Raw genomic sequence first — 48,073 nt, 5'->3', positions numbered from 1 at the left:
CGCTCAGTCGCCTCGGCTTTCACCGCCAGCCGCCGCAAGGCCCGGGCTTGGGGGCTCATCACCCAGCAGGAGAACCGACCTCCCACCAGCCCGGCACCGGCGCTTCCCCCCGAGCCCGGTGCGCACCGGGGTCCCGTGGAAGATCGCGAAGAGAATGATACGGCAGGTTGGGAGGGGTGTGGAAAAACGAGGGCGGCTATCCACGGTGGATGCTGACAGATGCTGACGTTTGGCAGCAATCATTAAACCATTCGGTTGATTATTTGCGAGCGCATATTACATTCAACCATATGGCTGAATGACCTCGAAATCTCAGCCTGGCGCGCCGGTCGTGAACCGGCCGACCAAACGATATGGAGATTGCGATGCGCAAGCTGATTGCTGGAATGAAGACGTCGGTCGATGGCAAGATCGAGGGACCGGAAGCCATGGCGGATTGGGTCGAGGCGTGGTCCGACGACTATGGCGTCATGGCGCAAGTGGACGCCTGCCTGCTTGGCGGCGGCATGTACCCTGGCTACGAGAGCTATTGGACAGCGATACAAAATGAGCCGGGCAATCCCGCCTGGATCACGGGCGCGGCACCGACGCCGGCCGAACTCGACTGGGCCCAGTTCGTCAAAAAGACCCCGCATTACGTGCTGTCGAACAGCCTGGCTTCGACCCTTTGGCCGAACACGAGCTTCGTTCGAACTCTCGAAGACGTCGCAGCCCTGAAGCGGCAGCCCGGCAAGGACATCTATCTGGTCGGCGGCGCCCGAACCACGGCGAGCTTGATCGATGCCGGGCTTGTCGATGAGTTGCGCCTGATCGTCTATCCGCTCATCGCCGGCAACGGCAAGGCGCTCTTTGCCACCACGGAACGCCGCCACGGCCTTGAGCTGCGGAAGGTCGAACAGCTTACCAACGGGTGCCTGAGCCTGGTCTACGGGCTTGGCTAGCCGCTCTGCACTGCAAGGGGTGACCAACGATGGGTCTGCCCCTCGCCGCAACTGCGACAGAAAAACAAAGGGCGTGGAGAAATCCTGCACGCCTGACAGCCACAGAGGCTACCCGTTGTAGACTACGGAAATCTTGTTTCCAGACGGATCGCGCACGTAGGCGGCGTACCATGTAGGTCCATAGTGTGGACGTGGGTTGGGTGCACCTTCATCGGTTCCACCATTGGCCATGGCAGCTTCATAAAAAGCATCCACTTCCGCGGGGGACTTGACCATGAACCCGACCATGGAGCCATTGCCAGCGCTGGCAGGTTCGCCGTTGAAAGGCTTGCTGACCCACAAGACGAACCCCTCGCCTGTTCCACCTTCAGAATAAGCGCGCCAGCCTGGAAATTCCGTGTGCTTGCTCCATCCGATGGTCGCCAAGGTTGCATCATAGAAGTAATTCGACTCGGCGGATTCCAATGCACCCACAGTCACATAAACGCTCATGATCTTCCCTTTCTCCGGTGGCAGGATCGTGAGCGTTCTTATCGCGCAAAACAGAACATAACAAGAACAAACATTTCAGCGACGCAAGAAGCGCGAGAGTTCCAACGAACCGCCACGCGCGATTGGCTGCCCGACGCAAGAGCGAAATTACGTAGCAAATGCCACCAACCGAAAACGATGCGGCCTTGGCCGCTTTGCGCCAAAACGAGATATCTGCTTCGGGTCGGATAAATACCCCTTGGGGCCGACGGCCGACCGTCCGCTGCGAGGACACTCAGCACGCGAAGCGGACACCAAAGTTCTTGCCGCCAAGATCTGGGATTGGCCCCCAAACGGAAGTTCGGCCGAATTGACGCCTTCAAACTGCGTCAATACAATTTCTTTTCGCCGAATTTTAAGAGCCAGCGGTCAAGCAGGGGCGACATTGTGGAACTGGTCATTGGTCGGCTGCCACTCACCAGAGTGAAAGAGGCAGTTGCCCTGCTGACGCGGGCATTCATGCCCGACCCGATCTTCTCGTACTACTTTCCTGAAGCCAACCGGCGCGCCGAGGTGTTCCGAACCTTCTTTAACGATGTGGTGCGTGCGCACATCAGGTTTGGGCACGTCTATGCGGCCATGTTGGATGAGAAGATCGTGGCGGCGGCGGTCTGGCGGCCGCCAGACGCTGGACAGTCGACCGCGAGGGACCTCAGGCGCCAAACGCTGACTGAAAACCGGGTACGCGCGATCGACCCAAAAGCTGCGGTCGCCCTATTCGAAGGCTTCGCTGGGCTTGAATCCGGGCATCCCTCCGAGCCGCATTGGTACCTTTTCTTCACCGGTGTTGAGCCTGAGATGCAAGGTAGCGGCATTGGATCCCGCCTGCTTGCACCGGTATTGGAGAACGCCGACCGGTCGCGCGCTCCATGCTATTTGGAAACACCCTTTCCGCGAACCCACGACTTCTATCGTCGGCTTGGCTTCGTAGTCGCCGTGGAGGGGCATCCGTTTGCGGGGGCGCCCACGCTCTGGGCAATGACTCGGGCACCGACATGAGTCAAAACTGATGTATTAGGGTCGAAATCTACTTGTTCAAGCGTTGGTCCGCTTCTGGGGGAACTAGCCGCCTTACTCGATCGCATAGATGACGACGCATCAATGGCTGGGTCGGGTGCCGAACGCATATCGCGCAAGCTCGCGGCGCTGGCGGCCAAACTCCGCTGAGGCCGGCGGGCTGTCGCATGCGACTGCACAAAAATCGAGAATACTCACTGAGGGAGGAGGCAATGGACGAAGATCATACGAAACGCATGATCCTTGAATTCCTAAGGAAGCACACCTTGGCGGTCATTGCGACCTGCCATCGTGATGGAACGCCGGAGGCGGCTACGATCGACTTCTCGGTGCGCGACAATTTTGAGATCGTGTTCAGCGCTTTCAAGGAGACGCGAAAGTTCGGCAATCTCGCGGAGCGTCCCGGCGTCGCGTTCGTAGTCGGATGGGACGACAATATCACGGTTCAATACGAGGGTGAGGCAACAAGGGTTCCTGCCGCGGATATCGAACAATACCAGGAAGTTTTCCTCAACAGCGTTCCGGCCGACAGGGAGTTCATCGAGAGAGGGGCGGTGATGTTCAAAGCGACGCCGCGGTGGGTTCGATATTCCGATTTCAACAAGGAGCCTCCCGAGTTGATCGTGATTCAATTCTGACAAACGCAACGGCCTCGGGTCGCCGTCTGAGGGCGGAGGCTAAATCGTGACACCCGCCGCGAGGGCATAACCTCGAGGATCGCGGAGGCTCAGCAGACCCGATCATGCCGCGTCGAGGCGGGGAGACATCCTCCGCGCCAGAGCCGCCACTGAGGCTCCTCAGTGGCCGTCGTAGGCTATCAGCGTGCGCACGTCGACGCCGAGCGCTTCGAGCTTCTTGCGGCCACCAAGGTCAGGTAGGTCGACGATGAAGCAAGCGGCGACGATGTCGGCACCGATCTGGCGCAGAAGCTTGACCGCGGCCTCGGCGGTGCCGCCGGTGGCGATCAGGTCGTCGACGAGGATGACCTTTTCGCCGACAGCGATCGCGTCCTTGTGCATCTCCATCTCGTCGAGCCCGTATTCGAGGCTGTAGGCGATGCGCACGGTCTCGTGCGGCAGCTTGCCCTTCTTGCGGATCGGCACGAAGCCGGCCGACATCTGGTGCGCGATGGCACCGCCCAGGATGAAGCCGCGCGCCTCGATGCCGGCGACCTGGTCGATCTTGGCACCGGCATAGGGATGGACGAGCTCGTCGATGGTGCGGCGGAAAGCGCGCGCATTGCCGAGCAGCGTGGTGATGTCGCGGAACATCACGCCGGGCTTGGGGTAATCGGGAATGTTCCTGATGGTGGCAAGCAGCGTCTGTTCGAGAGAGGTATTCATCGGCGGGGGCTCCGTTGCCAACGGCGCAGCACATCCTTTCGCGGACGCTCTAGCACCGTGCACTGGCAGTTTTGACGGGTCGGGCGGCAAAAGAAAAGGGCGCCTTGCGAGCGCCCTTCGATTTCGTATCGGCTAAGCCGGATCAGTGCGGGACGTTGGCCCAGACCTTGCGCTTGGTGGCGTAGACCAGGCCGGCAAACAGCACCAGGAAGATCATGACGGCAAAGCCGGTCTGCTTGCGCGCCTCAAGATGCGGCTCGGCAGCCCACATCAGGAAGGCCGAGACGTCCCTGGAATACTGCTCGACCGTCTCGGGCGAACCGTCTTCGTAGGTCACCTGGCCGTCGGAAAGCGGCTTGGCCATGGCCAGCGACTTGCCGCCGATGAAGAACGGGTTGTAGTGCGTGCCCTCGGCGATTTCCATGCCGGCCGGCGGCTGCTCGTCATAGCCGGTCAAAAGCGCGTGGATGTAGTCCGGACCGTTCGACGCATACTGGGTGAAGATGTCGAACACGAAGGTCGGGAAACCACGCTCGACGCCGCGCGCCTTGGCGATCAGCGAGAAGTCGGGCGGAGCAGCGCCGTTGTTGGCAACCGCCGCAGCAACGGTATTAGGGAAAGGCGACGGGAAGTGATCGCCAGGCAGAGCCTTGCGGGTGAACATCTCGCCATCGCCGTTCGGGCCGTCCTGCACTTCGTACTCGGCGGCGAAAGCCTTGACCTGCGCTTCGGAGTAACCGAGGTCCGAAAGCGTGCGGAACGCCACCAGGTTCATCGAGTGACAGGCCGAGCACACTTCCTTGTAGATCTTCAGGCCGCGCTGGAGCTGGCCCTTGTCATAGGTGCCGAATGGGCCAGCGAAGGTCCAGTCCATCTGCTTGGGCTTGTGGATCGGGAAGTGCGTCGGCTCAGCCGCATTATGCGCTTCCTGAGCCAGCGCCACGCCGGCGGTGCCGGCGAGCACGAAGCCGATGGCAGCCAGACCGTTGAGAATCTTTTTCATTCCAAAATCCCTCTCAGATTCTCGGTTCAGCCGCGGGTCTCGGGTGCAGCGGTTGCACCAGCCGGATGAGCGGAGCCGCCCTTGTTCTTCTCGAGCACCGCTTCGGTGATCGAGTTGGGCAAGCGGCGCGGCGTCTCGATCAGGCCAAGAACCGGCATGATGACCAGGAAGAATGCGAAGTAGTAGAGCGTAGCGATCTGCGACATGATCACATAGGAGCCTTCGGCGGGACGCGAGCCGAGCCAGCCCAGGAAGATCGCGTTGATGACGAAGATCCAGAAGAACAGCTTGTACCAGGGACGGTAGACAGCCGAACGGACCTTCGAGGTGTCGAGCCACGGCACGACGAACAGCACCGCGATCGAACCGAACATGGCGAGCACGCCACCGAGCTTGGAGTCGATCGGCCCGATGTTGAAGGTGATGGCGCGCAGGATCGCGTAGAATGGCAGGTAGTACCATTCCGGAACGATGTGCGCCGGCGTCTTCAGCGAGTCGGCCATGATGTAGTTGTCGGGGTGGCCGAGGAAGTTCGGGATGTAGAAGACGAAGTAGGCGAACACGGCCAGGAACACGACCATGGCGAAACCATCCTTGATGGTCGCATAGGGCGTGAAGGCGACGGTGTCGGTCTTCGACTTGACTTCGATGCCCGTCGGGTTGGACTGGCCGGTGACATGCAGCGCCCAGACGTGGAGGACCACGACGCCGGCGATCATGAACGGCAGCAGGTAGTGCAGCGCAAAGAAGCGGTTCAGCGTCGGATTGTCGACGGCAAAGCCACCAAGCAGCAGTTCCTGGATCCAGGTTCCGACCAAAGGTATGGCGGTGAAGAAGCCGGTGATGACGGTCGCGCCCCAGAAGGACATCTGACCCCAAGGCAGAACGTAGCCCATGAAGCCGGTCGCCATCATCAGCAGATAGATGATGCAGCCCAGGATCCAAAGCAGCTCACGCGGCGCCTTGTAGGAGCCGTAATAGAGACCGCGCATGATGTGGATATAGACGGCGATGAAGAAGAACGACGCACCGTTGGAGTGCATGTAGCGGAGCAGCCAACCGGAGTTGACGTCGCGCATGATCTTTTCGACCGACTGGAAAGCCAGCGTCGTGTCGTTGGCGTAGTGCATCGCCAGAACCACGCCGGTGAGGATCTGCGCCACCAGCATGATCGAAAGGATGCCGCCGAAGGTGTAGGCGTAGTTCAGATTACGCGGAACCGGGTAGGAGACGAATGAATCGTGCACCAGCCGCGGCAGCGGCATACGCGCATCGATCCAGCGGCCAATGCCGGTTTTTGGCGAATAGGTCGAGTGTCCACCGCTCATGGAATTATGCCCCCTGCTCAGCCTATCCGAAGCTTCGTGTCGGAAATGAACTGGAAATTCGGAATATGAAGGTTTTCAGGCGCCGGTCCTTTGCGGATGCGGCCCGCCGTGTCGTAGTGGGAGCCGTGGCACGGGCAGAACCAGCCACCGAAATCACCCTGCTGACCGAGCGGCACGCAACCCAGATGGGTGCAGACGCCGACCATGACCAGCCAGTTTTCCTTGTCCTTGCCGGCCGTACGGTCGATGTCGGTCGCCTGGGCGTCGGCAGCGATGTTGGCGTTGCGCGCGACCGGGTCCTTGAGCTCGGCCATTGGCACTTCCTGTGCGGCCTTGATCTCTTCGGGGGTGCGGTTGCGGATGAACACCGGCTTGCCGCGCCACTTGACCGTCAGCGACATGCCGGGCGTGAGCGACGCGACGTCAACCTCGATCGAGGAAGCTGCAAGCGTCGAGGCGTCCGGGCGCATCTGATCGATGAAGGGCCAGGCCACGGCACCAGCGCCAACGGCACCTGCCATGGCGGTAGCAACGTAAAGAAAATCGCGGCGATTGGGCTCGCTCGTATCGGTTGCGCTCACGGGACCTGATCCTTTTGCCTCAATTCCAACCGGAGGCTGAGCAATTGTCCCCGCTCAACGATGCACGCCCGACAGCGCATGGCAACCAGGCTAGCGAATTCCTCCGGCATTTGGACTTCGGTTTATGCGTGAAGGCTCTTTTTGTCCAGACGCGACAAGGCACATGGGCAGATTGTCGCGGGGATGACGCAAGGCAGTGGAAAACCTTGGCTAAAGTGCGGGTTCCGGCGGGTTTTCGGGTATTTTAGAGGCGTCCGCAATGCCAACGCTTCGACGGTAACCGGCGTGGCTGGCTCTTGCGCCAGAAAAGGATCGCTCGACGGTCAGGCCGCGCCGAGTCGCACCAGCACCTCGCGTGGGATTGCGTAGGTGCGGATCGCATCATCATGGCTTCGCAGGCCGCACAGTTCGCGCTGGATGAAATAGGCGTAGACGGCGTCGCACGCGGCCTTGAGCAGGACGCGGCGCTGGTCGGCGTCGCCGCTATGCGCGTTGAGCTTGGCCATGGCCTCGCCGACCCGGTCGCCGGCGCGGCCAAGCGCTGCTGCCTTCTCCGCGAGCAACTCGTAATCGAGCACGTTGAGCGTTTGCTCGGAGCGGTTCGAGAGTATGGATGGCGGGCGCACTGACGACATGATGCGATCCTACTCCGCCGCGAGCCGATCGGCCAGAAAGCCGCCGGACTGGCGCTTCCACAGTTGCGCGTAGAGCCCGCCCTTGGCGATCAGCGCATCGTGGCTGCCCTCCTCGACGATGCGCCCCCCATCGAGCACGATCAGCCGGTCGAGCGCTGCGATGGTTGAGAGCCGGTGGGCGATGGCGATGACGGTCTTGCCCTCCATCAGCCTGTCGAGATTGTCCTGGATCGCCGCCTCGACCTCACTGTCGAGCGCCGAGGTCGCCTCGTCCAGGATCAGGATCGGCGCGTCCTTGAGCATCATGCGGGCAATGGCGACGCGCTGGCGCTGGCCGCCCGACAGCTTGACGCCACGCTCGCCGACATGGGCGTCGTAGCCGCGCCGGCCGCGCGGGTCGGCAACGTCGACGATGAAGTCGTGAGCGGCGGCGCGCCGGGCGGCATCGACGATCTCGGCTTGCGACGCCCCTGCCCGGCCATAGCCGATATTGTCGGAGATCGAGCGGTGCATCAGCATCGCATCCTGGCTGACGACGCCGAACTGGGCGCGCAGCGAGGCCTGGGTGATGTCGCGCACGTCACGGCCGTCGATCATGATGCGGCCCTGCTCGACGTCGAACAAGCGCAGCGCGAGGTTGACGATGGTGGTCTTGCCGGCGCCGGACGGGCCGACGAGCGCTACGCGCTCTCCGGGGCGGATGTGCAGATTGAGGTTTTCGATGACGCCGCTGCCCTTGCCGTAGTGGAAGGAGACGTTGTCGAAGAGGATGTCGCCGGAAGCGCGCGGCAGGACAGCGGCATTCTCGGCGTCGCGGATCGCCGGGCGCACGGAGATGGTGCGGGTAGCGTCCTGGATGGTGGCGTAGTTGCGGACGAGCCCGTTGATGTTGAACATCATCCAGCCCGACATCTGGTTGAGCCGGAAGACGAGGCCGAGGGCTGCGGCAATGGCGCCGGTGGAGATTTCGCCGCGCGACCAGCTGACGATGCAGATCGCTGCCACCGCCGACATCATCACGCCGTTGATGAGTGCCACTGCCGAGCGCACCGTGGTGATCGAGCGCGTCAGCCGGAAGACGGCGCCGAGATAGCTCTCGAGCCCGTCGCGGACATAGGCGTGCTCGCGGCGGCCGCTGTCGAACAGCTTGACCGCCATGATGTTGGTGAAGGCATCAACGAGACGGCCGTTGAAGATCGAGCGCTGATCGGCGGTGGCGCGGCCGGCGCGGCGCATCTCCGGCAGAAGGAAATAGACGATCGCGGCGTAGCCGGCGAACCAGGCGAGCACCACCGCCCCCATCAGCGGGTTGAGCGAGACCAGGATGGTCAGCGATAGCAGCACGAAGGTGAGGAAGGCCCACATCGTCTGGAGCACGTTGACGATGAAGTCGCCGACAGCCTCGCCGCCCTGGACGATCTTGGTGGCGATGCGGCCGGCGAAGTCGTTCTGGTAGAAATCATAGGGCTGCTCGATGACGCGCCGGAACGCCTGCCAGCGCACCATGGAGAAGAAGCCGGGCACGACGACCTGCTGCTCGACGATGGCCGAGCCGATGATGATGACGGCGCGGACGACGAGGATCAGCACCAGCAGGCCGGCAAGCTCGGGCCAGTGGTCGGCGAACAGACGCTGCGGGGTTGTGGCGTCGAGCAGGTCGATGAGCCAGCCGACCGACCAGTACAGCGCCGCGTCGATCGCGCCCGCAAGGAAGCCGCTGATCAAAAGCAGCGTGAACGGTCCCTTCGCCTGCCTGGCGAAATAGAGAATGAAGGCCCAGGCGTTTTCCGGCAGCACCTCGCGGTCGGTGTCCTGGAACGGGTCGATCGCGCCCTCGAAGCGGCGCCAGAATTTCTGCTGGAAGGGATCTTCGGTCATCACGCAGGCCTTGATTCTTCGAGCACGCTGTCTTCATGAAACAGGAAGCCGCCGGACTGGCGCTTCCACAGCCGGGCATAAAGCCCGTCGAGCGCAAGAAGCTCGTCATGGGTGCCCTGCTCGGCGATGCGACCCTGGTCGAGCACGATCAGGCGGTCGAGCGCGGCGATCGTGGACAGCCGGTGCGCGATCGCCAGCACGGTCTTGTCGGCCATCAGCGCATGCAGGTTTTCCTGGATCGCCGCTTCGATGTCGGAATCAAGCGCCGAGGTCGCCTCGTCGAGGATCAGGATCGGCGCGTCCTTGAGGAAGACGCGCGCGATCGCCACGCGCTGGCGCTGGCCGCCCGACAGCTTGACGCCGCGCTCGCCGACAAAGGCGTCGTAGCCGATGCGCCCGCGATTATCCTCAAGCGTGCCGATGAACTCATGTGCCTCGGCCTTGCGGGCAGCGGAGATGACTTCGGCATCCGTGGCATCGGGTTTGCCGAGCTTGATGTTGTCGCGCAGCGAACGGTGGAACAAGGCCGTGTCCTGGCTGACCACGCCGATGGAACCACGCAACGAGTTCTGGGTGACGGTCGAAATGTCCTGGCCGTCGATGAGGATGCGCCCGCCCTCAAGGTCGTAGAGGCGCAGGATCAGATTGGCGAGCGTGGTCTTGCCGGCGCCTGAGGGGCCGACGATGCCAACCTTCTCGCCCGGCTTGACGACAAGGTCGATGCCGCCGAGCACGCCGCCGCCCTTGCCATAGTGGAAGACCACCTTGTCGACATGGATCTCGCCACCCCTGACCACCAGTTCGGCAGCACCTGGCTTGTCGGTCAGGCCGAGCGGCTGGGAGATCAGCGCTTTTGAGTTCTCCAGCACGCCGAGGTTCCTCAAGATGCCGTTGAGCTGCATCATCAGGCGGCCAAGCAGCATGTTGAGGCGCAACACCAGACTAAGCGTGAAGGCGACAGCACCGACAGTGATCGCGCCTTCGATCCACAGATGGATCGAAAACCAGGCAATGGCGGTGATCATGACGCCCGACAGCGCCGTCAGCGCCAGGCGCACGCCCGTCAGCCTGCGCGTGAACGGGCGCAGCGCATTGAGATAGATGTCGAAGCCCGAGCGGATGTAGCGGTCGTCGCCATCGGCGGCAAACAGCTTCAGCGTCTGAACGTTGGAATAGGAATCGACGATGCGGCCATTGATCATCGAGCCGGCCTCGGCGGTCGCCTCGGCATGCTTGCGGATCGACGGCAGGTAGTGATTGGCAAGCAGTCCGAAGGCGACGATCCAGATGACGACGAGCCCAGCGAGCCGCCAGTCGAGCCCCGCGACCACGGCAAGCGTGGTGATGGTGTAGACCAGCATGAACCAGACGACCTCGATGAAGCTTTCCATCAGGTCGCCGGTGGCTTGCCCTGCCTGCCAGACTTTTGTGGCGATGCGGCCGGCGAAATCGTTCTGGAAGAAGGAGTAGGACTGGCGCGAGACATGGCGATGGGCCTGCCAGCGCACGAGGTTGTAAAAACCGGGCGTGATGGTCTGCTCGTCGACCAGCGCCGAGAGCCCAACGACGATGGTCCGGATCACCAGGACGGTGATCGCCATGAACAGCACTTCGGGACCGGCAACGTCCCACAGTGCTGCCCAGCTGCGGTCGGTGGGCAGGCCGTCAAGGATATCGACAATGCGGCCGACAAAATAGAAAAGCCCCGCTTCGACCAGCGGGGCGATGCCGCCGATGACCAGCATGGCGAAGAAGGCGAATTTTGCCTGGCCGACATAGTGCCAGAGAAAACCCCAGACGGTGGCCGGGGGCCGCAGTTCCGCCGGCTCCCGAAACGGATAGACCCAACTTTCGAACCACTTGTAGATTCTATTCATGAGCACTCTGGGCTATCTCGCGGCAACGACTCGCTATTTTCGGCCCAACCGGCACGGGAGGCAACCGTGGCTTGGCAGGAGCTTGCCTGCAACCCAGGCGAATTTCGGGCGGCATGTTCGGGCCGCCGTGGTTTCCCCTCCCCCTTGTGGGGAGGGGTTAGGGGTTAGGGGTGAGGGTACCCCCGAACCACCAAGCGGTCGTGAACGCAGCACCCCCACCCTTTATCCCTCCCCACAAGGGGGAGGGAGGGTGTCGGCCTCGCGCCACCCTGCCCTACTCCGCCGCCTGGCCCTTGGCCTCCACGTCGTTGGCCGCTTCACCGGCGATGTCGTCGAGCAGGAAGCCGCCCGACTGGCGCTGCCATAGCGAGGCGTAGATGCCGCCCTTGGCGACCAGCTCGTCATGCGTGCCCTGTTCGACGATGCGGCCCTTGTCCATCACAACCAGCCTATCCATCGCTGCGATGGTGGAGAGCCGGTGCGCGATGGCGATGACGGTCTTGCCTTCCATCAGCCGATAGAGGTTTTCCTGGATCGCGGCTTCGACTTCCGAATCGAGCGCCGAGGTCGCCTCGTCGAGGATGAGGATCGGCGCGTCCTTGAGCATGACGCGGGCGATGGCGATGCGCTGGCGCTGGCCGCCTGAGAGCTTGACGCCGCGCTCGCCGACATGCGCCTCAAAACCCTTGCGGCCCTTGGGGTCGGAAAGCCCTGCAACGAAGTCGATCGCCTCGGCGCGGCGCGCCGCCTCGATCATCATCGCTTCGGTGGCGTCGGGACGACCATAGAGGATGTTGTCGGCAACCGAGCGATGCAGCAGCGACGTGTCTTGCGTCACCATGCCGATATGGGCGCGCAGGCTGTCTTGCTGCACGCTCGAGATGTCTTGCCCGTCAATGACGATGCGACCACCCTCGATGTCGTAGAAGCGCAGCAAGAGGTTGACCAGCGTCGACTTGCCTGCACCCGAGCGGCCAACGATGCCGACCTTTTCGCCCGGCCGAACCTTGAGGGTCAGGTCTTCGATGACGCCTTTTTTCTTGCCATAGTGGAAGCGCACGTTGTCGAAGAAGATCTCGCCCTTGTCGACGACGATCTCCTTGGCATCGGGCCTGTCTTCGACCAGGCGCGGCATCGAAATGGAGGTGATGCCGTCCTGGACGGTGCCGATGCTCTCAAACAGGCCCGAGACTTCCCACATGATCCATTGCGACATGCCCCAGAGCCGCAGCACCAGGCCGAGCACGACCGCGACGGCGCCGATGGTTACGACCTGGTCGAGCCACAGCCAGATCGACAGGACGCCGACCGACAGCAAAAGCGTCGAGTTGAGCAAATAGAGCGCGCCATAAAGCGAGGTCACCAGCCGCATCGACCGGTAGACCGTGTCCATGAAGAGCGACATGCCTTCTCGCGCAAACGACGCTTCGCGGCGCGAATGCGAAAACAGCTTGACCGTCTGGATGTTGGTGTAGCTGTCGACGACACGGCCAGTCATCGTCGAGCGCGCGTCTGCCTGCTCTTCGGCGACCTTGCCAAGGCGCGGCACGAAATAGCGCAGCAAGAGCACATAGATGATGAGCCAGACGACCAGCGGTGCAGCCAGCCTGAGGTCGGCGGAGCCGACGATGAACAGCACGCCGAGAAAATAGACGATGACGTAATTGAGCACGTCGATGAGCTTGACCACGCATTCGCGCACGGCGAGCGCGGTCTGCATCAGCTTGGTGGCGATGCGGCCGGCGAACTCATCCTGGTAGAAGCTCATCGATTGCTTGAGCAGGTAGCGGTGCACCTGCCAGCGGATGCGCATGGGATAATTGCCCATCAGCGTTTGCTGGTTGACCAGAGATTGCAGCACGACCATGCCCGGCAGGATGACCATGACGATGAAGGCCATGCCGGCGAGCTTCCAGCCTTCGTTCTGCAGGAAGGTCTCGCGGCTTTGCGCCGACAGCCAGTCGACGATGTTGCCGAGGAAACCGAACATCCAGACTTCGGCGAGCGCAATCAGCGACGTCAGCACGGCGGCGACAACGATGTAGAGCCACGCGCCCTTGGTGTAGTGCAGGCAAAACGCGACAAGGGTCTTGGGCGGCTCGACCGGCTCTTCGACGGGGAACGGATTCAGTCTGTTTTCAAACCAGCGGAACATATCAGTCTCTCAATTCGGTATGCGGTGCGCGGCGAATTCCGCGCGGGACGTATCTTGGAGGCCACTGGCACGGCCATCATTCGCCGGATCTTTCCGGAGATACGGCGGGGGCCTTCGGAATGTAGGGGGCCGCTGAGGATTCGGCGAATCCTCAGCGGTTGCCTCCTGACATCGTTCTGGCAGCAGGCCGGGCTGCACCTGAGCGGCCGGCGAGCCGGCCGATCAGGGCAACGATGCGGCCAAACAGCGGCCTGTAGTTCGGGTCGACGACAACATTGCTCATGTCGACATCGGGCAGCATGCCACGATGCGGACGCTGCCGCACCGGTGGGTCCGCCTTGGGCTGATGCGCACCGAGCGCCAACATCATGGCATGATGCCTAGCGTCGGCTATGTCGTTGCGATGGGCAAAAAATGCAGAGTCGCGTTCGTTACGAGCGTGCTGCTCGTTTGAGGAATTGGCAAACATCGGAATTGTCCTTCGAAAACCTGGAAATGGCTTCGGCGGAAGTCGATGCGATCGTGCCTGTAGATGTCAGGGAAGTCGTCGAACCGAGGCCGCCGTTAGGCTGGGCGTCGCCCACAGGTGGGGCGGTGAGTGTCAAGCTGCATCATGTACCCCTCCATCGGTTCGGGTTGACAATGCGGACCGTATACGCCCATTCGCGACAGAACGCCACAGCAGCATCGGCAAAATTTTCTTTGGGACTGCTTGCTGTTGCTTGCACGCCACAGTTTAGGAAGCTGAAATGGACGAAAGACTGCGCATCGCGCTGTTCCAGCCAGACATCGCCGGCAACACCGGCACCATCCTGCGCATGGCCGCATGCCTCGGCCTCGCCGTCGATTTGATCGAACCCGCCGGTTTCGACATTTCGGATCGCGCCCTCAAACGCGCCGGCATGGATTATCTCGAAATGGCCGCGCTGACCCGGCACGTCGACTTCGACCGCTTCGAGCAATGGCGGCAAAGCGAGGGCCGACGCCTCGTGCTGATGTCGACCAAAGCCACCCTGCCCTATACCGATTTCCGCTTCAAGGCCGGCGACATCGTCATGTTGGGCCGCGAATCGGCGGGGGTGCCTGACCACCTCCACGATCTCGCCTTCGAGCGGCTGATCATCCCCATGCCCGGCGGCGGACGAAGCCTCAACGTCGCGCTGAGTGCTGCCATGGTTGCCGGCGAGGCTGTTCGCCAGATCGGCTGACCAGGCATCAGCCAACTCCATGACGATGGTAGCGAACCTCCGCCCTGGCGAATGGGTGCTTCGATCCGTTCTGGAGCTTCTCGCCATGACCTGATCCTTCCTTGCATCGCTAGGGATACCCTCGTACAACCTCAACTTACCTTGAGGTCAAGCGGGAATTGTCATGGCAAGTGAATTGACTGTCGGCGAGGTGGCCAAGCGCAGCGGCGTGGCTGTTTCGGCCTTGCATTTCTACGAGACACGCGGGCTGATCCACAGCCATCGCACGTCAGGCAACCAGCGCCGCTATGCGCGCGACGTGCTGAGGCGCGTGGCGGTGATCAGGATCGCCCAGGATGTCGGCATCTCGCTTGCCGACATCGCCGCTGCCTTCGCCGCCCTGCCCGACGGGCGCACGCCGACGCGCGAGGATTGGAGTCTGCTTTCAACAGGTTGGCGCCACGACCTCGATCACCGCATCGAGCAGTTGAAGAAGCTGCGCGACGGGCTGACCGACTGTATCGGCTGCGGCTGCATGTCGATCGACAAATGCCCGCTGCGCAACCGCGAAGACAGGTTGGCGCGACAGGGTCCGGGGCCTAGACGGCTGCTGGTTCCCGCGGAATAGGAAACCGGCGGTTCGTTCAAAGTGGGCTGGTCAGTAGCTGCGGCCGACCGTCATTGCCGACCGAAACGCCTCGTCGTCATCGATAAAGGCCGCCTCGGGCCTGGCACCAACCGCGTCGAAGAAGCGGCTGACGAAACAGCGGAAGGCAGCGCACAACGCGATGTCGCAGATCTGCTGGTCGGTGAAGCCGAGCGCACGCAGCCGGTCGATATTGGCCTCAGTCACCTGCGAGGCATCGATGGCGATCTGCTCGGCATAGGCCAGCATTTCGACGTCGCGTGCCGAAAGGCCCGCATTGCGGAAATCCTGCTGTATGCCGAGCACCGCCTCCTTCGAGCCGAGCTCGGCAGTGAGCTGCCTGGCGTAGACATAGGAGCAATAGGTCGATGGGATCTGCTTGGCGGCAATGAGCGTGATCAGCCGCCATTCGCGCATGCCAAGCGAAAAGCCGGCGCGCAGCTGGTCGTTGAAGTCGGTGTAGACGGGCAAAAGGTCCGGCCGCGCGGTGAAGCACTTCGTTGCTTCCATGACGAAACCCAGCTGCGAGCGGGACTTCTCGTAGATCTCGGCGATGCGGCCCTTGGCCTCATCCTCGGCGACCGTTTTCAGGAACATGGCTCCCCCACGCGATACGCCACAGGAACAATCTAGTCGGAAGTCGGCAGGCGGCGGATGGTGAACTCGATGACGTCGCCGGGGCGCTCGAACCAGCTCTCGATCTCGGTCCAATAGGCCTGTTTGGGCCAGCGCGAGAACCATTCCTGCGCCTTCCGTCGCGCGTCGTTGCGCGGCAACACGAAGGTCTCGCGCAAGAACCCGTCGCGCGGCCTGCGTTCCCGTTCGGCCCGGCTGCGCTGGAGCCTTTTTGCGAGGTCATCGAGCGGCGGTCTGCTCGGGGTGCCCATAAAGAACTCCTTGACCCTTACGAGAAGGAGATTAGGGATCGCGCCGGACAATTACGAGTCATTTGTGCGGAGCCGAAATTGCAGCGTCCCGAAATACCAGCCGGACTTCCGGCGGACATCGAAGACAGGAAGATGCGCGCCAGCGCCTGGTTCGAGGAATTGCGCGATCGCATCTGCCTCGCCTTCGAGGCGCTGGAAGACCAGGTACAAGGACCGCTGGCCTCGTGGGCACCGGGGCGCTTCGAGCGCACGCCGTGGCAGCGCGACGAAGGCAAGGGCGGCGGCGGCGTCATGTCGATGATGCATGGCCGGGTGTTCGAGAAGGTCGGCGTGCACACCTCGACAGTGCATGGCGAGTTCTCGCCCGAATTCCGCAAGCAGATGCCAGGTGCCGAAGAAGACCCCCGCTTCTGGGCCAGCGGCATTTCGCTGATCGCGCACCCGCAGAACCCCAACGTTCCTGCCGTGCATATGAACACGCGCATGGTGGCGACCTCGCGCTGGTGGTTTGGCGGCGGCGCTGACCTGACGCCGGTTCTCGACCGCAGGCGCACGCAGGAAGACCCCGACACGGTTTCCTTCCACAAGGCGATGCAGTTTGCCTGCTCCAAGCACGCCAATGTCGCAGACCACCAGAAATACAAGGATTGGTGCGACGAGTATTTCTTCCTGCCGCATCGCAACGAACCGCGCGGCACCGGCGGCATCTTCTTCGACTGGCAGCATTCGCCGGAGGAAAAGGGCGGCTGGGACGCCGACTTCCGTTTCGTCCAGGACGTCGGTCGCGCTTTCCTGGTCACCTACCAGCATCTGGTGCGGCAGAACTTCAACACCAACTGGACCGATGGCGACCGTGACGAACAGCTGGTGCGACGCGGCCGCTATGTCGAGTTCAACCTGCTCTACGATCGCGGCACGATCTTCGGGCTGAAGACCGGCGGCAACATAGCGTCGATTCTGTCGAGCATGCCGCCCGAGGTAAGGTGGCCGTAAGGCTGCCTTGATTCACCTACGCTGACAGCGTATAAATGCGGCATCTGACGGATGCCGCATGAAGATATCGTTCGATCCGGGCAAAGACGAATGGACCCGGGCCGAGCGAGGTATTTCGCTGGCACTCGGGGAGGACGTGATCCGCAACAAGGTCGCGACCTTCCTCGATGACCGGCACGACTATGGCGAGGACCGTTTCGTCACTTTCGGCTACGTCGACGCGCGGCTCTACGTCTGCGTGTTCACGATGCGCGACACGACCTTTCACGTCATTTCGGTGCGGAAGGCCAACGATCGGGAGATAGCCAGATATGGCCGATGATACCGACAGCCCCAACTGGACCGAGGAAAAGACGCGCTCGCTCGACGCAAGCGCGAAACTCAAGCTGACTCGCGGGTTGCTTGCGATGAGCCAGTCCGACTTTGCCGCCCTGCTCGGCATCCCTGTTACTACGCTACAGAATTGGGAACAGCGGCGTACCGAACCCGATGCCGTCGCAACAACCCTGATCGATCTTATCTATGACGATCCGAAGGAGATGCGGCTGCGGATGATGCGGCGGAACGCGGCCTGAGCCCTATGCATGGCTGCCCTGCCCGCCGTCGCATTGACGCGCGGGCAGCAAACCTTTAGAGAGCCCGCTTTCCTTGGCCCTCGTCCACATGTGACGGGCCTTGCTCTCATTGGAAGATTTTTGTGACGATTTTCGACAACATGGTTCCGGCGCTGGCCGGAGCGCTCGCCGCGCGTGGCTACGAAACGCTCACCCCCGTGCAGTCCTCTGTGCTGGCACCGGAGGCCGACGGCGTTGACCTTCTGGTCTCCGCGCAGACCGGCTCGGGCAAGACGGTGGCCTTCGGCATCGCCATTGCGCCAACACTGCTCAACGGCCGCGAGCGCTTCGACCGCGCCGGCGCCCCAATCGCGATGATCATCGCGCCGACCCGCGAGCTCGCCATCCAGGTGCGCCGCGAGTTCGAATGGCTTTATGCCGCAACCGGCGCCCGCATCGCTTCCTGCGTTGGCGGCATGGACATGAGCAAGGAACGCCGCGCGCTCAACGAAGGTTGTGACATCGTCGTCGGCACGCCGGGCCGCCTGCGCGACCACATCACCCGCGGCTCGCTCGATATTTCGGGCCTGCGCGCCGTCGTCCTCGACGAGGCCGACGAGATGCTCGACCTGGGCTTCCGCGAAGACCTCGAATTCATCCTGGCGGCAGCACCCCAGGAACGCCGCACGCTTTTGTTTTCGGCTACCGTGCCGCCGCAGATCGCCCAGATGGCCAAGCGCTTCCAGCGCAACGCGCTGCGCATCACCGCAGCCGGCGAAAGCCGTCAGCACGACGACATCGAATACCGCATGGTTCTTGTTGCGCCCCCGGAGCGCGAGAACGCCATCATCAACACGCTGCTTTATTTCGACGCGCAAAGCACCATGGTGTTTTGTGCGACGCGTGAGGCGGTCAAGCATTTCTCGGCACGGCTCGCCAATCGCGGCTTTGCGGTTGTGGCACTGTCGGGCGAACTGAGCCAGGCCGAGCGCAACAACGCGCTGCAGTCGATGCGTGACGGCCGTGCCCGCGTCTGCGTGGCGACCGACGTCGCCGCCCGCGGCATCGACCTGCCCAATCTCGACCTCGTCATCCATGCCGACCTGCCGACCAATCCAGACACCCTCCTTCACCGTTCGGGCCGCACCGGCCGCGCCGGCCGCAAGGGCGTGTGCGTTCTGATCGTGCCGTTCCACCGTCGCGGCAGCGCTGCCCGCCTGCTCAAGCTGGCCAAGCTCGAGGCAACGACGCAGTCCGCACCCGGACCTGCCGAGATCGACGCACGCAACCGCGAGCGCATGCTGGCCGAGCTTGCCAACGCCGAAGCACCCGCCGAGGACGAGGCAGTCCAGGTCGCAGAAATCCTCGCCGCGCACTCGCCCGAAGCGATCGCGCTTGCCTGGCTGCGCCAGCAGATGGCCTCGCGCCCGGCGGCCGAAGAGCTTTCGGACCGCCCCATCCCGGCCTTCGACTCGGCCAAGGCCGAGCGTCCCGACAACCGCTTCACTGATGGTGTGTGGTTCTCCGTCTCGGTCGGCCGCAAGCAGCGCGCCGAGCCACGCTGGCTGCTGCCTTTGCTGTGCAAGGCAGGCCATGTGACCAAAACCGAAATCGGCTCGATCCGCATTTTTGACACCGAATCGCATTTCGAAGTCGTGGCCAACCGCGCCGACAACTACGCCCGCACCGTCGAACAGAACGGCAGCGGCGAAAAGGGCGTCGACATCAAGCGGCTTGCGGGCGCGCCTGGCAGCAGCGAGGCGAAGAAGCCGCACCGCAAGGGCCAGTACGACCCGTCCGACAAGCCGCCGTTCAAGAAGAAGGGCTTCGAGAAGAAGCCTTACGAAAAGAAGCCCTACGAGAAGAAACCCTTCGAAAAGCGTTCCGGCGACAAGCCCACGGGTGCCGCAAAGGTCTACAAGCCGAAGAAGAAGTTCGGCGAATAGGCGCAAGCCGTTTGTTTGTTACTTTTTCGTAAGGTTCGACATCGCCACAATCGACGCCACAAAGAGAGATCTTGGCATCGATTGTGGCTAAGTTGCCATTATGGAATATGTTTTTCGTCTAATACCCGCCTGGTGAAGCGCAGCTATTTCTATCGCTGGGGCCGGGAAATGCCGGCGGCCGCCTTGCTGCGCCGCGACCCGGCGTGACCGGACGGCCTTTCACCACAGCGGGTTCTGCGCTTGCGGTACCCGCATTCGTCGGAGAACATGCCATGCGCAAGCTTCTTGTTCCTGCAATAGCAACCGCCGTTCTCGCAACCTCTGCCATAGCCTTCGCCGCCGCCCAGCACACGGACGGCACGATCAAGACCCTCGACATGAAGGCGATGAGCCTGACAATGGCCGACGGCACCACCTTCATGCTGCCCAAGACGTTCAAGGATCCGGGCCTCAAGGCTGGCGAAAAAGTCTCGGTCATCTGGGACATGTCCGGCAAGAACAAGGTCGCGGAATCGGTAAAAATGATGAAGTAGCGGCTTTCCGCGTCCATTTCCCAACAAAGGGCGGAACCCCAGGTTCTGCCCTCTCTCGTCTCTGGGAATGCACGTCCAGAACGGAATCAGTTTCACAGATTTTGCCCTTAAGGCACTGAGATTACCTGTATTTTCCCAAAACCCCCCGCCTGCTCCGCGCGAATTGCATATCTGCCCAGGGCCCGGAGCAACCAATCGCCATATTGCGTGTTATAGTTCACCTCTCAACGGAGGGAGGAAAGGAGTCATCCGATGAAGGAATTTCAATGCGGGTCGCTTGTCCCCGGCTGCCAGTGGCATACCCGGCACGAGGACGAAGCAGAGATCATCCGCCGCGCGGCCGAACATCTGCGCGAGACGCATGGCGAAACCATCATTCGCGAGACGATGATCGAGGCGATCCGCTCGCGCATCGAAAAGGTCCGCAGCGCGGCCTGAATCAGGCTTTCAGCCTATCGGCGGCGCGCTCGAGCAGCGCGTCGCGATCCAGCGAAAAACCGCTGTCGATCCACTCGACCTCCAGAGCCTTGAGCAGCACGCCAAGTGCTGCGCCTTCGACGCCGAGCGGCGCGACGTCGCCGCCGCGCAGCGGAAACGCAGGCTTTTGCCATTTTCCAGCGAAACTCAGCAGGCGGTAGAAGCCGGCGGCTTCAATAAGCGCCTTGTCGTCCTGCTCGGCCCTGCCACGTGCCGAGGCGAGATCGAGGCGCAGGCGATCCATGATGCCTTCGACGCTGCCGCGATATAGCCGCTTGGCGAGTTCGCCTTCGGTGACAGTAGGCTCCATCTTCGAAGTTGCCCCCCACTGAACCAGCCTGTCGGTCTCGGCGTTGGAAAGCCTGAGGCGGTCGCCGAGTGTTTTCATGCGTGCCGCATCGGGCGGCACGATCGCTTCAAGCCGCAGCAGCGGATCGACGGTCCAGCCGAGATCGCCCTCGGCCCGGATCAACGCATGGATGGCGTCGATGCCCCATTTTTCACTTTCGGGCAGCGCTGCGGTGAGCACGCCCGCCTGGCGCATCCACAGAAGCGCGCGCGAGGGATCGGGAGCCGAAAGCAGCTTCTTGAGTTCCGACCAGACGCGTTCAGCCGAAAGACGGGAAACCCCTTCCTTCAGCCGTGCGCAAGCCTTGAGGCCCTCCGCATCGGGACGGCCCTTGCCGTACCAGGCGAAGAAGCGGAAAAAACGCAGGATGCGCAGATAGTCCTCGCGGATGCGGGTTTCGGCATCGCCAATGAAGCGCAGCATGCGGCTGTCGAGATCGGCAAGCCCGCCGACCAGATCGACAACGGTGCCGTCGGCTTTGGCGTATAGCGCGTTAATGGTGAAGTCGCGCCGCTCGGCGTCTGCCTTCCAGTCGCGCCCAAACAAAACCTTGGCGTGGCGCCCGTCAGTCTCGACATCGGCGCGCAAGGTGGTGACCTCGAACGGCTTGCCGCCGGCAATGACCGTGATCGTTCCGTGCTCAGCGCCGGTGGGGACAGCCTTGAACCCGGCCGCTTCGGCGCGGCGCACCGTCTCGTCTGGCAAATTGGTGGTGGCGATGTCGACATCGGCCACTGAAGCACCCAGCAGCGTGTTGCGCACCGCACCGCCGGCAATGCGCGCCTCTTCGCCATCGGCATTGAGGGCCGCGAGCAGCTTCTGCAACAGCGGATCGTTGAGCCATTCAGCCTGTTTGGCGATCGAGGTGCTCATGTGTAGAGCCTTTCATAGAGCGCGCGGATGATGCCGGCGGTAACACCCCAGATGTATCGCTCTTCATAGGGCATGGCGTAGAAGAAGCGCTCCTGGTCCTGCCAGGTGCGGCTGGCGCGGTCGTGGTTGGCCGGGTCCATCAAAAAACCGAGCGGTACTTCGAAGCTATCATCGACCTCATCCGTGTTGAGGTTGAGGTGAAAGCCTGGACGAACGATGCCAAGCACCGGCGCGATGCGGTAACCACTGCCGGTGACATAGTCCGGCAAGCGCCCGATAACGTCGATATAATCAGCGGTTAGCCCGATTTCCTCTGATGTCTCGCGCAGTGCCGCTGCTTCAGGCGAAACGTCGGTCGGATCGATGCGGCCACCTGGAAAGGCGATCTGGCCGGAATGGCTTTTCAGCTTTTCCGCCCGCTTGGTGAGGATGACAGTCGAGGCATCGCCGTGATCGACGACTGGAATGAGCACGGCGGCATCGCGCAGCCGGTCATGGACAATCATCTGGCGCAGATCAGGATTGAGCGTGTGGTCGCCATAGTCGGCAAAAGCACCGTTGAGATGCTCCTGTGATGCACGCTGGCGAAAATCCTGCGCCGAATAATGGGTTGCCCTGGAGTGAACCATCACGCGCTCAACCGCTCCAGCCTGTCCCAGGGCATGACAGGATAGGCCTGCCCCCTGGAGCGAACGGCAAACATCGCCTTGCCATCGATCTCGATGCGTTCGCCATATTCGACGAGCTCATACATCACCGACCGCGCCACCAATGCCTCAAGCCGCCCGCGCACCAAGAGATATGGCTTGAGGCCACCGGTTTCCTCTTCATCGACAAAACGCAGCGGGTTCTCGGGACCGGCTTCAACGACGTCGCCGACATTGGTGCGGAAGGTCAGGACTTGTTCGGCGCCTTCGCCCGCGACATTCATCTCGACGGCGACAAAATGCGCGTCGACGACGCGAATACCAACCTTTTCCACTGGGGTGATGAGATAGGTCTTGCCGTCCTCGTCCTTGCGCAGGACCGTGGAGAACAGCTGCACCAGCGGCATGCGGCCGATCGGCGTGCCCAGATAGAACCAGGTGCCATCGGGCTTGATCTCCATGTCGAGATCACCGCAAAAATCTGGGTTCCAACGCTCGACCGGCGGCAGGCCCTTGCCGGCGCGGGCGGCGCGCGAGATCAGCGCTTCCAGGCCCGCCGTGTCGCCAGCACGGACCAGTCCGTGCTCCGATTTCGCTTCACTTCGATGGTCCAGGTCGCCGGTCATGGTCACGAAATAGTCACTGTTGTTGCGCTTGTCAGCATAGGCGGGTGATTTAAGTTCAACGCGAAGACTTGGCCAATATGTGGGGCCAAGATGCAGGCAGGGAAATCGCGACGCCCAGGATCGTTTGACCTCAGGGGATTGGGCGGCAGAACGCCACGTCCGAACGGACGGCGCACCAGGCCGAAGGGCAAGGATCCAGGGCAGATTTACCGACTATGGCGGCGCGTCCGGATGGACGCGGGAGGCACGCTGTAGCATTTTGAGTTTGCGCATCGGTGGCCAGAGAATCGCTTTCGATTTCAAAGCCCAGGCGCCAGAAGAAGGATCCGGCCCATATGAGCGTGATGATCAAGGAAACCGCAATGACCGAGGCCGAGATGATCGCCGCGGCCGAACGCGCGCTCGCCGACATCGCCAAGATCCGCGTCGGCGTCGGCCGCGTCATCTTCGGCCAGGAAAGCGTGATCGAACGCACGCTGGTGGCGCTTTTGGCAGGCGGCCATGCGCTGCTGGTCGGCGTGCCCGGCCTCGCCAAGACCAAGCTCGTTGAAACGCTCGGTATCGTTTTGGGCCTCGATTCGCGCCGCATCCAGTTCACGCCCGACCTGATGCCGTCGGATATCCTCGGCTCCGAGGTGATGGAGCAGGATGAACAGGGCAAGCGCTCCTTCCGCTTCATTCCGGGACCGATCTTCGCCCAGCTGCTCATGGCCGACGAGATCAACCGCGCCAGCCCGCGCACGCAGTCGGCACTTTTGCAGTCGATGCAGGAATATCACATCACCGTTGCCGGCGAGCGCTACGACCTGCCCGCCCCGTTCCACGTGCTGGCGACCCAGAACCCGCTGGAGCAGGAAGGCACATATCCACTGCCCGAAGCGCAGCTCGACCGCTTCCTGATGCAGATCGACATCCTCTATCCCGACATCGACGCCGAGCGGTGCATCCTTCTGGAAACCACCGGCATCGAAAATGCCAGGGCTCAGAACGTGCTCGACCCCGAGCGGCTGAAGGATATCCAGCAGCTGATCCGGCGCATGCCGGTGTCCGAAAGCGTGGTCGAAGCGATCCTCAAGCTGGTGCGCTCGGCGCGCCCCGGCCAGGGCAATGCCGAAACCGACAAGCACGTCTCCTGGGGTCCCGGTCCACGCGCCAGCCAGGCACTGACATTGTGTGCCAGGGCGCGCGCGCTCTATGACGGGCGGCTTGCACCGTCGATCGACGATGTCCGCGCACTGGCCGAGCCGGTTCTGCAGCACCGCATGGCGCTGAGCTTTGCCGCCCGCGCCGAGGGCATGACGGTCCGCGACGTGGTGGCCAGACTAGCCAAGGAAATCTGATGGCGCGCATCGGCGAGGCCTCAGCACCGGTTGCGACCAGCGATGCGCTTGCCCGTGGCAGGCTGCGCGCTTCGCTGGTGCCTGACCTGTTGGTCGAGGCCCGCCGCATCGTCAACACGGTGATCGCCGGCTGGCATGGCCGCAAGAAGCGCGGCATCGGCGAGAATTTCTGGCAATTCCGGCCTTATGCCCCGGGCGAGTCGATGGCCCGCATCGACTGGCGCCGCTCGGCCCGCGATGACCATACCTATATCCGCGACCGCGAATGGGAAGCGGCCCACACCGTGTGGCTGTGGGCGGACCTGTCGCCATCGATGCTCTACAAATCAAAGACTGCGACCGTGTCGAAGGAATCGCGTGCGCTGGTCCTGGTTTTTGCGCTGGCCGAGCTTTTGTCGCGCAGCGGCGAACGCATCGCCTGGCCCGGCCTGACCGACCCGTTCAGCGCCCGCAACGGTGCCGAGCGGCTCGGCTCGCATCTCGCCCAGGCGGTTTCGCTGCCGGGGCGGCCCGATCTTTCGAGCGTCCGCCGCTTTTCCGACATCGTCATTGTCGGTGATTTCCTCGACCCGGTCGAAGAGACCATGGCCTGGCTCGACCCGCTGGTCCGCTATGGCGCGCGTGCCCATCTGATCGAGGTGGCCGACCCCGCCGAAGAGAATTTCCCCTACTCCGGGCGCACCGAATTCACCGACCCCGAAACCGGCGAAAAGCTGACCGCCGGGCGCGCCGAGCAGCTGGCCGATGACTATCGCAACCTCTATTCGGCCCGGCGCGAAGAACTCGCGGCCTGGTGCAAGCGTCTGGGCTGGAGCTACACGGTCAATCACACCGACCGCCTCGCCTCCGAAGCGCTGGTGCATGTGCATCTGGCACTGACCGCCGAAGGTCACGGACCGGGAGGGCGCCGATGAGCTGGCTGCCGCTTTCGTTCGGATTTCCAGCCGTTCTCTGGGGCCTTTTGGCGCTGCCGGTCATCTGGTGGCTGCTGAGGCTGACCCCGCCCAAGCCGCAGGCCGAGATTTTCCCGCCGCTGAAGATTCTGGCGCGGGTGTTCAAGAAAGAAGAGACGCCGCGCCAAAGCCCGTGGTGGCTGACGCTGCTGCGCCTTTTGATGGCGGCGCTTGTGGTTCTTGCGCTGGCTGAACCGATCTTCAACCCGCGCGAGAAGATCCTGACCAGCGAAACGGCGCTGGCTTTGGTGATCGACAACGGCTGGACAAGTGCCCCCGACTGGAGCCTGCGGGTCGCCACCGCCGAGCGGATGATCAAGGACGCCGAGGCCAATCAAGCTCCTATCCTGCTGGCCTTTACCGCGGAAATGCCCAACAGCCAGATCGGCCCCTACAGCGCAAGGGATGCGCGCGACCGGCTCAACGCCATCAAGCCAAGGCCCGTGCCCACCGATCGGCCAGCGGTCTATGCCCGCGTCGCCAATGCGCTCAAGGAATTGCCGGGCGCAACGGTCGCCATTCTTACGGACGGGCTGGCCGCAAAGGACGACCAGACCTCGTTTGCGACTTTGCTGGGCCAAAACCCGCGCAATGTGGTGTGGGTGCAGCCGACGCGGCTCGATACCGTCGCGCTCGCTTCTGCCAACAATGAAGTCGACCGCTTCACGATCACCGCCGTTCGCGCCCCGACGCCCGCGCCCGCCTATCTGACCGCAGGGGTCTTTGACGACAAGGCGCGCAGGATTGGCGATGCGGCGATCACATTCCGCCCCGGCGACGCCAGGGCCACCGGCGAGATCATCGTGCCGTTCGAGCTGCGCAACGACTTTTCCTGGATCGCGCTTGACGGGCAGAGACATGCCGGTTCCCTCCGCGTGCTGGACGAGAATGCCAAGCGGCGGCGAGTTGGACTGCTTTCCCAGACACCGGTCGACCAATCGCGGCTGCTGCTGTCGCCGCTTTATTACATCAGGCGCGCGCTTGAACCGTTCGCGGATCTGGTGGAACCGGCCAGCCCCGACTTGATCGAAGCCATACCCGAACTTCTGGCGCAAAAGCCCGCCGTGATCGTCATGGGCGACGTCGGAACGATTCCCGAAAGCGTTCGCGCACCACTGATCAAGTGGATGGACGATGGCGGTACGCTTGTTCGTTTCGCCAGTTCGAGGCTGATCACCGCAGGCAATGATCCCGACTTGCTGCCGGTCAGCCTGAGGCTTGGCCAACGCCTGCTCGGCGGTTCCCTGTCATGGACCGAGCCGCAAGCCGTGGCCCAGTTTCCAGCGACAGGGCCGTTTGCCGATCTTCCTGCCCCTTCCGAGGTGACCGTCAGCAGGCAGGTTTTGGCTGAACCAACACCTGATCTGGTCGACAAGACGTGGGCGGCGCTCGCGGATGGAACCCCGCTCGTGACTGCCGACAGGCGCGGCAAGGGCATGGTGGTTTTGTTCCACATCGCACCAGCGGCAACCTGGTCGAACCTGCCGATTTCCGGCAGTTTCGTCGAAATGCTGCGCCGGATCGTGCAACTGTCGCGAAATCAGGGAGCTGCTGGAACGCGCTCTGACTCGCCAGTGGCTTCGCTCGCGCCATATCGGATGATTGGCGCCGACGGCTATCTTGTGCCTCCTGACGGCGACACCAAGCCATTGCAGGTTGGCGGCGGCCACGTGCCGGCCGTCACGCTCGACAATCCACCGGGAATGTATGGTTCGGAGCAAGGCATTTTCGCCCATAATTTGCTGGAGGCCGACGCCGTGCTCGATCCGCTGCAAAGGCCTGAGATATCGGTCCCGGTGCTGTCCGAAGATTACGCGCTTGACGAGTCGCGGGACATGAAAGCGCCGTTGCTCGTGCTGGCGGCAGTTCTGCTTTTGATCGATGGCATGATCGTGCTGTGGCTTGGCGGGATGTTCTCCCGCCGACGTCGCGCAACACAAGCCGCGACCGCCGCGATGGTCGCATTGATCGTGGCATCCTCGCTCTTGATGTTCGTACCACTCGCATCCGCGCAGGATTCCAAGCCCGGCGACATCCAGGCGATCGACGCCATCTCCAAGACGCGCATCGCCTATGTGCTGACCGGCGAAGCCTCGGTCGATGCGATCAGCCGCGCCGGCATCGCCGGCCTGACCCAGTTCCTGATCGAAAAGACAGCACTCGAACCGGGCGAGCCGGCAGGCGTCGATATCGCCAAGGACGAACTCGCCTTCTACCCGCTGATCTACTGGCCGATCGATCCGGCAGCGCCCATGCCGAGCGAGGCGGCGATCGCCCGTATCGATCAGTATATGAAGGAAGGCGGGACCGTGCTGTTCGACACCCGCGACCAATTCTCCAATGGCATTGGCGCGGATTCGACGAGCCCCGCCACCGAGCGGCTGCGCGATATCCTGGCCAATCTCAACGTGCCGCCGCTGGAGCCGGTGCCGGCCGATCACGTGCTGACCAAGGCATTTTTCATCCTTCCCGAGTTTCCCGGCCGCTTCAATGGCAGCCCGCTCTGGGTCGAGGCCTCGCTTGACGCTGAAAACACCGACAACCGCCCGGTACGCACCGGCGACGGCGTCACCCCGATCATGATCACCGCAAACGATTTTGCCGGGGCCTGGGCGGTCGACGAAAACGGCGACCCGATGCTGCCGACCGTGCCGTCCGATCCCATGCAGCGGATTTACGCGCTCAGGGCCGGCGTCAACATCATCATGTACATGCTGACCGGCAACTACAAATCCGACCAGGTGCACGTGCCTGCGCTGCTCGAACGGCTGGGGCAGTAACATGAACTGGTCCGTCGCATTCGAACCCCTGTTGTCGTGGCCGTTGCTTGCAGCGCTACTCGCGCCGCTGGCACTGCTTGCACTCGCCGGCCTATGGTTCCGCCAGCGCGGCGGTTGGCTACGGCTCGTAGCACTTGCAGCACTCGGCCTGGCACTTGCCAATCCCGTCATCCTCGATGAAGAGCGCGAGCCACTCAAAAGCGTGGTCGCCCTGATCGTCGACCGCAGCCAGAGCCAGGACATCGGCGACCGTACAGCCCAAACCAACGCCGCAGTCGAGGGCCTCAAGGAACGGCTGGCGCGCTTCCGCCAGTTCGAAGTGCGCGTTGTCGAAGCCGGACGCAGCGATGACCGCACCGAAACGCGGCTGTTTGCAGGGCTTGAAAGCGCCTTTCACGACGTACCACCGTCGCGCATCGGTGGCGCGGTGATGATCACCGACGGTCAGGTCCACGATGTTCCCCAAGCCCCCATCATCAATGCGCCGTTGCATGCGCTGATCACCGGCCAGGCCAATGAAAGGGACCGCCGCATCCGGTTCGAGCAGGCCCAGCGCTTCGGCATCGTCGGCAAGCCGCTCGACATGAGCTACCGGGTGATCGACACCGGCGGCGTAGCCGGCCCGGTCGATGTACGCGTATCGATCAACGGCAATCAGGTTTCAGTGCAGCGCGCCTTCATCGGCCAGGAAATGCCGCTGCAGATCACCATCCCCAGCGCCGGACGCAACATCGTCGAGCTGTCGATCGCCCCCGTGCCAGGCGAACTGACCGATACCAACAACAAGGCGATCGCGCTTGTCGACGGCATCCGCGAGAATTTGCGTGTGCTTCTGGTCTCGGGCGAACCGCATGCCGGCGAGCGCACCTGGCGCAACCTGCTGAAGTCGGACGCCTCGGTCGACCTCGTGCACTTCACCATCCTGCGGCCGCCGGAAAAGCAGGACGGCACCCCGATCAACGAGCTGTCGCTGATCGCATTCCCGACGCGCGAGCTGTTTGTCGAGCGCATCAACGACTTCGACCTGATCATCTTCGACCGCTACCAGCACCGCGACGTGCTGCCGCTGCTCTATTACGACTACATCGCCGAATATGTCGAAAAGGGCGGCGCGCTTTTGATCGCCGCCGGCCCTGAATATGCTGGCGAGCAATCGATCGCCAACACGCCGCTAATCTCGGCCTTGCCCGCCATGCCCAATGGCGACGTGATCGAAAAGCCGTTTTATCCGCGCCTGACCGAGCTCGGCCAGCGTCACCCGGTGACACGCGGCCTCGAAGGCTCTGCAAGCGAGCCGCCGCGCTGGAGCCGCTGGTTCCGCCAGATCGGCATCGAGCAGCCTGAAGGCGAAGTGGTGATGAAGGGCGCGGACGACAAGCCGCTGCTGTTGCTCGACCGCAAGGGAGAAGGCCGCGTCGGTATGTTCCTGTCCGACCAGGGCTGGCTGTGGGCGCGCGGCTATGAGGGCGGTGGGCCGCATGTCTCGCTTTATCGCCGCATCGCCCATTGGCTGATGAAAGAGCCCGAGCTCGAAGAAGAACGCCTGACAGCGGACGGGCGCGGCATGATGCTCGACATCCGCCGCCAGACCATGCGCGACGAGGCGGGCACTGCACGCGTCATCACCCCTTCAGGCAAGACGCTCGATGTGCAGTTGAACAAGAGCGAGCCGGGCATCTTCACCGGCAGCGTCGAAACCAGCGAGATCGGGCTGTACCAGGTCGGCAATGGCGACCTGACGGCACTTGCCCATGTCGGGCCGATCAACGCGCCGGAGTTCGCCGATGTCGTGTCGACCGAAAACGTGCTGCGTCCGGCAGCGGAGGCAACCGGCGGTGACGTTCGCAGGCTTGCAGCCACGGGTATATCGAGCATTGCCGGCAGCGTCTCGCTGCCAGGCGTGGTGCCGGTGCGCGGCAGCGCCGAAGCCTCCGGCCGCGACTGGATCGGCTTCCGCACCACCGACGACAGCGTGCTGAAGTCGGTGTCGCGCGTGCCGCTGTTTGGGGGCTTCCTCGGGCTCAGCCTGTTGCTGCTGGCGCTTGGCGCGATGTGGTATCGCGAGGGGCGCTAGAGCCGGTTCCCACTTTCGGGATCATGCTCCGACACCCCTCGCCGTCCGTCAAAGCAGACGGTTGTTTTCCATGAGTTGCAGCACGCGACGCTGCGTCCCGTCGCTGTCGGCAAGGCGGCGCCGCACTGCCTCGTCCTTGCGCGCGGTGAGCTTGACCGGCTTGATGATCGGCGCGGGTGTTTTGACAGCGGGAGCCTTTGGCCTTCTCGTGAAAATCATGGCTTTGTCCTCGCATCGGGAAATGCAGTCCACCGCGAAGGGCCATGCGGACCTGCGGGAAAGCGACTGCGGATTTCTGCTAGTGCCGGCATCGTATCAGCATTCCGCCACCCATGAAAGAAGTCGCAATCCGAAATAAAATGGCAAATAAAACCTGCCGTTCAAAAAACAGCTTACATAAACCGCAATTAACGGCTATAAGTAACTTATCGTTTTTTGGGCCAAGCTTGGCTATCGCGGAGTCAGAGGTTCTCGACCCGCCAAACTCATTCCAAATCGTCGATCTATGAATGCGCGGCTTTACTTGCGGCGCTACGACTTTTCTCTTTCGAAAGACACTCACATGAACACTGGCACCGTAAAGTTCTACAACGGCCAGAAGGGCTTCGGCTTCATCGAACAGGCCGGCGGCGGCAAGGACGTTTTCGTCCATGTCAGCGCGCTTGAACGTGCTGGCTTCTCCGGCCTCGCCGAAGGCCAGAAGCTGAATTTCGAGCTCGAGCGCGACAACAAGGGCCGCGAGTCGGCAACGAACCTTCAGCTGCTCTGATTGACTTGACCTGGAGGACGCTGACCACGGATGTACTGGCAGCGTCTACCTGGTCATTCTCGAGCATGATTGAAGTGAGGAAAGCGGGGCATTGCTCCGCTTTTCGTCCATCTGCGGAGTTGTTGCCATGACCGGGCGCACCAAACACTCGACGGTCCATTTCAACCGACCGTTTGTCTTGCGCGGACTGGAAGAAATCCAGCCGGCGGGCGACTACGACATCGACCATGATGAAGAAATGATCGATGGCATATCGTGGATCGCCTACCGGCGCGTCGCCACCTATATCCACCTGCCCGCCCGGTCTTCCAACCTGCTGACCAGCCAGGTTTTAGCCATCGACCATGCCGAACTCGAAGCCGCGCTGCGGCAGGACAAGGAACTGCCCGCATGATCAGGTTCACAAAAGGTGCCGCTTCGGCCCCACGCGTGGAAAAGCCCTCGCATCGCTTCGCGGTCGGCCAGATGGTGCGGATCAGGAGCCGGATCGGCATGGCGGTGAAGGACGCAGAGACCTTCCACGTCAAGGCAACGCTGCCGGCAAAGGACGGTTCGCCGCAATACCGTATCCGCAGTGACCGCGAGAACCACGAACGGGTCACCACGGAAGACAATCTCGAGGGCGTTGAAACGGCGGCCGAATAGGCACTCTGCCCCTTAAGCCGACCTGCCCTCCGCTATGGCTCCGCTCGTCGCTCGAAAAGCCACCGTTGTGGCTTTTCGTCCGCCATGCGGACCACTCCTCACTCCTCCGGCTCAGTCGTGAACTGCAGCGGATAACCCTTGGCGCGGCCAGCTTCGCTCGCGCGTGTCGCCTTGGTCTCGGCAACATCCTTGGTAAACACCGCGACCACGCACACCCCACGCCGATGGGCGGTGATCATCACCCGGTGCGCCTGATCCTCGGACATATGGAACTCGCCCTTGAGCACCGTGACGACGAACTCGCGCGGCGTATAGTCATCGTTGATGAGGATGACCTTGTGCAGCTTCGGCCGCTCGGTCTTGGGGGACAGCTTGGTACGTGGGACAGTGATGGTTTCGGGCATCGCGGCCAACCGATCAAAACACCCGCTACCATATGGGGCCGACACGGCAGCCAGGCAACGGTGTCGGGTTCGTTTGAAACCATAGCGCTAGTCGCCCGTTGTGGTGCAGGATGGCTGGCCGGGTGACAAACAATCTTTTGCGAGGGACTGTCGGACTTAGGCTTGGCCAATCATCCTGAGAACAGTGGCAATGAGAGGAGACCACCATGTCGTATGTCGATGGATTTGTGCTCGCTGTGCCGAAAAAGAATATCGCCTCCTACAAGGAGATGGCGCGGACGGCAGGTGAGGTCTGGAAAGACCATGGCGCCTTGGCCTATGTCGAGTGCATGGGCGACGACGTGCCCCAAGGTGAAGTCACCTCCTTCCCGCGCGCGGTGCTGGCCAAGGAAGACGAGATCGTGATCTTTGCCTGGGTCGTCTATCGCTCGCGCGACGAGCGCGATGCCATCGTAAAGAAAGTGATGGCCGACCCGCGCATGAAGAGCGATCCAGCGCAGTGGCCGTTCGATGGCAAGCGCATGATCTTTGGCGGGTTCGACGTATTTCTCGACATGTAGCTGAAAGCGGCGGTCGCCGGCAGGCGCCGGTGCCACCCGCCCTTGGATGCGGAGACGCCAAATGCCTGATCGAACAGCTTCTTGTTGCTGTGGCCAGTTGCGCATCGAGGTTCAGGGAGAACCTCTTGGCATCGGCGTGTGCCACTGCCTTGCCTGCCAGCGCAGAACGGGCAGCGTATTTGCGGCGCTGGCCGGTTTTGCCCCGCCCTACAAGGTTTTTGGCGCCGCGACCGAATATCTGCGCGTCGGTGACCAGGGATCGAAATTCAGGTTCCGCTTCTGCCCTGTTTGCGGGTCGACTGTCTTCCACACCGAAGAAGGCGCGGAAACGTCCTTTGTGGCTGTCGCTGTCGGCGCATTCGCCGATCCGAGCTTTCCGCCACCTCAGGATTCGGTTTACGACTGCCGGCGGCATCCCTGGGTACAGCTTCCACTTGGCATAGCGATCTACGACAAGGATCCGGTTTAGCCGCAACAGCAACCGGCACAAACGACAGCGGTTTGACCAGGATCAAACCCCGCGCTGCTTGGGCGGGGTAGTTTGCTCGAAGACAACACAAGGAGCAGACGATGTCGAACACGCCTCACACGCTGGGTGAAGAATTCCCCGGCAAGCTCGAAGCGATCCACGCGTTGAAGGCGCAGGATGCAAATTTCGCTCGTGTTCTCCAGGAATATGACGAAGTGAACGACCAGATCCACAAGGCCGAAACCAACCTCGAACCGGTCAGTGAAGAACACGAGGTTACATTGCGAAAGCGCCGGCTCGCCTTGAAGGACAAGATTGCAAGCGCGATCGCTGCTTGATGTAATCCCCGCGTTCGCGCGCGCCCCGCGAGCACGGAGTTACGTGCCTGCTCGCGGGGACCATTGACCCCAACGCCATTTCCGCTGATAAGGGCCACCACCCGCATACAGTGCATGAACATGAAATTCACGCATAGGTCGCAAGGCGGGGGCGACCTTGGGGTTGGATTTTTTGCATGCAACGTCTTTCGACGAACGACGTACCGGCACGCGAGCGGCTGGCCTTCCTGCATGATTTCGTGGCGCGGCATGTTGCCGGGCTGCGCTTCAGGCCCGCCGACAGCGAAACCTTCGCTTTCGACCTCGCCGCCTATTTCCTCGACGCCGGCACGACAGTCGGCACGGCGTGTTATTCAGCCGTTCTCGGCGAACGCCCCAAGGACCTGATGGCCGACGGCCGGCAGGACTATCTCATGACCATCCACACCTCTGACTACGAGGTGGCGATCGCGGGCAAGCCTCCCCTTCTCATCAAGGCAGGTGACATCACCCTCGTCAATGAAGGCACGCCCATGGCCTTCGCCCTGCCCGCAACCCTGCTCAAGGTCGTCTCGCTCAACGAAGCGCGGCTCGCCGCCCTCGCCCCACGCGTCAGGGCCAAGGCGTTTCACCACATCCCCATGGCTTCAGCGAGCGCGCCCTTGCTCAGCGGCTATGCCGATCTGTTGCGTGCGACCGCCCCCTCCGGCGAAGCGGCGTGCAGGCTGGCCGCCAAGCACCTCTACGATCTCGCAGCCTTGGTCATTCAAGGTGCGACCAACGACGCCGCAGAACCCGTGCGCGCCAGCATAAGCGCGGCGCGGCTGGAACTGGTCAAGGCCGAGATCCTCGGCTACCTGACCGACCCGGAACTGAGCGTTTCAGTCATTGCCCGGCGCCAGGGCGTCACCCCGCGTTATATCCAGCGGCTGTTCGAACAAGAGGGCCTGACCTTTTCCGAGTTCCTGCGCGACGCGCGGCTCGATCTCGCGCGCCGCGCGCTCGAGGCGGCGGGAACGGCCACAGTTTCGGCGATCGCCTTCGACACCGGCTTCAGTGACCTGTCTTATTTCAATCGGGCCTTTCGCCAGCGCTTCGCGGCGACCCCGAGCGAGATCAAGGCCGCAGCCCTTCGCCGCCGTCAGTAGCCTCACCTCTCTCCTCAATCAGTTCGCACCAGACCGCATCTGTTCGCCCTGCGCCAAGACGCTCGCCCTTTGGCCGTCGTAGAGCGATGCCGTGGCGGACCAATGCATCCGACGGGCGGGGGCGCTCTTCGAACGCATGCGTGGCCGGCCATCGCCGGACCGTCGACTGGGCAGAGTCGGCGGTCCGCGCATGGCCCGTATCCACGGAGTTCGCGCCAACTCCAGCGAAATCGAGAGAACCATGAACAGAGCGATTGCATTGATCCTGTGCGGCGCGCTTGCCGCCTGCAGCCAGGCCACAACGACCACCAGCACGATGAAGGCAGCCGGAGCGCCCAAGGCAGCGGCCCAAGCCGCACCGAAGGGCAAGTCCGGGAAAATGACGGCGGCGCAGCGCTGCAATGAGGCGATGCAGAATGCCGCGAAAGCTCAGACCGACGCGGCCATGCTTGGCGGCGCCTTGTCGATGGTCGGCGGGTTCGGCGGCTTTGCCGGGCGTGGCGGCGCGGTGGTGGCCCAGGCCGCATCGGTGGGAGGTTCGCTGATGCAGGCCAAGGCGCAGAACGACACCGACAAGGCGCTTGAAGCGGAGTGCGTGGGATGAGCTCTTGTCTCAAACGCACGCTCGGTGGTCTTTTGGCGGCAAGCCTGGCTCTAGGCACCTTCGTTCTGCCGGCTCGGGCATTGACGATGGCTGATGTCGGCAAGGTGGTGCAGTTGTTGGGCGAACTGGAGCCCGAACTCGGCCGCCTCGCCTATGACGAGGAAGAAGCCGACCAATGGTTCGACGACGATGCCGGGCTTGAAGGCCGCATCGCCAAGGCCGGCTTCAGCCGCGAAAGCTGGAAAGAAGCGCTCGACGCTACTTTCCGGGGTTATCTCGCAACGATCCCCACTGACCGGCTCGAAGCGGCATTTTCGGGCCTGACGGAGAGATTGGATGCGAGTGACCTGAATGACGAACAGAAGGTCGAGATGCGCAGTTTCGTTGAAACCAAGATCGCCGAAACCCGCAAGCTGCGCGCCGAAGGCCTACAATATGTCGACGTGGTTCAGCCCTATGCGACCAAGCTGGGTGAGTTGCTGGCGGATGGGGAGTGAGGCTGGAATTCCTTCTCCCTGCTTACGGGGAGAAGGTGGCCCGAAGGGTCGGATGAGGGGCGGCGCGAACAGAACGTAAGTTGGCTCCGCCCCTCATCTGCCTGCCGGCGTTCGATGCTCGAAAAGCCAAGCAGTTGGCTTTTCGTCCGCTACGCGGACCTCATCTCACCTCCCCGTAAACGGGGAGAAGAAACGCTACCGCCGCAACACCGCGCTCAGCACATCGCGAATTCCAATCGCACCGACAAAACGCGACTGGTCGTCGAACAGCGCCACCGGCGACGTTTGCGAGCGGTGCATTGCAAGCATCACCAGCTTGAGCGAAGTGCCCGGCTTGGCCCAGAAGACATGCGAGGCCTCGTCGGACGATTTTTCGATCTCGTCGACGGAGACCCAGACCGCCGGCTGGCCGTTGCGCTCGGCGGCGGCGACAAGACCTTGCCCATCGATCTTGAAACGCGTGGTCTTCCGCCGGTCGAGCCAGACCCAGCCTTCGCCGGCGTCATCGAGATCGCGGCGGTCGCGCATGACGTTCCACGCTGTCAGCACCGACAGCGGGTTCACATTGGCGATGAAGTCGCGGACGTAGTCGTTGGCCGGGCGCAGCACGATGTCTTCGGGCGGGCCGGACTGGACGATGCGCCCGCCTTCCATGATGGTGATGGTGTTGCCGATCTTGAGCGCTTCTTCGAGATCGTGGCTGACGAAGATGATGGTCTTCTTCAGCGTCTTTTGCAGCTGCAGCAGTTCGTCCTGGAGCTTTGTCCTGATCAGCGGATCAAGCGCCGAGAACGGCTCGTCCATCAAAAGGATCGGCGCTTCGGTGGCGAAGGCGCGCGCCAAGCCAACGCGCTGCTGCATGCCGCCCGACAGTTCATGGGCGTATTTCTTGGCCCATGGCGTCAGATTGACGAGGTCGAGCTGCTTGCCGACCTTCTGCTTGCGCTCGGCTTCCGGCATGCCGGCGAGTTCGAGGCCAAGGCCGACATTTTCCTCGACGGTGCGCCAAGGCAAAAGCCCGAACTGCTGGAACACCATGGCGACCTGATGCTGGCGCAGGCGGCGCAGCGTCGCCTCGTCGCAGCTGACAACGTCGACCATCTTGTCGCCGTCCTTGACCATGACCTGGCCGCGCGAGACGATGTTGAGGCGGTTGACGGCACGCAACAGCGTCGACTTGCCAGAGCCCGACAGGCCCATGAGGACGGAAATCTCGCCCTCGTTGACGGTGAGATTGGCGCCCGCGCAGCCCAGCACATTGCCGGTCTTTTCAAGGATCTCGGCGCGGGTCGCGCCACTGTCGATCAGGCTGAGGGAGCCCTTGGGATCGGTGCCGAAAACGATGTCGACATTCCTGAAATCAACGGCGACGTTCATTTCTTGCCTCCCACGCCAATGCGCGTCATCCGGTCGAGCACGATGGCGAGCACAACGATCGCAAGGCCCGCTTCAAGTCCAAGATCGATCTTGCGCGAACCGAGCGCCCGGTTGATTTCGGTGCCAAGGCCACCAGCGCCGATCAACGCGGCGAAGACCACCATGGACAGCGACAGCATGATGCACTGGGTCAGCCCCGCCATGATGGTGGGGAGTGCCGCCGGCAGCTCGACCTTCCATAACAGCTGGCGCTTGGTGGCGCCGAAGGCCTGGCCCGCCTCGATGATCGATGTCGGCACCGAAACGACACCGAGATGGGTCAGGCGCACGGCGGTGGGGATGACGAAGATGATGGTGACGATCAGGCCCGGCGCATTGCCGAGGCCGAACAGTGTGAGCACCGGGATCAGATAGACGAAGGTCGGCAGGGTCTGCATCAGGTCGAGCACCGGCAACATGAAGCGGTAGACCTTGGGCTTGTGCGCGGCCCAGATGCCGAGCGGCACGCCGATCAGCATCGAGGCGGTGGCGGCGGCGACGACCAGCACCAGCGTTTCGACAGTCTGCTTCCACAGGCCCTGGTTGATGATGAACAGCAGGCCCAGTGCCACGCCGATTGCCAGCGCTCGCGAGCGCTGCAGATACCAGGCAAGCAGCGCGATCAGCGCGACAGCCAAAACTGGCGGCAGGAACAACAGCCCGTCGACCAGCCCATTGAGCAGGAAGTTGAGGCCGTTGGAGAAGCCGCGGAAGACGGTGTTGAAGTTGTCGGTCAGGAAGGTGAAGAACGCCTTGCCCCAGGCGCCGATGGGGATCTTGTAGGCTGCAAGAAATTTCGAAATCGGATCCATGTCGTCCCCTCTCGCCGAAAGCCCTCGCTCATTTCGAGCTTGTTATCGCATGGCTAAACACAAAGGGCAGCCGAAAGCTTGTCCGGCCGCCCCTGTTTCATCCGCCGAAGCGGCTTACTGCAAAGCCGCCTTCACGGCTGCAGCGGCGTCGCCGCCGTCGAAGGTGGTCACGCCGGCGAGCCAGGGCGTCGCCGCGTCCGGATTGGCCTTGAGCCAGTCCTTGGCGACGTCGTTGGCGTTGCCGCCCTTGAGGATGGCGTCCATCATGGTGCCTTCCATCGCCAGGTTGAACTTGAGGTTGCCGAGGAACTTGCCGAGATTCGGGCATTCGGCGACGTAGCCCTTGCGCACATTGGTGCTGACGGTGGCGGCACCGAAGCCCGAGTCGCCCATGCCGTCGAGATAGGTAATCTTCATCGCACCCATGACCGGATGCGGCGTCCAGCCGAGGAAGGCGATCCATTCATTGGACTTCATCGCCTGCTCGGCCTGGGTCAGCATGCCCGCCTCGGAAGATTCGACCAGTTCGAAACCTTCGAGATTGTCGGCCGGGTTCTTGATCATGTCGAGGATGATGCGGTTACCGTCATTGCCGGCTTCGATGCCGTAGATCTTGCCGTTGAACTTGTCCTTGAACTTGCCGAGGTCGGTGAGCGTCTTGACGCCGGCTTCCGCGACATAGGTCGGCACGACGATGCCGTAGCCGGCGCCGGAGAGATTTTCGCCAATGGTCTCGACCGAGCCGTCGGCGGTGTAGTCCTTGATGTCGTTGGTCATCGACGGCATCCAGTTGCCGAGGAAGACGTCAAGATCCTTGTTCTTCAGCGAGGCATAGGTGACTGGAACCGACAGCTGGATGACCTGAGGCTCGTAGCCGAGTGCCGTGAGCAACACCGAAGCGACGCCGGTGGTTGCCTGGATGTCGGTCCAGCCGACGTCGGAGAGCCGTACCACCTTGCAGCTTTCCGCATCGGCAGCGAAGGCAGCGCTGGTCGAAAGGAACGTCGACACGCCGATGGCGACGGCGAGTGATTTCATGCGCGACATATAGATTTCTCCCATTCGGTATTTGATGGCAACGCGTTAGTGTTGTTGTTCGTCTTTGTCGCGAGCCAAACACCATTTTCCTTTGGATTCAAGTGACATGACCCAACGACAGACGCCGCAGGCTGATCCATCAGCGACATCGCACCAGTTTTTTGCGGTGGATGGCGAACCAGGCACCTCCCCAGCGCGGGCAGCTTCGGAATAGAAGGGCGACATGGCCAAGCTCTATTTCCACTACGCCACGATGAACGCCGGCAAGACGACGATGCTTTTGCAGGCGTCCTACAACTACCGCGAGCGCGGCATGACGACGATGCTGTTCATCGCCGGTCATTATCGCAAGGGTGACACCGGCTTCATTTCGTCCCGCATCGGCTTGGAAGCCGAGGCCGAGATTTTCCGCGACGGCGACGATCTCTTCGCCCGTATCGCCGAACACCATGAGCATACCACCGTTCACTGCGTCTTCATCGACGAAGCGCAGTTCCTGGAGGAAGAACAGGTCTGGCAGCTGGCGCGGGTCGCCGACCGGCTCAACATTCCCGTCATGTGCTACGGGTTGCGCACCGATTTCCAGGGCAATCTGTTCACCGGCTCGCGCGCGCTTTTGGCCATCGCCGACGAGCTGCGCGAGGTGCGCAGCATCTGCCGGTGCGGGCGCAAGGCAACGATGGTGGTGCGGCTTGGCGAAGACGGCAAGGTCGCGCGCCAGGGCGAGCAGGTGGCGATCGGCAAGGACGTCTATGTCTCGCTGTGCCGGCGCCACTGGGAAGAAGAGATGGGCCGCGCCCAGCCCGACGACTTCATCGGATTTGCATCGCGGGGCTAAGTAGCTTCGTCTTAAATGCTTTTTGCGGGGCGCTTGCGTCTTTCAATCGAAAGATGCGGCACATATATTCGCCCCCACTATCGCGCATTCGACACCGGAGGAACGTATGGCTACGCTGCAGAATTTCGATGCCGAAATCGCCAAGACCAAGCAGGTCGTGCAGGACATGCGCTCCAAGATCGAGCAATCGGGGACCGTGCTCGACAAGATCGCGACGACCGACGCCAAGATCGGCGCGGCCGACTTCGACATCGAGAATGCGCGCATCCAGGACGTGCTCAAGCAGCAGAAGGTGATGGAAGGCAACATCGCCGACCTGATCATCGGGCTTGAGGACGCAACCAATGTGTTCGGCTCCGAATTCGAGAGCATGAAGAGCTTCACCGGCTGGGAAACCTTCATCGGCATCTTCTCGGCCGCCAGCAAGCAGCGCATGCGCACCGACCGCGTGCGCAACATGTCGCTGGCCGGCAATCTGCAGGAGCTTCTGGTCAAATCCGACACCATCGTCGGCATCCTCAAGGCACAGAAACAGGTGCTCGACGAGCGCTACAAGACCTCTGAGACCAGCCTTTCCCAGGTCATCGAGCGCCGCAAGACGACGATGAACAATCTCGAAGCGACGCAAAAGCGCATCGAGGAGCTGAACCCGCTCCTGCTCGACATCGAAAACAAGATCGCCGCTTCGACCAGCCAGAAGGAGCGCACAAATCTCGAATCCGAGCGCTCCAAGCTCGCCACCGAATACAATGAGAAGCAGGCCAAGGAGCAGGAGCTTCTCGCCGAGAGCCAGACGCTCGAACGCTACACCTCGATGTTCCAGACCTTCGTCGATTCGCTGAACAACCAGATCGCGGCGCAGAACACGCTGATCAACAAGCTGACCATCGATACCGAACAGCGCATCGTGCTCTACAAGGCGCTCGAGGATTCGCTGAAGACGGCGGCCCAGCAGGACGTTGCCCACAAGATCAACACGCTGGGCTCGAAGGTCGACAACACCGCCGAAGAGACCATGGCCGGCATCGGTGCCGCCGCCCAGAAGCACATTGGCGACCTGCTCGAACTGCACGAAAAGAACATGGTGGCGACCGCCGACATCCAGCGCCGCAAGAAACTCGCCGACGACGCCTTCGCCCGCCGCTTCGACGACGTGCTGAAGAAGCACAACGCTTCGGATTATGTGCAGTCGTAACTAGGCCAGCCAGGTACAAATGTTGCGCCCTGTCGCGCCCCCCTCTGGCCTGCCGGCCATCTCCCCCACTGGGGGGGAGATCATGCGGTGGCGCGGACTTCGCCAATTTTCGGCGATGAAGTTTGGGCGGAAGCGGACACGACAGCCAATCTCCCCACCTGTGGTGGAGATGGCCGGCAGGCCAGAGGGGGGCAACGTCGAGCCCCCGCATTCGAGGTTTCGCCCATGACCCCCACCGACGACCCAGCCGTCCGATATTTCGACGCGATCGCGGCAGCGCTGAGCGGGCTTGAAATCTTCATGCGCGACGACCGCTCGCCGCTCTACCGGCATGGCATCGTCGCCAAGGTCGCGGCCGAGTACATCGCGCGGCTGGAACGCTCCTTCGCCTGCTGGCGCAACCGGCTCGGCTTCATGGAAACCTTCAAGATTTCCCGCGCCGAAAGCGGTTTTCCCGTTTTCCAAAACGTGCTGGAGCTTGAAAACGACCGCCGCAGCGCCGCCCAGCGCCTTGCCAGCATCCCGCCTTCAGGCGAATTGCGCGAGGAGATGGCCGACTTCATCTTGCGCCACAAGGAATTCCCCGAGGCGCTGCAGCGCTCGATGGCCGAGCGGCTTTACCTCGAAGACGTCAAGGATGGCGTGACCTTCAGCCCCTTTATCCTGGCGCAGACAGCCAAGGTGTCGGTCAACCCGAAGTCGATGCGGCCTTATTATCTCGTCCACTGGGGCAGCTTCGACGGCACCGCCAACCTGCCGCTGATCTACATGGCGACGGTGGAAGATTCGTCCCAGGCGATGGTCGACCAGCTTGTCGACGCCCAAACCGGAAAACTCAACGAAAAGATCGACATTCCGCTTCCAGTCGAAGGGTTGCTCAATCCCGACCTCGCGCACCGCTTCGACGATTTCACCGAGAAGAACTCGGCCTATTCGCTCTCCCCGCTGACCGTTGCGACCAATCTCGACAAGGATTTTCCCGAACTGCACCCCAAGCAGCTCCGGCGCATGGTGCTCGGGCCGTTCTATTCGGCCGGCATCACCGAGCACAATTCGACGGTCAGCGAGGTTCTGTCCAAGGTGCGCAAGGTGGACAACGCCTGGCTGCTCACCTGGACCATCCAGGAGGTCTATTCGAAGGCCGAAAAGCCGGGACGCAAGGGCCTGTGGTCGAGCGAACCGGCGAGCGAGGAATTCTTCATCAACACCGACGATCTCGAGGCCGTGCGCCAGGGCGTGTCGAGCTACGAGAAGCACGCGCTGATCCCGCACGAGGCCTATCAGGCGCTCTACGCGGCGGGCGAAGCCGACAAGATTTTCGCGGACTACAAGGTCCACATCCTGTCCAAGGGACAGGTGATCTCGGATGTTTAGGACGATTTTGTCCAAGGGCAGAACTGCCCCTCACCCTTACCCTCTCCCCGTAAGAACAGGGAGAGGGGGTCGTCGGCGTTGCGGCCAGCCTTCTTCTCCCCGTCCTTACGGGGAGAAGGTCCGGCAGGGGATGAGGGGCAGCGCCTACGTTCTCCACAGCAAGCGAGGCGCCTGACATGGACACCGGCCTGACGACGATTTCCGAAGCCGACATCGAAAAGCACCGCGCAACCGCGCAGAGCTTCATCACCCGCATCGTCGTGCTGGAGGATTCCTCCGGCCAGTCGGGCACGGCCTTGGCTGGCACCAACCGCCGTTTTGTCTCGACGGTGTCGACGGGTTCGATCCGCAAGACGCGCGAGGTCGAGCTGCAAAAGACGGTTGGCGCGATCCGTCCCGACGACCAGTTGATGTCGATCCCCCAGCACACGCTGCTGTTTCGCGCCCGCCGCGGCATCGCTGTGGCGCTTGCCGTTTCTGACGTCTTTTCACGCTCGACCGATCTCGAAGCGCTGCAGGCGAAGAACGCGCGTGCGCCGCTGGAAGGCGACGAAGCCACGCATTTCAAGAAGCTGCTTTCGGCATCAGCCTATGTCGCGGCATTCTCGCTTGCCTCTTATCTCGCCCAGCTGATCGACAGCGACGGCGAGGCGCCCAACGATGTCGCCGAACCGGACTTCTTGTTCGACACGCCGCAGGACGCGGTGAAGTCGATCGTCTCGGGCCTCGACAGGGCGCTTGTCGGTGCCAAGGATGACGCCGACCTTTTGACGCGCGCCCGCGCCTTTGCCCGCGTCTCGATCGAAGGCCTTTTGCAGCGCAAGGGTCGCTTCGACGGGCTCGGCGCCTTCGAAAACGCCCATATCCGCATCGACGCGGACGATTTCACCCTCGACGGCTTCGATGTGGCACCCGGCAAGAAGTCGAGGCCGCTGGTGATGACCTTCAAGAAGCCGGAAGAGGTCGTCGGCAACCACATCGCCAAGTTCCAGTCGGTCAGACTCGCCAAGATGCTGATGGCCTACGACTTCGACCGCGAGATGAACCCGTTCGTCGAGCTCGGCGGCTTTTTGTTCACCTTCATCGGCGACGGCGCGCCGGGCACCGGCAAGACCACGCTGATCCAGATGATCGCAGGCCTGGTCAACGGCTATTGCCAGGTCGCAGGCTACCCCTTTGCCTACGAGAATTTCGGCGTCGACCAGATCTCGTCCTATCAGGGCAAGTCGGGCCAGAACTGCCGCCAGTTCATCAACAACGTGCTCAACCCGCGCGCCATCGGCTTCGGCACCATCGACGACATCGACCAGGTGGCGGCCAAGCGCTCCGATGACCGCGCGTCCGCCGGCCAGCAGGAAATCACCGGCGTCCTGATGGATGCTTTTGCCGGTGCGGGCACAGTCGTGCGCGGCAACTGCTCGTTCGGCATGTTCTCCAACTATCCCGAAAACGTCGACGATGCACTGCGCCAGCGTGCGGGCGCACGCTGGCTAGTCGACGGGCCGCAAACGCGCGACGACTATATCGACATCTTCGTCTTGCTTGCCGGCAAGAACCACAAGATCCCGCTCGGCGAGCACCAGCTTTATGCCGCGCAGGAAATCCAGCGCGCCGTGACCGAGGCCTATGAGGAGCACGAAAAGCCTCAGGAAGACGGGCTGATAAAGGTTTTCGAGCGCTTCATGAAAGACAATGGCGAGCCCAAGACGCTTGCCGACGTCGGCACCTATCTGCACATGATCAAGGAGGCCGAACCGCGCTTCACCGGCCGCGCCATCAAGAACGTCACTGACGCGATCAAGATGCGCGCCATGGACATCGAGTTGCCGGACGAGTGGTTCGAAAAGCCCGAGGCCTTCATGCACAAGGGTTACGACGAGAAGAAAGCGATGATCGAGGAGCTGCGCGGGCCGTTCTCGATGGACATGGTGATGCAGGAGATCAACCGCTACGCCGACTCTGAGTTCCGCTACGCCGACAAGTCCGACGATGCGGCCGTGTCGAAGCTGCTGCGCGATGCGAGGCTGCGCGAGCGCGCGGTGAAAGAGATGGAGGAGCTGAAGGCGAAGGGGTTGTGGAATGCGTGAGTTCCTTCTCCCCGTTCACGGGGAGAAGGTGCCCGGAGGGCGGATGAGGGGCAGCGCTGTGCGTGGCGGAAATGAAAACAAAATTGCAAGGGCAAGGCAGCTTCGGCAAGTGGACAATGATGCCGAGGAAAGGCTCTGGTCCGAGCTTCGGTCGCGACGCTTGAACGGCTACAAATTTGTTCGCCAGTTCCCGATCGGCCCCTATTTCGCTGACTTCGCCTGTCGAGAAGCCAATCTTGTGGTCGAAGTGGACGGCAGTCAACATGCTGGTAGAACGTCAGACCGCTTTCGCGACGAAACCATGAATCGAAATGGCTGGTCGGTGCTGCGGATTTGGCATGCTGATGTTTTGCGGGACCGGCGGCCTGTTTTGGAAACGATTGTTGCAGCGTTGGACGGAAGGCTCGATCACAGGATGACATCGCACGAGATCAAATTCCTTCCCGCCACGTTCAATGCAGGTGGAAATTCGTGAACCTTAGCGCTGCCCCTCATCCGCCCTTCGGGCACCTTCTCCCCGTGAACGGGGAGAAGGAAAGGACAGAATAATGGACCTCCTCCGCGACAACGAGCTCATCTATGGCCGGCTATTACCGGTCGACGAGCCGCATCTGATCGACCGCTACAACAAGGCGCTGAAGGCGTTCGGTCTGGAGCCGACCAAGCTCACGAGCTTCCAGATCGATCGCTCAGGCTTTTCGCCCGAGATCGCCGAGGAGCTGGGCGACTATCAGTATCTCGACCCCAACGAGGTCAACCGCCGCTTCATCATCCTGACGCCGTCGCAGATCGACCTGCCGGTCGTACACACGGCGTTTTCCAACACCTCGCAGCTGCTCTACGAGTTCATGAGCAAGAACCAGCGCGCCATCGATGCGCTGACGATCAAGGATGTGATCTACGGCGAGATCGAAGATTCGGTTTCCAAGGTCGAGGACATCGAGGACCTGTTGTCGATCAGCCAGGTCGAGTTCCGCGTGCTCTCGGCCGAAGACGTGCTCGGCAAGGCAGCCGAACTCGGCAAGCTGGTCGACAGGCTGAGGCAAGAGCCCGATGCCTGGCGCGATGACGCCATGCTTCAGCGCATGGTCGAACTGGCGAAAGTCTGCGGCGACATCCGCGAAAACGCACTCGTGCCGGACCAGGTGATCTTCCGCCACAACGCGTTCTGGACCAGCCATTTCGGCGGCGTCTACGTCTTTGTCGACCCCGATGTGACGACCGTCATCTCCGACCCGGCAGCGCCTGGCTTCCGCCGCTCGCGGCCGTGGCAGGTGAGTTACCTCTCGATCAAGGACGCCGACCGCGTCTTCAAGTTCCTGGCGTCGACCGGCCGGCTCGACCTGCCACGCGCCTCGTGGATCGAAAGCTCGGGCTATCTCGAACATCGCGCCGAGATGGCGGTGCGCGCGCTGATCCAGCAAGCCGAGCCCAATCGCAACATCGGCGAGGTCGACAAGGTCTGGCTGCAGACATGGATCCATGGCCATGCCGATGCGATCAACCGCGACGGCATTTTCCCCTTCCTCAACAGTGCCAAGCGCGAGATTGCCCAGCTCGGTCAGCTGAGGCTCGAAGATGTGGCGCCGCTACACCGCTTCCTGGTGGTGCGCGCCAAACCCGACCATCCCGACGCATGGCTGACCAACCGGCTGATCTCGGAATTCGTGCCGTCGGATTTCGTGTCGCGCTACGTCTTCAACAAGCAAGGTTTTTACAAGGATTACCAAGAGCTCAACGAGACTTGGCGATCCAATGTTGTGGACACGCTGAAAAACTCATATCTGAATGACAAGGCGGCGTTCCGCGCACAGCTCTACGGCCTGACCGACTGAGGGGATTTATCCATGCTTGATCCGATCGTGAATTTCTTCACTTGGATATTCCAGTTGATCGGGCGTGGCATCGGCTTCGTCATCGGCATCATCTTGTGGCCGTTCATGTGGGTTGCCCGCTGGTATGGCCAGCGCGGCCTGATCCTGAAGGCAGTCGTCGGGCTGATCATTGCCACCATCGTCGGCCTCTATGCCTATTTCTTCTACGTCACCCAATTCTGGAAGGACTTTAACCCGGACTATCCGGCTCGCGTCATTGCGGCATCAAATACGGTCCAGGCGGCGAACGCGCTGGCCGGCGACCCGATCGTGGCACCTGCTGCGGGCGCGGCTGGAACCACCACCCAGCCAGCTACGCCCCAGAGCTGCAAGCGCTCCGAAATTGCCGCGATGTCGGCCGATCTGGTCGACTTCAACGTCAACCGCAATGCCTGGATTTCCTCGATGCTGGCGTCGAAGATGGGCTTCTTCGGCGTGCCATGGCGCAATACGCCTTTCATGGACAACAAGGCCGCCTTCCAGCTTGGCATCAACCAGGTGCTGCGCCGCACCACCACCGAGCTTGTCGATGCGCTGGGTCGCGCTCGCGGCACCTCACGCATCGACCAGAACCTCCAGGACGCGCGCACCGCGCTGGCCTGGGACGAAAACGCCTGGTACATCGGCGTGCGTGGCCCGACGCGACCGACGCCCAGTGTCTACCGCGAGGCGATCCAGAAGCTGAACGCCTTCAACGCCAGCCTCGAAAAATGCCAGGCGACGTTCGATGCCCGCGCCGACAACCTGCTCCAGTTCCTCGACCGCATTGCCGGCGACATGGGTTCGACTTCCGACATCCTGCGCAGCCAGATCGAGGCTTCAGACGCGGGTTGGTTCGATCCGCGCGCCGACGACCGCTTCTGGTTCGCTTACGGCCAGCTCTATGCCTATTACGGCATGCTGGCTGCCACCCGCGAAGACTTCTCGGCGGTGATCCGCGAGCGCAACCTGACCACTTTGTGGGACACCATGCAGGTCCAGATGCGCGACGCCCTCAACATGCAGCCCTGGATCATCTCCAACGGCAACGAGTCGAGCTCGCTTTTCCCTTCGCATCTGGCGACGATGGGCTTCAACCTGTTGCGTGCCCGCTCCCAGATCGTCGAGATCCGCGCGGTGCTCGACCGATAGGGCGCTGCGCACTCGCTGAGCACGCAAAGCCCGATGGCGGTGGCCACCACCCTGTCGCAATCCGTGCATTGAGCGGCTGTTTTGAGACGGCAAGCAACAGCGATGTCGCGCTTGTATGGCCGCGACAGGGTGGCCGTGGCGTCATCCAGGCAATTATTCCGGAGGAGCCGTCATGGCCGAATTCAAGACCGACATCGAGATAGCGCGTGGCGCAAAGAAGAAGCCGATCCAGGAGATCGGTGCCAAGATCGGCATTCCGACTGAACATTTGCTGCCTTATGGCCACGACAAGGCGAAGATCTCGGCTGAGTTCATCGCCGAGGCGCGCAAGAAAAAAGACGGCAAGCTGATCCTGGTCACCGCGATCAACCCGACGCCTGCCGGCGAAGGCAAGACCACCACGACCGTTGGCCTCGGTGACGGTTTGAACCGCATCGGCAAGAAGGCCATCGTGTGCATCCGCGAAGCCTCGCTTGGACCCAATTTCGGCGTCAAGGGCGGTGCTGCCGGTGGCGGTTATGCCCAGGTCGTGCCGATGGAGGACATGAACCTCCACTTCACCGGCGACTTCCACGCCATCACCACCGCACACAACCTGCTTGCGGCGCTGATCGACAACCACATCTACTGGGGCAACGAGCTCGGCATCGACACCCGCCGGGTCGTGTGGCGCCGGGTGATGGACATGAACGACCGCGCGCTGCGCGAGATCAACTGCTCGCTCGGCGGTGTCGCCAACGG

52 protein-coding genes are annotated in these 48,073 nt (G+C 62.2%); 32 read left to right on the top strand and 20 right to left on the bottom strand.

All coding sequences use genetic code 11. From position 1 onward, the window contains the following. The first annotated feature begins 365 nt into the window (after positions 1-365). Complete coding sequence (locus tag AC1DLV_RS27855) at positions 366-941, top strand: dihydrofolate reductase family protein (protein WP_476801451.1); 576 nt, start codon at positions 366-368, stop codon at positions 939-941. A 108-nt stretch (positions 942-1,049) separates the two neighbouring features. On the opposite strand, the gene AC1DLV_RS27850 is transcribed toward AC1DLV_RS27855, so the two are convergent. Further along, complete coding sequence (locus AC1DLV_RS27850; protein ID WP_476801452.1) at positions 1,050-1,433, bottom strand: VOC family protein; 384 nt, start codon at positions 1,431-1,433, stop codon at positions 1,050-1,052. Positions 1,434-1,754: 321 nt separating this feature from the next. Here AC1DLV_RS27850 and AC1DLV_RS27845 point away from each other — a divergent pair, with 321 nt between their 5' ends. Both AC1DLV_RS27845 and AC1DLV_RS27840 read left to right on the top strand, forming a co-directional pair. Beyond that, positions 1,755-2,471 carry a GNAT family N-acetyltransferase gene (locus tag AC1DLV_RS27845; protein WP_476801453.1) on the top strand — a complete coding sequence of 239 codons (717 nt, stop codon included), beginning with the start codon at positions 1,755-1,757 and terminating at the stop codon, positions 2,469-2,471. Positions 2,472-2,701: 230 nt separating this feature from the next. After that, positions 2,702-3,127: a pyridoxamine 5'-phosphate oxidase family protein gene (locus AC1DLV_RS27840; protein WP_476801454.1), complete on the top strand. Its 426-nt coding sequence runs from the start codon at positions 2,702-2,704 to the stop codon at positions 3,125-3,127. A 159-nt stretch (positions 3,128-3,286) separates the two neighbouring features. Here AC1DLV_RS27840 and AC1DLV_RS27835 read toward each other — a convergent pair whose 3' ends face one another. From AC1DLV_RS27835 to AC1DLV_RS27795, 9 genes are all read right to left on the bottom strand, one after another. Then, positions 3,287-3,832, bottom strand: coding sequence for an adenine phosphoribosyltransferase (locus tag AC1DLV_RS27835; protein WP_476801455.1), 546 nt, complete (start codon positions 3,830-3,832; stop codon positions 3,287-3,289). 142 nt (positions 3,833-3,974) lie between these two features. Further along, positions 3,975-4,835, bottom strand: coding sequence for a cytochrome c1 (locus AC1DLV_RS27830; protein ID WP_476801456.1), 861 nt, complete (start codon positions 4,833-4,835; stop codon positions 3,975-3,977). Between the two features lie 26 nt (positions 4,836-4,861). After that, positions 4,862-6,163 carry a cytochrome b gene (locus tag AC1DLV_RS27825; RefSeq protein ID WP_476783447.1) on the bottom strand — a complete coding sequence of 434 codons (1,302 nt, stop codon included), beginning with the start codon at positions 6,161-6,163 and terminating at the stop codon, positions 4,862-4,864. Positions 6,164-6,180: 17 nt separating this feature from the next. Next, the gene (gene petA / locus AC1DLV_RS27820) at positions 6,181-6,744 is read right to left on the bottom strand and encodes a ubiquinol-cytochrome c reductase iron-sulfur subunit (protein WP_476801457.1); all 564 of its coding nucleotides are present in this window, start codon (positions 6,742-6,744) and stop codon (positions 6,181-6,183) included. Between the two features lie 323 nt (positions 6,745-7,067). After that, entirely contained in the window at positions 7,068-7,379 is a 312-nt protein-coding gene (locus tag AC1DLV_RS27815) for a DUF6665 family protein (protein ID WP_476801458.1), read from the bottom strand. A gap of 9 nt (positions 7,380-7,388) precedes the next feature. Further along, on the bottom strand, positions 7,389-9,257 hold the full coding sequence (locus AC1DLV_RS27810) for an ABC transporter ATP-binding protein (protein WP_476801459.1): 1,869 nt from the start codon (positions 9,255-9,257) through the stop codon (positions 7,389-7,391). Further along, positions 9,257-11,134 (bottom strand): ABC transporter ATP-binding protein, encoded by a 1,878-nt coding sequence (locus tag AC1DLV_RS27805; RefSeq protein ID WP_476801460.1) that lies wholly within the window; start codon positions 11,132-11,134, stop codon positions 9,257-9,259. The genes AC1DLV_RS27810 and AC1DLV_RS27805 overlap by 1 nt, the downstream gene beginning before the upstream one ends. A 274-nt stretch (positions 11,135-11,408) precedes the next feature. Then, a complete protein-coding gene (locus AC1DLV_RS27800) occupies positions 11,409-13,289 on the bottom strand; it encodes an ABC transporter ATP-binding protein (protein ID WP_476801461.1) in 1,881 nt (626 codons plus the stop codon). Positions 13,290-13,440: 151 nt separating this feature from the next. Beyond that, positions 13,441-13,758 (bottom strand): hypothetical protein, encoded by a 318-nt coding sequence (locus AC1DLV_RS27795; RefSeq protein ID WP_476836306.1) that lies wholly within the window; start codon positions 13,756-13,758, stop codon positions 13,441-13,443. A 280-nt stretch (positions 13,759-14,038) separates the two neighbouring features. On the opposite strand from AC1DLV_RS27795, the gene AC1DLV_RS27790 reads away from it, so the two are divergent. Both AC1DLV_RS27790 and soxR read left to right on the top strand, forming a co-directional pair. Beyond that, positions 14,039-14,497, top strand: a complete 459-nt coding sequence (locus AC1DLV_RS27790) for a tRNA (cytidine(34)-2'-O)-methyltransferase (RefSeq protein WP_476801463.1) — start codon at positions 14,039-14,041, stop codon at positions 14,495-14,497. A gap of 163 nt (positions 14,498-14,660) precedes the next feature. Beyond that, positions 14,661-15,104, top strand: a complete 444-nt coding sequence (gene soxR, locus AC1DLV_RS27785; RefSeq protein ID WP_476801464.1) for a redox-sensitive transcriptional activator SoxR — start codon at positions 14,661-14,663, stop codon at positions 15,102-15,104. Between the two features lie 30 nt (positions 15,105-15,134). Here the strand turns inward: soxR and AC1DLV_RS27780 are convergent, their stop codons facing one another. Then, on the bottom strand, positions 15,135-15,719 hold the full coding sequence (locus AC1DLV_RS27780) for a peroxidase-related enzyme (RefSeq protein ID WP_476801465.1): 585 nt from the start codon (positions 15,717-15,719) through the stop codon (positions 15,135-15,137). A gap of 32 nt (positions 15,720-15,751) precedes the next feature. After that, the gene (locus AC1DLV_RS27775) at positions 15,752-16,009 is read right to left on the bottom strand and encodes a hypothetical protein (protein WP_476782934.1); all 258 of its coding nucleotides are present in this window, start codon (positions 16,007-16,009) and stop codon (positions 15,752-15,754) included. A gap of 78 nt (positions 16,010-16,087) precedes the next feature. On the opposite strand from AC1DLV_RS27775, the gene hemF reads away from it, so the two are divergent. The 6 genes from hemF (at position 16,088) to AC1DLV_RS27745 (ending at position 20,473) form a co-directional block, all read left to right on the top strand. Next, complete coding sequence (gene hemF, locus AC1DLV_RS27770; protein WP_476801466.1) at positions 16,088-17,002, top strand: oxygen-dependent coproporphyrinogen oxidase; 915 nt, start codon at positions 16,088-16,090, stop codon at positions 17,000-17,002. A gap of 58 nt (positions 17,003-17,060) precedes the next feature. Next, entirely contained in the window at positions 17,061-17,324 is a 264-nt protein-coding gene (locus tag AC1DLV_RS27765) for a BrnT family toxin (RefSeq protein ID WP_476801467.1), read from the top strand. After that, on the top strand, positions 17,314-17,577 hold the full coding sequence (locus AC1DLV_RS27760) for a helix-turn-helix domain-containing protein (RefSeq protein WP_476801468.1): 264 nt from the start codon (positions 17,314-17,316) through the stop codon (positions 17,575-17,577). The genes AC1DLV_RS27765 and AC1DLV_RS27760 overlap by 11 nt, the downstream gene beginning before the upstream one ends. A 122-nt stretch (positions 17,578-17,699) precedes the next feature. Next, positions 17,700-19,502, top strand: a complete 1,803-nt coding sequence (locus AC1DLV_RS27755; RefSeq protein WP_476801469.1) for a DEAD/DEAH box helicase — start codon at positions 17,700-17,702, stop codon at positions 19,500-19,502. Between the two features lie 272 nt (positions 19,503-19,774). Beyond that, the gene (locus AC1DLV_RS27750) at positions 19,775-20,035 is read left to right on the top strand and encodes a DUF1344 domain-containing protein (RefSeq protein ID WP_476801470.1); all 261 of its coding nucleotides are present in this window, start codon (positions 19,775-19,777) and stop codon (positions 20,033-20,035) included. Between the two features lie 252 nt (positions 20,036-20,287). After that, positions 20,288-20,473 carry a DUF1059 domain-containing protein gene (locus tag AC1DLV_RS27745; RefSeq protein ID WP_476782938.1) on the top strand — a complete coding sequence of 62 codons (186 nt, stop codon included), beginning with the start codon at positions 20,288-20,290 and terminating at the stop codon, positions 20,471-20,473. Between the two features lies 1 nt (position 20,474). Here the strand turns inward: AC1DLV_RS27745 and AC1DLV_RS27740 are convergent, their stop codons facing one another. From AC1DLV_RS27740 to AC1DLV_RS27730, 3 genes are read right to left on the bottom strand one after another with little or no spacing between them, the layout of a single operon-like run. Next, positions 20,475-21,734 carry a CCA tRNA nucleotidyltransferase gene (locus AC1DLV_RS27740; RefSeq protein WP_476801471.1) on the bottom strand — a complete coding sequence of 420 codons (1,260 nt, stop codon included), beginning with the start codon at positions 21,732-21,734 and terminating at the stop codon, positions 20,475-20,477. Continuing rightward, positions 21,731-22,363 carry a CoA pyrophosphatase gene (locus AC1DLV_RS27735; RefSeq protein ID WP_476801472.1) on the bottom strand — a complete coding sequence of 211 codons (633 nt, stop codon included), beginning with the start codon at positions 22,361-22,363 and terminating at the stop codon, positions 21,731-21,733. The genes AC1DLV_RS27740 and AC1DLV_RS27735 overlap by 4 nt, the downstream gene beginning before the upstream one ends. Further along, positions 22,363-23,007 carry a DUF1285 domain-containing protein gene (locus AC1DLV_RS27730; RefSeq protein WP_476801473.1) on the bottom strand — a complete coding sequence of 215 codons (645 nt, stop codon included), beginning with the start codon at positions 23,005-23,007 and terminating at the stop codon, positions 22,363-22,365. The genes AC1DLV_RS27735 and AC1DLV_RS27730 overlap by 1 nt, the downstream gene beginning before the upstream one ends. A 335-nt stretch (positions 23,008-23,342) precedes the next feature. Between AC1DLV_RS27730 and AC1DLV_RS27725 the strand changes: the two genes are divergently transcribed. Genes AC1DLV_RS27725 through AC1DLV_RS27710 form a run of 4 tightly spaced genes read left to right on the top strand, consistent with a single transcriptional unit; the run spans position 23,343 to position 30,154 of the window. Next, a complete protein-coding gene (locus AC1DLV_RS27725; RefSeq protein ID WP_476801474.1) occupies positions 23,343-24,347 on the top strand; it encodes an AAA family ATPase in 1,005 nt (334 codons plus the stop codon). Further along, entirely contained in the window at positions 24,347-25,261 is a 915-nt protein-coding gene (locus AC1DLV_RS27720) for a DUF58 domain-containing protein (RefSeq protein ID WP_476801475.1), read from the top strand. The genes AC1DLV_RS27725 and AC1DLV_RS27720 overlap by 1 nt, the downstream gene beginning before the upstream one ends. Further along, a complete protein-coding gene (locus AC1DLV_RS27715) occupies positions 25,258-28,080 on the top strand; it encodes a DUF4159 domain-containing protein (RefSeq protein WP_476801476.1) in 2,823 nt (940 codons plus the stop codon). The genes AC1DLV_RS27720 and AC1DLV_RS27715 overlap by 4 nt, the downstream gene beginning before the upstream one ends. A 1-nt stretch (position 28,081) precedes the next feature. Beyond that, positions 28,082-30,154 (top strand): hypothetical protein, encoded by a 2,073-nt coding sequence (locus AC1DLV_RS27710; RefSeq protein WP_476801477.1) that lies wholly within the window; start codon positions 28,082-28,084, stop codon positions 30,152-30,154. Between the two features lie 48 nt (positions 30,155-30,202). On the opposite strand, the gene AC1DLV_RS27705 is transcribed toward AC1DLV_RS27710, so the two are convergent. Beyond that, positions 30,203-30,373, bottom strand: coding sequence for a hypothetical protein (locus AC1DLV_RS27705; protein ID WP_476801478.1), 171 nt, complete (start codon positions 30,371-30,373; stop codon positions 30,203-30,205). 343 nt (positions 30,374-30,716) lie between these two features. On the opposite strand from AC1DLV_RS27705, the gene AC1DLV_RS27700 reads away from it, so the two are divergent. The 3 genes from AC1DLV_RS27700 to AC1DLV_RS27690 all read left to right on the top strand — a co-directional run bounded on the left by AC1DLV_RS27700 (position 30,717) and on the right by AC1DLV_RS27690 (position 31,568). Beyond that, on the top strand, positions 30,717-30,923 hold the full coding sequence (locus tag AC1DLV_RS27700) for a cold-shock protein (RefSeq protein ID WP_067959320.1): 207 nt from the start codon (positions 30,717-30,719) through the stop codon (positions 30,921-30,923). 127 nt (positions 30,924-31,050) lie between these two features. Continuing rightward, positions 31,051-31,317, top strand: a complete 267-nt coding sequence (locus AC1DLV_RS27695; RefSeq protein WP_476801479.1) for a hypothetical protein — start codon at positions 31,051-31,053, stop codon at positions 31,315-31,317. Further along, positions 31,314-31,568 carry a hypothetical protein gene (locus tag AC1DLV_RS27690; RefSeq protein ID WP_476787994.1) on the top strand — a complete coding sequence of 85 codons (255 nt, stop codon included), beginning with the start codon at positions 31,314-31,316 and terminating at the stop codon, positions 31,566-31,568. Before AC1DLV_RS27695 ends, AC1DLV_RS27690 begins: the two co-directional genes overlap by 4 nt. Before the next feature lie 98 nt (positions 31,569-31,666). On the opposite strand, the gene clpS is transcribed toward AC1DLV_RS27690, so the two are convergent. Then, a complete protein-coding gene (gene clpS / locus AC1DLV_RS27685) occupies positions 31,667-31,972 on the bottom strand; it encodes an ATP-dependent Clp protease adapter ClpS (RefSeq protein ID WP_476801480.1) in 306 nt (101 codons plus the stop codon). A 206-nt stretch (positions 31,973-32,178) separates the two neighbouring features. On the opposite strand from clpS, the gene AC1DLV_RS27680 reads away from it, so the two are divergent. The 6 genes from AC1DLV_RS27680 (at position 32,179) to AC1DLV_RS27655 (ending at position 35,567) form a co-directional block, all read left to right on the top strand. After that, positions 32,179-32,532 carry a DUF1428 domain-containing protein gene (locus AC1DLV_RS27680; RefSeq protein ID WP_476801481.1) on the top strand — a complete coding sequence of 118 codons (354 nt, stop codon included), beginning with the start codon at positions 32,179-32,181 and terminating at the stop codon, positions 32,530-32,532. Positions 32,533-32,593: 61 nt separating this feature from the next. Then, the gene (locus AC1DLV_RS27675) at positions 32,594-33,001 is read left to right on the top strand and encodes a GFA family protein (RefSeq protein WP_476801482.1); all 408 of its coding nucleotides are present in this window, start codon (positions 32,594-32,596) and stop codon (positions 32,999-33,001) included. Between the two features lie 101 nt (positions 33,002-33,102). Then, the gene (locus tag AC1DLV_RS27670; protein WP_476801483.1) at positions 33,103-33,339 is read left to right on the top strand and encodes an HP1242/YdcH family protein; all 237 of its coding nucleotides are present in this window, start codon (positions 33,103-33,105) and stop codon (positions 33,337-33,339) included. Between the two features lie 176 nt (positions 33,340-33,515). Continuing rightward, positions 33,516-34,466, top strand: coding sequence for a helix-turn-helix transcriptional regulator (locus AC1DLV_RS27665; RefSeq protein WP_476801484.1), 951 nt, complete (start codon positions 33,516-33,518; stop codon positions 34,464-34,466). Between the two features lie 241 nt (positions 34,467-34,707). Continuing rightward, positions 34,708-35,070 (top strand): hypothetical protein, encoded by a 363-nt coding sequence (locus AC1DLV_RS27660; RefSeq protein ID WP_476801485.1) that lies wholly within the window; start codon positions 34,708-34,710, stop codon positions 35,068-35,070. Beyond that, the gene (locus AC1DLV_RS27655) at positions 35,067-35,567 is read left to right on the top strand and encodes a hypothetical protein (RefSeq protein ID WP_476801486.1); all 501 of its coding nucleotides are present in this window, start codon (positions 35,067-35,069) and stop codon (positions 35,565-35,567) included. The genes AC1DLV_RS27660 and AC1DLV_RS27655 overlap by 4 nt, the downstream gene beginning before the upstream one ends. Before the next feature lie 195 nt (positions 35,568-35,762). On the opposite strand, the gene choV is transcribed toward AC1DLV_RS27655, so the two are convergent. The 3 genes from choV to choX form a co-directional block, all read right to left on the bottom strand. Next, a complete protein-coding gene (gene choV, locus AC1DLV_RS27650; RefSeq protein WP_476801487.1) occupies positions 35,763-36,944 on the bottom strand; it encodes a choline ABC transporter ATP-binding protein in 1,182 nt (393 codons plus the stop codon). Continuing rightward, entirely contained in the window at positions 36,941-37,795 is an 855-nt protein-coding gene (choW, locus tag AC1DLV_RS27645) for a choline ABC transporter permease subunit (protein ID WP_476801488.1), read from the bottom strand. The genes choV and choW overlap by 4 nt, the downstream gene beginning before the upstream one ends. 114 nt (positions 37,796-37,909) lie before the next feature. Then, positions 37,910-38,842, bottom strand: coding sequence for a choline ABC transporter substrate-binding protein (choX, locus tag AC1DLV_RS27640; RefSeq protein ID WP_476801489.1), 933 nt, complete (start codon positions 38,840-38,842; stop codon positions 37,910-37,912). A gap of 214 nt (positions 38,843-39,056) precedes the next feature. Here choX and AC1DLV_RS27635 point away from each other — a divergent pair, with 214 nt between their 5' ends. The 8 genes from AC1DLV_RS27635 to AC1DLV_RS27600 all read left to right on the top strand — a co-directional run. Next, positions 39,057-39,671 (top strand): thymidine kinase, encoded by a 615-nt coding sequence (locus AC1DLV_RS27635; protein WP_476801490.1) that lies wholly within the window; start codon positions 39,057-39,059, stop codon positions 39,669-39,671. A 106-nt stretch (positions 39,672-39,777) separates the two neighbouring features. After that, the gene (locus AC1DLV_RS27630; RefSeq protein ID WP_476801491.1) at positions 39,778-40,866 is read left to right on the top strand and encodes a hypothetical protein; all 1,089 of its coding nucleotides are present in this window, start codon (positions 39,778-39,780) and stop codon (positions 40,864-40,866) included. A gap of 225 nt (positions 40,867-41,091) precedes the next feature. Further along, positions 41,092-42,240: a hypothetical protein gene (locus AC1DLV_RS27625; RefSeq protein WP_476801492.1), complete on the top strand. Its 1,149-nt coding sequence runs from the start codon at positions 41,092-41,094 to the stop codon at positions 42,238-42,240. Positions 42,241-42,416: 176 nt separating this feature from the next. Continuing rightward, the gene (locus AC1DLV_RS27620; RefSeq protein ID WP_476801493.1) at positions 42,417-44,327 is read left to right on the top strand and encodes an AAA family ATPase; all 1,911 of its coding nucleotides are present in this window, start codon (positions 42,417-42,419) and stop codon (positions 44,325-44,327) included. 58 nt (positions 44,328-44,385) lie between these two features. Next, the gene (locus AC1DLV_RS27615; RefSeq protein WP_476801661.1) at positions 44,386-44,802 is read left to right on the top strand and encodes an endonuclease domain-containing protein; all 417 of its coding nucleotides are present in this window, start codon (positions 44,386-44,388) and stop codon (positions 44,800-44,802) included. Between the two features lie 73 nt (positions 44,803-44,875). Beyond that, the gene (locus AC1DLV_RS27610; protein ID WP_476801494.1) at positions 44,876-46,162 is read left to right on the top strand and encodes a DUF6638 family protein; all 1,287 of its coding nucleotides are present in this window, start codon (positions 44,876-44,878) and stop codon (positions 46,160-46,162) included. A 12-nt stretch (positions 46,163-46,174) separates the two neighbouring features. Further along, positions 46,175-47,332, top strand: coding sequence for a DUF2333 family protein (locus AC1DLV_RS27605; RefSeq protein WP_476801495.1), 1,158 nt, complete (start codon positions 46,175-46,177; stop codon positions 47,330-47,332). 172 nt (positions 47,333-47,504) lie between these two features. Then, positions 47,505-48,073, top strand: a 569-nt coding sequence (locus AC1DLV_RS27600; protein WP_476836305.1) for a formate--tetrahydrofolate ligase, incomplete at its 3' end; no start/stop codon positions are given.

This window comes from Aminobacter sp. 01T433 (assembly GCF_056398585.1).
Note: the sequence above shows the minus strand (reverse complement) of the source record. Positions and strands in the feature narration are given on the sequence as shown.

Excerpts from the sequence above, each read along its gene's own strand:
- AC1DLV_RS27855 (WP_476801451.1), top strand. The coding sequence starts at position 366 with ATGCGCAAGCTGATTGCTGGAATGAAGACGTCGGTCGATGGCAAGATC.
- AC1DLV_RS27850 (WP_476801452.1), bottom strand. The coding sequence starts at position 1,433 with ATGAGCGTTTATGTGACTGTGGGTGCATTGGAATCCGCCGAGTCGAAT.
- AC1DLV_RS27840 (WP_476801454.1), top strand. The coding sequence starts at position 2,702 with ATGGACGAAGATCATACGAAACGCATGATCCTTGAATTCCTAAGGAAG.
- AC1DLV_RS27835 (WP_476801455.1), bottom strand. The coding sequence starts at position 3,832 with ATGAATACCTCTCTCGAACAGACGCTGCTTGCCACCATCAGGAACATT.
- AC1DLV_RS27830 (WP_476801456.1), bottom strand. The coding sequence starts at position 4,835 with ATGAAAAAGATTCTCAACGGTCTGGCTGCCATCGGCTTCGTGCTCGCC.
- AC1DLV_RS27825 (WP_476783447.1), bottom strand. The coding sequence starts at position 6,163 with ATGAGCGGTGGACACTCGACCTATTCGCCAAAAACCGGCATTGGCCGC.
- AC1DLV_RS27815 (WP_476801458.1), bottom strand. The coding sequence starts at position 7,379 with ATGTCGTCAGTGCGCCCGCCATCCATACTCTCGAACCGCTCCGAGCAA.
- AC1DLV_RS27810 (WP_476801459.1), bottom strand. The coding sequence starts at position 9,257 with ATGACCGAAGATCCCTTCCAGCAGAAATTCTGGCGCCGCTTCGAGGGC.
- AC1DLV_RS27805 (WP_476801460.1), bottom strand. The coding sequence starts at position 11,134 with ATGAATAGAATCTACAAGTGGTTCGAAAGTTGGGTCTATCCGTTTCGG.
- AC1DLV_RS27800 (WP_476801461.1), bottom strand. The coding sequence starts at position 13,289 with ATGTTCCGCTGGTTTGAAAACAGACTGAATCCGTTCCCCGTCGAAGAG.
- AC1DLV_RS27795 (WP_476836306.1), bottom strand. The coding sequence starts at position 13,758 with ATGTTTGCCAATTCCTCAAACGAGCAGCACGCTCGTAACGAACGCGAC.
- AC1DLV_RS27790 (WP_476801463.1), top strand. The coding sequence starts at position 14,039 with ATGGACGAAAGACTGCGCATCGCGCTGTTCCAGCCAGACATCGCCGGC.
- soxR (WP_476801464.1), top strand. The coding sequence starts at position 14,661 with ATGGCAAGTGAATTGACTGTCGGCGAGGTGGCCAAGCGCAGCGGCGTG.
- AC1DLV_RS27780 (WP_476801465.1), bottom strand. The coding sequence starts at position 15,719 with ATGTTCCTGAAAACGGTCGCCGAGGATGAGGCCAAGGGCCGCATCGCC.
- AC1DLV_RS27775 (WP_476782934.1), bottom strand. The coding sequence starts at position 16,009 with ATGGGCACCCCGAGCAGACCGCCGCTCGATGACCTCGCAAAAAGGCTC.
- AC1DLV_RS27765 (WP_476801467.1), top strand. The coding sequence starts at position 17,061 with ATGAAGATATCGTTCGATCCGGGCAAAGACGAATGGACCCGGGCCGAG.
- AC1DLV_RS27760 (WP_476801468.1), top strand. The coding sequence starts at position 17,314 with ATGGCCGATGATACCGACAGCCCCAACTGGACCGAGGAAAAGACGCGC.
- AC1DLV_RS27750 (WP_476801470.1), top strand. The coding sequence starts at position 19,775 with ATGCGCAAGCTTCTTGTTCCTGCAATAGCAACCGCCGTTCTCGCAACC.
- AC1DLV_RS27745 (WP_476782938.1), top strand. The coding sequence starts at position 20,288 with ATGAAGGAATTTCAATGCGGGTCGCTTGTCCCCGGCTGCCAGTGGCAT.
- AC1DLV_RS27740 (WP_476801471.1), bottom strand. The coding sequence starts at position 21,734 with ATGAGCACCTCGATCGCCAAACAGGCTGAATGGCTCAACGATCCGCTG.
- AC1DLV_RS27735 (WP_476801472.1), bottom strand. The coding sequence starts at position 22,363 with ATGGTTCACTCCAGGGCAACCCATTATTCGGCGCAGGATTTTCGCCAG.
- AC1DLV_RS27730 (WP_476801473.1), bottom strand. The coding sequence starts at position 23,007 with ATGACCGGCGACCTGGACCATCGAAGTGAAGCGAAATCGGAGCACGGA.
- AC1DLV_RS27725 (WP_476801474.1), top strand. The coding sequence starts at position 23,343 with ATGAGCGTGATGATCAAGGAAACCGCAATGACCGAGGCCGAGATGATC.
- AC1DLV_RS27720 (WP_476801475.1), top strand. The coding sequence starts at position 24,347 with ATGGCGCGCATCGGCGAGGCCTCAGCACCGGTTGCGACCAGCGATGCG.
- AC1DLV_RS27715 (WP_476801476.1), top strand. The coding sequence starts at position 25,258 with ATGAGCTGGCTGCCGCTTTCGTTCGGATTTCCAGCCGTTCTCTGGGGC.
- AC1DLV_RS27710 (WP_476801477.1), top strand. The coding sequence starts at position 28,082 with ATGAACTGGTCCGTCGCATTCGAACCCCTGTTGTCGTGGCCGTTGCTT.
- AC1DLV_RS27705 (WP_476801478.1), bottom strand. The coding sequence starts at position 30,373 with ATGATTTTCACGAGAAGGCCAAAGGCTCCCGCTGTCAAAACACCCGCG.
- AC1DLV_RS27700 (WP_067959320.1), top strand. The coding sequence starts at position 30,717 with ATGAACACTGGCACCGTAAAGTTCTACAACGGCCAGAAGGGCTTCGGC.
- AC1DLV_RS27695 (WP_476801479.1), top strand. The coding sequence starts at position 31,051 with ATGACCGGGCGCACCAAACACTCGACGGTCCATTTCAACCGACCGTTT.
- AC1DLV_RS27690 (WP_476787994.1), top strand. The coding sequence starts at position 31,314 with ATGATCAGGTTCACAAAAGGTGCCGCTTCGGCCCCACGCGTGGAAAAG.
- clpS (WP_476801480.1), bottom strand. The coding sequence starts at position 31,972 with ATGCCCGAAACCATCACTGTCCCACGTACCAAGCTGTCCCCCAAGACC.
- AC1DLV_RS27680 (WP_476801481.1), top strand. The coding sequence starts at position 32,179 with ATGTCGTATGTCGATGGATTTGTGCTCGCTGTGCCGAAAAAGAATATC.
- AC1DLV_RS27675 (WP_476801482.1), top strand. The coding sequence starts at position 32,594 with ATGCCTGATCGAACAGCTTCTTGTTGCTGTGGCCAGTTGCGCATCGAG.
- AC1DLV_RS27670 (WP_476801483.1), top strand. The coding sequence starts at position 33,103 with ATGTCGAACACGCCTCACACGCTGGGTGAAGAATTCCCCGGCAAGCTC.
- AC1DLV_RS27665 (WP_476801484.1), top strand. The coding sequence starts at position 33,516 with ATGCAACGTCTTTCGACGAACGACGTACCGGCACGCGAGCGGCTGGCC.
- AC1DLV_RS27660 (WP_476801485.1), top strand. The coding sequence starts at position 34,708 with ATGAACAGAGCGATTGCATTGATCCTGTGCGGCGCGCTTGCCGCCTGC.
- AC1DLV_RS27655 (WP_476801486.1), top strand. The coding sequence starts at position 35,067 with ATGAGCTCTTGTCTCAAACGCACGCTCGGTGGTCTTTTGGCGGCAAGC.
- choV (WP_476801487.1), bottom strand. The coding sequence starts at position 36,944 with ATGAACGTCGCCGTTGATTTCAGGAATGTCGACATCGTTTTCGGCACC.
- choW (WP_476801488.1), bottom strand. The coding sequence starts at position 37,795 with ATGGATCCGATTTCGAAATTTCTTGCAGCCTACAAGATCCCCATCGGC.
- choX (WP_476801489.1), bottom strand. The coding sequence starts at position 38,842 with ATGTCGCGCATGAAATCACTCGCCGTCGCCATCGGCGTGTCGACGTTC.
- AC1DLV_RS27635 (WP_476801490.1), top strand. The coding sequence starts at position 39,057 with ATGGCCAAGCTCTATTTCCACTACGCCACGATGAACGCCGGCAAGACG.
- AC1DLV_RS27630 (WP_476801491.1), top strand. The coding sequence starts at position 39,778 with ATGGCTACGCTGCAGAATTTCGATGCCGAAATCGCCAAGACCAAGCAG.
- AC1DLV_RS27625 (WP_476801492.1), top strand. The coding sequence starts at position 41,092 with ATGACCCCCACCGACGACCCAGCCGTCCGATATTTCGACGCGATCGCG.
- AC1DLV_RS27620 (WP_476801493.1), top strand. The coding sequence starts at position 42,417 with ATGGACACCGGCCTGACGACGATTTCCGAAGCCGACATCGAAAAGCAC.
- AC1DLV_RS27610 (WP_476801494.1), top strand. The coding sequence starts at position 44,876 with ATGGACCTCCTCCGCGACAACGAGCTCATCTATGGCCGGCTATTACCG.
- AC1DLV_RS27605 (WP_476801495.1), top strand. The coding sequence starts at position 46,175 with ATGCTTGATCCGATCGTGAATTTCTTCACTTGGATATTCCAGTTGATC.